The sequence below is a fragment of the Lysinibacillus sp. NPDC058147 genome, assembly GCF_042884205.1.
GTDB lineage: Bacteria > Bacillota > Bacilli > Bacillales_A > Planococcaceae > Lysinibacillus.
Genome location: NZ_JBHVUJ010000008.1, coordinates 115343 through 173013 on the forward strand (window position 1 = coordinate 115343; position 57671 = coordinate 173013).

65 protein-coding genes and 2 other annotated features (2 of these 67 running past the window's edge) are annotated in these 57671 nt (G+C 39.1%); of the genes, 61 read left to right on the plus strand and 4 right to left on the minus strand.

Annotated elements, in window-relative coordinates; translation table 11 throughout:
* Position 1 carries a 1-nt sliver of a 23S rRNA pseudouridine(2604) synthase RluF gene (rluF, locus tag ACFVT8_RS20215; protein ID WP_387084921.1) on the minus strand. Its footprint begins 701 nt before the window's first position, so only 1 of the gene's 702 nt is visible here; its start codon straddles the left edge of the window (only 1 of its three bases is visible, at position 1); its stop codon lies off the left edge, out of view.
* Positions 2-356: 355 nt separating this feature from the next.
* Between rluF and adh the strand changes: the two genes are divergently transcribed.
* The 5 genes from adh to ACFVT8_RS20240 all read left to right on the plus strand — a co-directional run bounded on the left by adh (position 357) and on the right by ACFVT8_RS20240 (position 5415).
* The gene (gene adh / locus ACFVT8_RS20220; protein ID WP_387084923.1) at positions 357-1877 is read left to right on the plus strand and encodes an aldehyde dehydrogenase; all 1521 of its coding nucleotides are present in this window, start codon (positions 357-359) and stop codon (positions 1875-1877) included.
* Between the two features lie 21 nt (positions 1878-1898).
* On the plus strand, positions 1899-2258 hold the full coding sequence (locus tag ACFVT8_RS20225; protein ID WP_387084925.1) for a DUF779 domain-containing protein: 360 nt from the start codon (positions 1899-1901) through the stop codon (positions 2256-2258).
* Positions 2259-2435: 177 nt separating this feature from the next.
* Positions 2436-3398, plus strand: coding sequence for a DUF4003 family protein (locus ACFVT8_RS20230; protein ID WP_387084927.1), 963 nt, complete (start codon positions 2436-2438; stop codon positions 3396-3398).
* A 42-nt stretch (positions 3399-3440) separates the two neighbouring features.
* Positions 3441-4868 carry an aldehyde dehydrogenase family protein gene (locus tag ACFVT8_RS20235; protein ID WP_387084930.1) on the plus strand — a complete coding sequence of 476 codons (1428 nt, stop codon included), beginning with the start codon at positions 3441-3443 and terminating at the stop codon, positions 4866-4868.
* 67 nt (positions 4869-4935) lie between these two features.
* Positions 4936-5415 (plus strand): acyl-CoA thioesterase, encoded by a 480-nt coding sequence (locus ACFVT8_RS20240; protein ID WP_387084932.1) that lies wholly within the window; start codon positions 4936-4938, stop codon positions 5413-5415.
* A 48-nt stretch (positions 5416-5463) separates the two neighbouring features.
* Here ACFVT8_RS20240 and ACFVT8_RS20245 read toward each other — a convergent pair whose 3' ends face one another.
* Positions 5464-6789 (minus strand): protoglobin domain-containing protein, encoded by a 1326-nt coding sequence (locus ACFVT8_RS20245; protein ID WP_483869507.1) that lies wholly within the window; start codon positions 6787-6789, stop codon positions 5464-5466.
* Positions 6790-7067: 278 nt separating this feature from the next.
* On the opposite strand from ACFVT8_RS20245, the gene ACFVT8_RS20250 reads away from it, so the two are divergent.
* Complete coding sequence (locus ACFVT8_RS20250; RefSeq protein WP_387084936.1) at positions 7068-7277, plus strand: hypothetical protein; 210 nt, start codon at positions 7068-7070, stop codon at positions 7275-7277.
* Between the two features lie 110 nt (positions 7278-7387).
* Here the strand turns inward: ACFVT8_RS20250 and corA are convergent, their stop codons facing one another.
* Both corA and ACFVT8_RS20260 read right to left on the minus strand, forming a co-directional pair.
* Positions 7388-8347 carry a magnesium/cobalt transporter CorA gene (gene corA, locus ACFVT8_RS20255; protein WP_387084938.1) on the minus strand — a complete coding sequence of 320 codons (960 nt, stop codon included), beginning with the start codon at positions 8345-8347 and terminating at the stop codon, positions 7388-7390.
* A gap of 49 nt (positions 8348-8396) precedes the next feature.
* Positions 8397-9083: a class I SAM-dependent methyltransferase gene (locus tag ACFVT8_RS20260; protein ID WP_387084940.1), complete on the minus strand. Its 687-nt coding sequence runs from the start codon at positions 9081-9083 to the stop codon at positions 8397-8399.
* 122 nt (positions 9084-9205) lie between these two features.
* On the opposite strand from ACFVT8_RS20260, the gene ACFVT8_RS20265 reads away from it, so the two are divergent.
* From ACFVT8_RS20265 to rplR, 55 genes are all read left to right on the plus strand, one after another.
* The gene (locus tag ACFVT8_RS20265; RefSeq protein ID WP_387084942.1) at positions 9206-9511 is read left to right on the plus strand and encodes a magnetosome magnetite crystal formation protein family; all 306 of its coding nucleotides are present in this window, start codon (positions 9206-9208) and stop codon (positions 9509-9511) included.
* Between the two features lie 204 nt (positions 9512-9715).
* On the plus strand, positions 9716-10186 hold the full coding sequence (locus tag ACFVT8_RS20270) for a CtsR family transcriptional regulator (protein WP_387084944.1): 471 nt from the start codon (positions 9716-9718) through the stop codon (positions 10184-10186).
* Positions 10187-10200: 14 nt separating this feature from the next.
* Positions 10201-10749, plus strand: coding sequence for a UvrB/UvrC motif-containing protein (locus ACFVT8_RS20275; protein ID WP_387084946.1), 549 nt, complete (start codon positions 10201-10203; stop codon positions 10747-10749).
* Complete coding sequence (gene mcsB, locus ACFVT8_RS20280) at positions 10746-11855, plus strand: protein-arginine kinase McsB (RefSeq protein ID WP_387084948.1); 1110 nt, start codon at positions 10746-10748, stop codon at positions 11853-11855. The genes ACFVT8_RS20275 and mcsB overlap by 4 nt, the downstream gene beginning before the upstream one ends.
* Positions 11845-14289 (plus strand): ATP-dependent Clp protease ATP-binding subunit, encoded by a 2445-nt coding sequence (locus ACFVT8_RS20285; protein ID WP_387084950.1) that lies wholly within the window; start codon positions 11845-11847, stop codon positions 14287-14289. Before mcsB ends, ACFVT8_RS20285 begins: the two co-directional genes overlap by 11 nt.
* A 159-nt stretch (positions 14290-14448) precedes the next feature.
* On the plus strand, positions 14449-15825 hold the full coding sequence (gene radA, locus ACFVT8_RS20290; protein ID WP_387084952.1) for a DNA repair protein RadA: 1377 nt from the start codon (positions 14449-14451) through the stop codon (positions 15823-15825).
* 311 nt (positions 15826-16136) lie between these two features.
* On the plus strand, positions 16137-17222 hold the full coding sequence (locus ACFVT8_RS20295) for a PIN/TRAM domain-containing protein (protein ID WP_387084954.1): 1086 nt from the start codon (positions 16137-16139) through the stop codon (positions 17220-17222).
* A 12-nt stretch (positions 17223-17234) separates the two neighbouring features.
* Positions 17235-17927 (plus strand): 2-C-methyl-D-erythritol 4-phosphate cytidylyltransferase, encoded by a 693-nt coding sequence (ispD, locus tag ACFVT8_RS20300; RefSeq protein WP_387085039.1) that lies wholly within the window; start codon positions 17235-17237, stop codon positions 17925-17927.
* A gap of 275 nt (positions 17928-18202) precedes the next feature.
* The gene (gene ispF / locus ACFVT8_RS20305; RefSeq protein ID WP_387084956.1) at positions 18203-18679 is read left to right on the plus strand and encodes a 2-C-methyl-D-erythritol 2,4-cyclodiphosphate synthase; all 477 of its coding nucleotides are present in this window, start codon (positions 18203-18205) and stop codon (positions 18677-18679) included.
* Between the two features lie 91 nt (positions 18680-18770).
* Positions 18771-20231: a glutamate--tRNA ligase gene (gene gltX / locus ACFVT8_RS20310; protein ID WP_387084958.1), complete on the plus strand. Its 1461-nt coding sequence runs from the start codon at positions 18771-18773 to the stop codon at positions 20229-20231.
* Between the two features lie 50 nt (positions 20232-20281).
* Positions 20282-20500 (plus strand) — a binding site (T-box leader).
* Positions 20501-20695: 195 nt separating this feature from the next.
* Complete coding sequence (gene epsC, locus ACFVT8_RS20315; protein ID WP_387084960.1) at positions 20696-21346, plus strand: serine O-acetyltransferase EpsC; 651 nt, start codon at positions 20696-20698, stop codon at positions 21344-21346.
* Positions 21343-22743, plus strand: a complete 1401-nt coding sequence (gene cysS, locus ACFVT8_RS20320; protein ID WP_387084962.1) for a cysteine--tRNA ligase — start codon at positions 21343-21345, stop codon at positions 22741-22743. Before epsC ends, cysS begins: the two co-directional genes overlap by 4 nt.
* A 5-nt stretch (positions 22744-22748) precedes the next feature.
* Positions 22749-23168, plus strand: coding sequence for a Mini-ribonuclease 3 (locus tag ACFVT8_RS20325; RefSeq protein WP_053482829.1), 420 nt, complete (start codon positions 22749-22751; stop codon positions 23166-23168).
* Complete coding sequence (gene rlmB / locus ACFVT8_RS20330) at positions 23168-23920, plus strand: 23S rRNA (guanosine(2251)-2'-O)-methyltransferase RlmB (protein WP_387084964.1); 753 nt, start codon at positions 23168-23170, stop codon at positions 23918-23920. The genes ACFVT8_RS20325 and rlmB overlap by 1 nt, the downstream gene beginning before the upstream one ends.
* A gap of 2 nt (positions 23921-23922) precedes the next feature.
* Positions 23923-24435 carry an NYN domain-containing protein gene (locus tag ACFVT8_RS20335; RefSeq protein ID WP_387085041.1) on the plus strand — a complete coding sequence of 171 codons (513 nt, stop codon included), beginning with the start codon at positions 23923-23925 and terminating at the stop codon, positions 24433-24435.
* Between the two features lie 68 nt (positions 24436-24503).
* Entirely contained in the window at positions 24504-25151 is a 648-nt protein-coding gene (gene sigH, locus ACFVT8_RS20340) for an RNA polymerase sporulation sigma factor SigH (RefSeq protein ID WP_387084966.1), read from the plus strand.
* Between the two features lie 76 nt (positions 25152-25227).
* A complete protein-coding gene (gene rpmG / locus ACFVT8_RS20345) occupies positions 25228-25374 on the plus strand; it encodes a 50S ribosomal protein L33 (RefSeq protein WP_387084968.1) in 147 nt (48 codons plus the stop codon).
* A 48-nt stretch (positions 25375-25422) separates the two neighbouring features.
* The gene (secE, locus tag ACFVT8_RS20350; RefSeq protein WP_053596042.1) at positions 25423-25608 is read left to right on the plus strand and encodes a preprotein translocase subunit SecE; all 186 of its coding nucleotides are present in this window, start codon (positions 25423-25425) and stop codon (positions 25606-25608) included.
* 64 nt (positions 25609-25672) lie between these two features.
* Positions 25673-25840 (plus strand): hypothetical protein, encoded by a 168-nt coding sequence (locus tag ACFVT8_RS20355; protein WP_387084970.1) that lies wholly within the window; start codon positions 25673-25675, stop codon positions 25838-25840.
* A 713-nt stretch (positions 25841-26553) separates the two neighbouring features.
* Complete coding sequence (gene nusG, locus ACFVT8_RS20360; protein WP_049662801.1) at positions 26554-27087, plus strand: transcription termination/antitermination protein NusG; 534 nt, start codon at positions 26554-26556, stop codon at positions 27085-27087.
* A gap of 223 nt (positions 27088-27310) precedes the next feature.
* Entirely contained in the window at positions 27311-27736 is a 426-nt protein-coding gene (rplK, locus tag ACFVT8_RS20365; RefSeq protein ID WP_004233593.1) for a 50S ribosomal protein L11, read from the plus strand.
* Between the two features lie 119 nt (positions 27737-27855).
* Positions 27856-28554, plus strand: coding sequence for a 50S ribosomal protein L1 (gene rplA / locus ACFVT8_RS20370; RefSeq protein ID WP_387084973.1), 699 nt, complete (start codon positions 27856-27858; stop codon positions 28552-28554).
* A gap of 61 nt (positions 28555-28615) precedes the next feature.
* Positions 28616-28762: a sequence feature (ribosomal protein L10 leader region), on the plus strand.
* A 32-nt stretch (positions 28763-28794) separates the two neighbouring features.
* Entirely contained in the window at positions 28795-29295 is a 501-nt protein-coding gene (gene rplJ, locus ACFVT8_RS20375; RefSeq protein WP_387084975.1) for a 50S ribosomal protein L10, read from the plus strand.
* A gap of 74 nt (positions 29296-29369) precedes the next feature.
* Positions 29370-29729, plus strand: a complete 360-nt coding sequence (gene rplL / locus ACFVT8_RS20380; protein ID WP_132362671.1) for a 50S ribosomal protein L7/L12 — start codon at positions 29370-29372, stop codon at positions 29727-29729.
* A 76-nt stretch (positions 29730-29805) separates the two neighbouring features.
* On the plus strand, positions 29806-30408 hold the full coding sequence (locus tag ACFVT8_RS20385; RefSeq protein WP_387084977.1) for a class I SAM-dependent methyltransferase: 603 nt from the start codon (positions 29806-29808) through the stop codon (positions 30406-30408).
* A 241-nt stretch (positions 30409-30649) separates the two neighbouring features.
* Positions 30650-34225: a DNA-directed RNA polymerase subunit beta gene (rpoB, locus tag ACFVT8_RS20390; RefSeq protein ID WP_387084979.1), complete on the plus strand. Its 3576-nt coding sequence runs from the start codon at positions 30650-30652 to the stop codon at positions 34223-34225.
* A 421-nt stretch (positions 34226-34646) separates the two neighbouring features.
* The gene (gene rpoC, locus ACFVT8_RS20395) at positions 34647-38333 is read left to right on the plus strand and encodes a DNA-directed RNA polymerase subunit beta' (RefSeq protein ID WP_387084981.1); all 3687 of its coding nucleotides are present in this window, start codon (positions 34647-34649) and stop codon (positions 38331-38333) included.
* Positions 38334-38471: 138 nt separating this feature from the next.
* Positions 38472-38720: a ribosomal L7Ae/L30e/S12e/Gadd45 family protein gene (locus ACFVT8_RS20400; protein WP_387084983.1), complete on the plus strand. Its 249-nt coding sequence runs from the start codon at positions 38472-38474 to the stop codon at positions 38718-38720.
* A gap of 98 nt (positions 38721-38818) precedes the next feature.
* On the plus strand, positions 38819-39238 hold the full coding sequence (rpsL, locus tag ACFVT8_RS20405; protein ID WP_008181595.1) for a 30S ribosomal protein S12: 420 nt from the start codon (positions 38819-38821) through the stop codon (positions 39236-39238).
* Positions 39239-39385: 147 nt separating this feature from the next.
* Positions 39386-39856 (plus strand): 30S ribosomal protein S7, encoded by a 471-nt coding sequence (gene rpsG, locus ACFVT8_RS20410; RefSeq protein WP_132362681.1) that lies wholly within the window; start codon positions 39386-39388, stop codon positions 39854-39856.
* A gap of 42 nt (positions 39857-39898) precedes the next feature.
* Positions 39899-41977 (plus strand): elongation factor G, encoded by a 2079-nt coding sequence (gene fusA / locus ACFVT8_RS20415; RefSeq protein ID WP_323654732.1) that lies wholly within the window; start codon positions 39899-39901, stop codon positions 41975-41977.
* 139 nt (positions 41978-42116) lie between these two features.
* Complete coding sequence (gene tuf / locus ACFVT8_RS20420) at positions 42117-43304, plus strand: elongation factor Tu (protein ID WP_387084986.1); 1188 nt, start codon at positions 42117-42119, stop codon at positions 43302-43304.
* A 202-nt stretch (positions 43305-43506) separates the two neighbouring features.
* Positions 43507-44190: a response regulator transcription factor gene (locus ACFVT8_RS20425; RefSeq protein WP_387085043.1), complete on the plus strand. Its 684-nt coding sequence runs from the start codon at positions 43507-43509 to the stop codon at positions 44188-44190.
* Positions 44191-44196: 6 nt separating this feature from the next.
* The gene (locus tag ACFVT8_RS20430; RefSeq protein ID WP_387084988.1) at positions 44197-45213 is read left to right on the plus strand and encodes a sensor histidine kinase; all 1017 of its coding nucleotides are present in this window, start codon (positions 44197-44199) and stop codon (positions 45211-45213) included.
* A gap of 96 nt (positions 45214-45309) precedes the next feature.
* Positions 45310-46071, plus strand: a complete 762-nt coding sequence (locus tag ACFVT8_RS20435) for an ABC transporter ATP-binding protein (RefSeq protein WP_132362691.1) — start codon at positions 45310-45312, stop codon at positions 46069-46071.
* Positions 46061-48025 carry an FtsX-like permease family protein gene (locus ACFVT8_RS20440; protein ID WP_387084990.1) on the plus strand — a complete coding sequence of 655 codons (1965 nt, stop codon included), beginning with the start codon at positions 46061-46063 and terminating at the stop codon, positions 48023-48025. The genes ACFVT8_RS20435 and ACFVT8_RS20440 overlap by 11 nt, the downstream gene beginning before the upstream one ends.
* Before the next feature lie 159 nt (positions 48026-48184).
* A complete protein-coding gene (locus ACFVT8_RS20445) occupies positions 48185-49501 on the plus strand; it encodes a Na+/H+ antiporter family protein (protein WP_387084992.1) in 1317 nt (438 codons plus the stop codon).
* 369 nt (positions 49502-49870) lie between these two features.
* Entirely contained in the window at positions 49871-50179 is a 309-nt protein-coding gene (gene rpsJ / locus ACFVT8_RS20450; RefSeq protein WP_004233624.1) for a 30S ribosomal protein S10, read from the plus strand.
* Between the two features lie 45 nt (positions 50180-50224).
* The gene (gene rplC, locus ACFVT8_RS20455; protein ID WP_142509896.1) at positions 50225-50854 is read left to right on the plus strand and encodes a 50S ribosomal protein L3; all 630 of its coding nucleotides are present in this window, start codon (positions 50225-50227) and stop codon (positions 50852-50854) included.
* 26 nt (positions 50855-50880) lie between these two features.
* Positions 50881-51504, plus strand: a complete 624-nt coding sequence (gene rplD, locus ACFVT8_RS20460; RefSeq protein ID WP_012296062.1) for a 50S ribosomal protein L4 — start codon at positions 50881-50883, stop codon at positions 51502-51504.
* Complete coding sequence (gene rplW, locus ACFVT8_RS20465; protein WP_053482811.1) at positions 51504-51788, plus strand: 50S ribosomal protein L23; 285 nt, start codon at positions 51504-51506, stop codon at positions 51786-51788. Before rplD ends, rplW begins: the two co-directional genes overlap by 1 nt.
* A 47-nt stretch (positions 51789-51835) precedes the next feature.
* Positions 51836-52666 carry a 50S ribosomal protein L2 gene (rplB, locus tag ACFVT8_RS20470; protein ID WP_036124661.1) on the plus strand — a complete coding sequence of 277 codons (831 nt, stop codon included), beginning with the start codon at positions 51836-51838 and terminating at the stop codon, positions 52664-52666.
* A 60-nt stretch (positions 52667-52726) separates the two neighbouring features.
* On the plus strand, positions 52727-53005 hold the full coding sequence (gene rpsS / locus ACFVT8_RS20475; protein ID WP_036151954.1) for a 30S ribosomal protein S19: 279 nt from the start codon (positions 52727-52729) through the stop codon (positions 53003-53005).
* Between the two features lie 22 nt (positions 53006-53027).
* On the plus strand, positions 53028-53372 hold the full coding sequence (gene rplV, locus ACFVT8_RS20480; RefSeq protein ID WP_004233639.1) for a 50S ribosomal protein L22: 345 nt from the start codon (positions 53028-53030) through the stop codon (positions 53370-53372).
* Between the two features lie 3 nt (positions 53373-53375).
* Positions 53376-54029: a 30S ribosomal protein S3 gene (rpsC, locus tag ACFVT8_RS20485; protein WP_049662850.1), complete on the plus strand. Its 654-nt coding sequence runs from the start codon at positions 53376-53378 to the stop codon at positions 54027-54029.
* 1 nt (position 54030) lies between these two features.
* Positions 54031-54465: a 50S ribosomal protein L16 gene (gene rplP / locus ACFVT8_RS20490; RefSeq protein ID WP_010860599.1), complete on the plus strand. Its 435-nt coding sequence runs from the start codon at positions 54031-54033 to the stop codon at positions 54463-54465.
* On the plus strand, positions 54455-54655 hold the full coding sequence (rpmC, locus tag ACFVT8_RS20495; protein WP_049662852.1) for a 50S ribosomal protein L29: 201 nt from the start codon (positions 54455-54457) through the stop codon (positions 54653-54655). The genes rplP and rpmC overlap by 11 nt, the downstream gene beginning before the upstream one ends.
* An 18-nt stretch (positions 54656-54673) precedes the next feature.
* The gene (gene rpsQ, locus ACFVT8_RS20500) at positions 54674-54937 is read left to right on the plus strand and encodes a 30S ribosomal protein S17 (protein ID WP_053482810.1); all 264 of its coding nucleotides are present in this window, start codon (positions 54674-54676) and stop codon (positions 54935-54937) included.
* 43 nt (positions 54938-54980) lie between these two features.
* Positions 54981-55349 carry a 50S ribosomal protein L14 gene (gene rplN / locus ACFVT8_RS20505; RefSeq protein WP_004233650.1) on the plus strand — a complete coding sequence of 123 codons (369 nt, stop codon included), beginning with the start codon at positions 54981-54983 and terminating at the stop codon, positions 55347-55349.
* Between the two features lie 35 nt (positions 55350-55384).
* Positions 55385-55693, plus strand: coding sequence for a 50S ribosomal protein L24 (gene rplX / locus ACFVT8_RS20510; protein WP_053482809.1), 309 nt, complete (start codon positions 55385-55387; stop codon positions 55691-55693).
* A gap of 27 nt (positions 55694-55720) precedes the next feature.
* Positions 55721-56260, plus strand: coding sequence for a 50S ribosomal protein L5 (rplE, locus tag ACFVT8_RS20515; protein WP_004233654.1), 540 nt, complete (start codon positions 55721-55723; stop codon positions 56258-56260).
* 21 nt (positions 56261-56281) lie between these two features.
* Complete coding sequence (locus ACFVT8_RS20520) at positions 56282-56467, plus strand: type Z 30S ribosomal protein S14 (RefSeq protein WP_004233656.1); 186 nt, start codon at positions 56282-56284, stop codon at positions 56465-56467.
* A 29-nt stretch (positions 56468-56496) separates the two neighbouring features.
* Positions 56497-56895, plus strand: coding sequence for a 30S ribosomal protein S8 (gene rpsH, locus ACFVT8_RS20525; RefSeq protein ID WP_008181717.1), 399 nt, complete (start codon positions 56497-56499; stop codon positions 56893-56895).
* 30 nt (positions 56896-56925) lie between these two features.
* Positions 56926-57465: a 50S ribosomal protein L6 gene (gene rplF, locus ACFVT8_RS20530; protein ID WP_197142509.1), complete on the plus strand. Its 540-nt coding sequence runs from the start codon at positions 56926-56928 to the stop codon at positions 57463-57465.
* 32 nt (positions 57466-57497) lie between these two features.
* On the plus strand, positions 57498-57671 hold the 5' end (the start) of the coding sequence (gene rplR / locus ACFVT8_RS20535; protein WP_387084998.1) for a 50S ribosomal protein L18. The gene runs 186 nt beyond the window's last position; only the first 174 of its 360 coding nucleotides appear in the window; its start codon is at positions 57498-57500; its stop codon lies off the right edge, out of view.

The window sequence follows — 57671 nt, forward strand, 5'->3', positions numbered from 1 at the left end:
TACTGTTCTCCTATACATTTATATTATTTTTAAGTATACATTATAGTTGGCCACACCGTGAATCCTAGAAGCTTTTCTAGCAAAAACAACCCTTCATCACGGTCTAAACAATTCACTCCTGGAAAATGTTTTTCATGAGTCTCCTCTTCGCTAATACTTCGTTTATGTACTTTCATATCAACCTACTTTTATAGATTTTAGTATTAATATAAAAAATTTAAAAAAGTTGAAATTATTTTTCGTTTCTGACAATATATTGTGTAAGAGGGTATCTATGAAAATATTGTTATTTCGATAAAAAATGACGATATTTGTAGATTATTTTCTCATTATTTTGTGTAAAGGGGAGAAGTAAAATGGTTTATGCATTTCCAAACACTGAAGGATCGGTAGTTCAATTCAAAGAGAAATATGATAATTACATTGGTGGAGAATGGACACCCCCGGTGAAAGGACAATACTTTGACAATGTTACACCTGTTACTGGACAAGTTTTTACACAAGTAGCTCGTTCTACTGCTGAGGATATTGAACTTGCGCTTGATGCAGCACATGCCGCAAAAGATGCATGGGGAAAAACATCCGCAACAGAGCGTGCAAACATTTTACTTAAAATTGCGGACCGCATAGAACAAAATTTAGAAAAGCTAGCCGTTGCCGAAACATGGGATAACGGTAAAGCGGTACGTGAGACATTAAATGCAGATATCCCTCTTGCAATTGATCATTTCCGTTATTTTGCGGGGGCTTTACGTGCACAAGAAGGCGCAGTAAGCCAAATCGATAATGATACTGTCGCTTATCATTTCCATGAGCCAATTGGGGTAGTAGGTCAAATTATCCCTTGGAACTTCCCGTTATTAATGGCTGTTTGGAAGTTAGCACCTGCACTTGCAGCTGGCAACTGTGTAGTGTTAAAACCTGCAGAGCAAACACCAACTTCGATTATGCTGCTCGTTGAATTAATAGAAGATTTATTGCCATCAGGTGTACTGAATGTTGTCAATGGCTTTGGCTTAGAGGCAGGGAAGCCGCTAGCATCGAATCCTCGCATCGGTAAAATTGCTTTTACTGGTGAGACAACGACAGGTCGCCTAATTATGCAATATGCTTCACAAAACCTTATTCCAGTTACACTAGAATTGGGCGGTAAGTCTCCAAATATTTTCTTTGAGGATATTATGGACGAAGATGATGCCTTTTTAGATAAAGCAGTTGAGGGCTTTGTATTATTCGCATTAAACCAAGGTGAAGTATGTACATGTCCTTCTCGTGCATTAATTCAAGAATCTATTTACGATAAATTTATGGAGCGTGTCCTACAGCGTGTTGAAGCGATTAAAGTTGGGAATCCACTTGATCCGAATACGATGATGGGTGCGCAAGCTTCAAGTGAGCAAATGGAAAAAATCCTTTCTTACTTAGATATTGGTAAACAAGAAGGTGCCGAATGTCTAATTGGAGGAGAGAAAAATAATGTAGGATCAGGCTTTGAAAATGGTTACTACATTAAGCCAACTGTCTTCAAAGGAAACAATAAAATGCGTATTTTCCAAGAAGAAATTTTCGGGCCAGTTGTTGCTGTAACAACATTCAAAACAAAAGAAGAAGCGTTAGAAATTGCAAATGACACATTATACGGTCTAGGTGCAGGTGTATGGACACGTGATATGAATACAGCTTATCGCTTCGGTCGCGGTATTCAAGCAGGACGAGTTTGGACAAACTGCTACCATGCTTATCCTGCTCATGCAGCGTTCGGTGGCTATAAAATGTCGGGTGTTGGTCGTGAAAACCATAAGATGATGTTAGCTCACTATCAACAAACGAAAAACCTATTAGTTAGCTACAGCGAAAACAAACTTGGTTTCTTCTAATCAATAGGGAGGTGCATGAGCGTGGTCGAGCGTGTTATAGCAACAGAAGAAGCGCTAGCACTAATCGAGTTAATGAAAGAAAAGCATGGACCCGTTATATTTCATCAATCAGGTGGATGCTGCGACGGCTCTTCGCCAATGTGTTATCCAGAGGGCGACTTACTATTAGGTGATCAAGATGTTCGCCTAGGAGAGATTGGTGGTGCTCCCTTCTATATGCATAAAAATCAATATGACTATTGGAGGCATACACAAATAATCTTGGACGTTGTCGATGGCAGAGGTGGTATGTTTTCACTTGAAGGCGTTGAAGGTAAACGATTCTTAACAAGATCAAGAGCCTTTTCAACAGAGGAGTTAAAGGAATTAGGTTTAATTTAAAGGTTTTAGTGACAGCGGCAAAAAACATTGCCGCTGTTTTTTTATGTTATTTTCGGAAAGTTCCGCTACGTTAACTACGCTAGACGGAATTAAATCAACCACTCGTTATGGCGAGCCAAAATGGATGAATCTTTTTTTTATTTTATTACGTAAATATGGAAAAGGAGCGTGTTAAACATGGACTTTGTTATGATTGAAAATCAGTTTACAAATACGGTGGAGGATGTCTCAAAGGCTGTTGGACGGACGGTAGATCGCAAAATTGTGTTAACAATTGCTAGCAAATACGTGGCGTCTGGAAAACATTTTGATTCCGTTAAATATAAAGAAGTATTACAAGAAATGAAAAAGCAAACGTCATGGACATCTCCGTTAAGAACAACGGTGGGTTATAGTATTGCTGCAAATTTGATGGAGCAAGAAGATGCAGAACAAGCAGTTAAAAATTTACTGAACAACGTTAACATAATGAAGGAAGCGAAGTTTAGAAGTGGGAACTTTAGTTTTATTGGTGCACAGTTTTTAATGGAAGAGGAAAGTGAGAAACGTGCACATGCACAGGCAGCACGTGCATTATTTGATGCAATCCGTAAACATCATAAGTTTTTAACGTCATACGATGATATTCCTTATGCTGTATTGTTAAGTAGCCCATCTGATGATGTAGAGCTACGTGCAGAAACAATGAATCGTTATTATAAAGAATTACGTACGTATAATTTTAATGCTGGTAATGAGCTTCAATGGCTATCGCAAGTACTGACTTTCTTATCACCTCAATATGATAAAAAACTAGTGCCTAATGTTGTGACAATCCGGGACACACTAAAGAATCAGGATGTAAAGGTTAAGGCGATGCACTATCCATTACTTGGCTTTTTAGCAATCCTTGAAGTGAATCAAGTACAGCTTCAACAAATTGTTGATTTATATAGTGAGCTAAAGGATATGAAACTTTTAAAATGGCATCGTGAATTTGTGTTATTTATGGCTATACAAATTGCAATTTATGATATGGTGCAGGTGCAACAGTCCTTATCAATGACGATCATGTCATCTATTGAATTATTGATTCAAGCACAGCAAGCAGCGATGTTCGCGGCAGTGAGCGCAGCAGCTGTAGCATCAAGCTCTTCGTGATAAAATAAAGAAGAACTTGATTTTTGGAGGTGCATTTGAAGGATGAAGGAAACAAAGCTTTGGATTAATGGCCAGTGGCAGCACGCAAAGGCAACATATGAGTTGAAATCACCCTATAGTGGTGAGGTTATTGCAAAGGTAGCTAAGGCGTCAATTTCTGACGTTGAGCAAGCAATAGAAGGTGCACAGGAGGCATTCCAAACGTTTAAAAAGACAACAGCCTACGAACGTGCCGAAATATTATATAAAGTGGTCGACATCATGCGCCAGCGTAAAGAGGAATTAGCTGAAATTTTGGCCTTAGAGGCGAGTAAGCCAATATCAGCAGGTTTAATAGAAATAGAACGTACAATAGCAACCTATCAATTTGCTGCTGAGGGAGCTAAGCAAGCAAAGGGTGAAATGGTACCGATGGATGCTGCACCCGGGGCAGGGGATCGCATTGGTTGGACAAAACGAGAACCTTTAGGTGTAATTTCAGCCATTGCACCATTTAATTTTCCATTTAATTTAGTGGCACATAAATTAGGTCCTGCTTTTGCGGTTGGAAATACAGTTGTCTTAAAGCCAGCGACGCAAACACCATTAAGTTCGATCGTGATGGCGGAAATTTTCCAGCAAGCAGGGCTACCTAATGGTGCGCTTCAAATAATTACAGGTAGTGGTGGTGAGCTAAGTGATACACTTGTTACTCACCCGCTTGTGAAAAAGGTGACATTCACGGGAAGTGGTAAAGTTGGATTGGGCATTAAAGAAAAAGTAGGCTTACGTAAAGTCACTTTAGAACTTGGTTCCAATGCAGCAGTAATTGTCGAGCCATCGACACCAATTGATAAAATTATTTCGCGATGTGTCGGTGGTGCCTTTAATTTTGCTGGCCAAGTTTGTATCTCCTTACAACGTATTTATGTACACTCATCTATTATTGAGGAATTTACAAAGACGTTTGTAGCTGAGACAGAGAAATTAGTGGTAGGTGATCCACTAGATACAAATACGGATGTCAGCGCAATGATTAATCCAAAAGAAGTTGAACGTATTCGACAATGGATTGAGGAGGCAAAGTCACAAGGTGCGGTAGTTGCAACAGGAGGAACATTTACTGAACGTACTTTAACACCAACTGTTATGACGAATGTGACGGCGGATATGAAAATTGTTTGTCAGGAAACATTCGCACCAATCGTCTCAATTGTTTCATATGAAACATTAGACGACGCTATTCGACTAGTGAATGAGTCGGAACTTGGCTTAAATGCTGGAATTTATACGAATGTGTTACCTGATGCATTACATGCAGCAGATGAAATACAGGCAGGTGCTGTTATTATTAATGATATTCCGACATTTAGGGTTGATAATATGCCATACGGTGGCGTAAAAATGAGTGGCTACGGACGCGAAGGCATTAAGTGGGCAATCGAGGAAATGACAGATATGAAATTTATTACGGTGAAAAAATCGTTCTAATTTGCATCAACTCTTTTTCTACGATACGATGACGAAAGAACATTCATGAAGGGAAGTTGCAAGAACTATGACAAACAACGCAATACCGATGGGCCAGTCACGTACTGTTCAAACGCGTCTCGTATTACCGCCAGATACAAATAATCACAATTCCATTTTCGGTGGAAGAGTGTTAGCTTATATTGATGAAATTGCTGCTATTACAGCAATGAAGCATGCAAAAGGGCATGTAGTTACAGCCTCTATTGATTCGGTTGATTTTTTATCGGCAGCACATGTAGGGGATATTTTAGAAATTGAAAGTATTGTTTCGTCGACTGGACGTTCTTCAATGGAAGTTTATGTTCGAGTTGTTTCACGAAACATTGAAACTCGTGAGGAAAAATTAACAACGGAATCCTTTGTAACGATGGTTGCAGTAGATGATGACGGTAAACCTAAGCCTGTTCCAGCAATTTTTCCTGAAACAGATGCAGAAAAACGTCTGTTTGAAACGGGACCAGCAAGACGAGAACATCGTAAACAAAAACGTGCATTACCGCATTAATAATGAAAAGGGAAATTGACGTATACTGTCAGTTTCCCTTTTTTACGCTTACATTTTCAACTCATTTACCACATTAATAAGTGAATCGGAAGAAGAAGATACTAGTGTAGCACCTTGTGACAGTTCAGTAATCAGGTTAGAGATTGCTGAAATATCTCTTGATGTATTGACATACTGCTGTTGAATTCCAGAAACAGCATCAGCGATATCATTAAATGATTTAGATAAACTGTTTTGTGTATCTACGCTATGTTGAATCTTTTGATCAACGTTAATAACTGAATTCGACATTGTTGTAATATTACTTTCTGTTTCTTTAATGAGATGAGAAACATTTTGTACAGCATTTTTTGTTTCTTCTGCCAGCTTACGAACTTCCTCAGCAACAACAGCAAAGCCTTTACCATGCTCACCTGCACGGGCTGCCTCGATAGAAGCATTCAATGCTAATAAGTTAGTTTGATCGGCAATTCCTGTAACTAGCCCTACAATTTCTGATATTTTTTGAGAAGATGTGCGTAACTGGTTCATCGTCACTTCGAGACTGTTTACGCTTTGCAAAATAACCTGTATTAAATCATTTTGATCTTGTAGCTGCTGTTGTCCACGTCTGGATTTTTCCTGTGTATCGGCAACGAAAGTTAAGCCTTGCTTAGTAGCTACTGCGATATCATCTGTTTGAGAAGAAATGACTAATAAAGAAGCTGCTGTTTCTTCACTAATCTCATTGAGTTCCTCTGCCGTTTTTTGAATGGTAGTAACAAGTGCATGTTTTGTGTCATCAGCTGCTGCACGAATGCGTTCTTCTTCTTTTTCATAGGCTTCAATTACAAGCTGCTGCTCGAAGTTAATGATTTTGCAAAAGGCATTGATAGCGCGTATTGCATCATGTTTCGATATATCTAACTCATTTGTAAAGCGTGTAAATGTCGTTGTTAATGATTGGAATGAGGCGATATACCACTTCGATTGTAGACCAATTCGAACATGGACTTCGGCGATTGCCTTCCGTTCATCAATATAAGAGTCATTAATATGACTTTCGAAAATATCACTTAAATGCTTATGTAAAGTAACTTTTAAACGATCGATTTGTGACGTTCTGTTTATAATATCTAACAAATCTGGGCTCAAACTAATGGCTGCATAAAATTGATCCACCATTTCAGGGACTAAATCCTTAGCTAAAGGCTGTAGTTGTTTAATGATGGCTAAATCCTCAATTGTTAAATCTAAAAGTTGCAACTGTTTTTGAAGTTTTGGATGGTTTGATATATCCAATTGTACGTTGTTCTTATAATTTTCAGGTGCTAATGTAATTGAGTAGCTAGAATCGTTCTTTTTTGTAAACCAACTCATTGTTGTTTGCTCCATTCTTTATAAATGCATAGTAAGATATAAAAAATCGAATTGCTTGGTTTGTTAATTTGCGAAAAATATGGTATTTAGTCTATTCTACTATCTTTTGTAGTAAAAATGGTTAAAATTTTAGATTATTTCTTTATTTTTTTATGGGCATTATAGAGGATTGTCGATTAAAAGTCATGAAATAGACTATTAAAAAGGTAATAGGTAAATTGAATTTGAAATAGGAAACCTGTAAAATACGAACTGTTTAGCTTGAACGTACAATAGTTTTGAGGAGGTATTACATGGAGAAGAAACGTTTCAAATTTGTTATTCCGGTTATGGTAATTGTAGCAATTGGATCGGTTTACATGTTACGAAATTACTATGCTGAAGTACCAGACTTAGATCAACTATTAATTACTATCGTTGCAACATTAGTATCTGGGGTACTCGCATACTTTTTATTTCCACAGCAAGGCGGAGATAAAATTGATGATCGTGGTCCTTACTGACAGTAAAAAGGCACCTTAGAAAAATCTCTAAGGTGCCTTTAGCTTGTCGACAAAAGTGCTCCAATCTGTGATGTTGGTCCCAAAGGAGTTACTAGCAATAAACTATCATTTTAAGATTTAAATAAACCGAACCATCCTTTAAGTTTAAAGACTCCCAACATAAATAAAACGATAAGAATCATAATAGCGAGTACGATAAAGTAGCTATATTTTCCGTGTAGCTCTGGCATATAATCAAAATTCATTCCATAAACACCTGCAATAAATGTTAGAGGAATAAAGATTGTTGAAACAATTGTTAAGGTCATCATGATGCCATTCATGCGACTAGAGCTCATCGCCATATAACTATCACGCATATCCGCTGTGAGCTCACGGTTGGATTCGATCATTTCGGTGAGTTTAAGTAGATGATCGTAAATATCTCCGAAATAAGCTCGCTCCGATTTCTTAAGTGCAAATCGGTAAGAGTTAAGGATACGATATAATAGATCACGCATTGGTAAAATGGTGCGTCGTAGATCAAGCAAATCACTACGAAATTCAAACACAACTTTCATAGCATTGGGGTTACTTTGATAAGTAAGCTCATCTTCTAGTGCATTTAAATGATCCTCAATCTTATAGACAAGCGGGAAGTAGCTATCAACGATTTTATCGATTACCTGGTATGTTAAATATACTGTGCCGCGTTCCCAATTCTTTGGCTGTTTTTCTAACATCATTTGTACTCGATCTATTTCCGGAGCTACGTTTTTATGAAATGTGACAATAAATTTATTAGAAACAAAAATGTTTACTTCCTCAGCTGTTAATTCTTCGTTAACTCTTTGGATAACAAAGAAATGGAAATCATCATAAAAATCGAGCTTTGGCCGCTGTAAACGCATTAAACAATCTTCTATAGCGAGTGGATGAAAGTGGAAAAATGTATCTAACAGTAGTTCTTCATCGTCGGTTGGACAATTAAAATCGACCCAGTACCATTCAAAGTCATTTTTGTGTATATCTTCAAGCGGAAAATCCTTTATAAGCTTTTGATCTTTTGTAATTCCAATTGTGCGTATCACAGCATTCACCTCAATTCTGTTCATTCTACCCTAGCAGGTGTATATATCTTCACAGGAAACTTTCTTTATAACATATCCAACCACCGAATAAAGTCGTAGCAAAGAACCTAGATGGTTTTGTAAAGCCTGCCTGCTGTAATAGTGATAAAATGTCCTCTTCACGCATAAATGAAAGAGAACGTATGGATTTCTCCATTTCCGCTACGTCTGATGGTGATAGCTTTGTATGTTGTAGCCAATAAGCACGCCATAAATCAAATTGTAGCTCAGTTTCTAAGGAACCAGGTTGCCCGTATTTTGAGACGAGGACAAACGGGGCACCAGGCTTTAAATTATTCGCTATTTCTTTTAATGTTGCAAGCTTCTCTTGATCGTCTTGTATAAAATGAAGTACTAATACACAGCTTGCTGCATCAAACTTTACTGCAGGTAGCTGAGTATCCAGTATAGTTCCTTGATATAAAGAAATATTATTAGGTATGGATTTTAAACGTTCACCAGCTATTTGTAGCATCGCTTCTGATGGATCTATGCCAATAAATGACCAATGAGGTCTTTCCTCAGCGAGCTGTAAAATTTCATTACCGCTTCCGGAGCCAACTACTAAAAACTCAGCTTTTTCATGTAACGCAGATTGATAAAAGGTTTGTGTTAAACGTAGCATTGCATCATAGCTAGGTAGAGTGCGACGAATACCTTTTTCGTATTCGTTTGCAAGTTTGTTATTAAATTCCATCGAGTATCACATGCCTTTCAAAAAAATTTTAAAAATCCAACTTTTATTTGAAACTATTTAAAGCAAAGTTCCGTAAATAGTAGTACATAAAATAAAAAAATTAAATGGAAGGGTTGATATAAATGGAAACTAAATGGTCTAAGGTAATCATACACGCAAGTGCGTTTTTTGCGCCATGGTTAGTACCAATTATATTTTTCTTAATTGGCTCGGATGAAGAGATAAAAAGTTTTTCTGTGCAAGCCTTATTGTTCCAAATTGTGATGTGGGTACTACTGACAATTTCGGGTATTTTAAGCTTCCTAATCATTGGTATACCGTTCTTGATTGTTTTTGGTATTATGTATTTTATTGTGCCAATTATCGGTATTGTGAAGGCTCTATCTGATGAACCTTGGCGTTACCCAATTGTTGGTCGCTGGGTATAATTTTTATAGACGCAAGTATATGCTAGTTGCATATGCTTGCGTTTTTTCTATAGCTGAAAAGGGTATCTTATAAAAAGGACAGAAAACGCTTAAATTTTTCTATGTGCGAATTAATTGCAATTATTTTCAAGCGTTTTGTATAATATACTCAAAGAAAGTCAAAGATAGTCAAAGTCAGTGAAGTAAGCGAGGTGTATTCCTAAAATGCGTAATATATCAGACATCATAGAAGGCTACTTAAAGCAAGTACTTGAATTAGGTGGAGAAGGGCATATTGAAATAAAACGTAGTGAAATTGCAGATAAATTTCAATGCGTGCCCTCACAAATAAATTATGTAATCAATACAAGATTTACTGCCGAACGAGGTTACCTTGTTGAAAGCAAACGTGGTGGTGGTGGATACATTCGAATTTTACGTGTCCGCGCGAATTCACAAATTGATTTAATCGATGATGTCCTTAGGCAAATAGACAGTGGGGCATCGCAAACAATGGCAGAAGATTTAGTTTATCGACTAATTGATGAGCAGGTAATTTCCAAGCGAGAAGCGAAAATAATGTTAGCAGCAGTTGATCGCTCAACTATCGATTTGCAACTCCCGTTAAGGGATAACATTCGAGCCAAAATTTTAAGAGCGATGCTGACAACGATTAAATATGAACAGCAAAAATAAAAGAGGTGATGGAAATGATATGCGAACATTGTAAGCAGCGTAATGCGACAGTTACCGTAACACAGGTTCAAAGTGGTCAAAAGGTGGAGCACCATTATTGCGACGTCTGCGCCTCGCAGTTCCATCCATTTCATGCTGAATTTAAGCAAGAGCCAATCTCTATTCAACAGCTATTATCCAATTGGTTTGGCTCACCTACATGGCAGCAACAAAAAGTGGGTGAAAAGCAGCAAGCACAACCACAGTCGCAAACATGTCCACAATGTGGATTTACGTATAAACAGTTTTTAAAAGAAGGTAAATTTGGATGCCCTAGCTGCTATGACACCTTTAGCGAGCACTTACCGAAGCTCTTTAATCGTATACAGGCTGGTCCCCAACATATAGGGAAAATGCCCGGTGCTCGAAATAATATTCATGTCATCAAAAAGCAAATTGAAGATATTCGTAACCGTATGAGACTTGCTGTAGATGAAGAACTATTTGAAGAGGCAGCTAAGCTTCGAGATGAAGTAAGAGAACTTGAGAAGCAGCTACAATTTGAAGGTGGTGATGTGTCGTGATGATTGAACCGTTTTTAGAGCGTGCTACACCAATTTGGATGAGTGTGGAAGACGATTATTCAGATATTGTCATTAGTACACGCATCCGCCTTGCTCGAAATTTAGATGGTTATCGTTTTCCATTAGCCTTTACAGAGGATGAAGCATTACAGGTGGAACAGGTAGTTACACATGCAATCAAGGACAGTACAGAACTTCGAGAAAATTATTCATATTTTGCTATTAAAGATTTAACGTCTTTACAGCGTCAAATACTTGTAGAAAAACATTTAATTAGTCCTCAGCTTGCTAAGAAAGAGCGAGACGGTTCCATGCTCTTATCTGATGACGAATCTATTAGCATTATGGTGAACGAAGAAGACCATTTACGCATTCAATGTATGACGGCGAGTTTTCAACTTCAAAAGGCTTACGAGCAGGCAAATAAAATAGATCGTGCCTTAGAGAAAGCTTTGCCTTATGCATTTCGAGATACATTTGGTTATTTAACAAGTTGCCCGACAAATATTGGTACTGGTTTGCGAGCATCCGTTATGATGCACCTGCCAGCTCTTACACTTACGGGTCAGATGAATCAAATCATGAATGCAATGACGAGATTAGGAATGACGGTAAGAGGAATATATGGAGAGGGTAGCGAAAACATAGGGAATGTTTACCAAGTGTCAAATCAGATTACACTAGGTAAAACCGAGGATGATATTTTAGCGGACATCCAAAGTGTCGCTGAAAAAATAATTCAAAAAGAACGGCATGCAAGAGGCAAGCTAATGGAAAAAGCAGAACTAGCCTTGGAAGACCGTGTATACCGTGCTTTAGGTACTTTAACACATGCTCGAATTTTAACGAGTGAGGAAGCTGCTACCTGTTTATCCAATGTTCGTTTAGGGGTAGATTTACAGTTGATTGAAGGTATTAAAGCGACCAAATTAAACGAATGTGTAGTCAGTATGCAGCCTGGATTTTTACAGAATTACGCAGGTGACGTTTTGCCACCTACTGAGCGAGATCGCGTACGAGCGGAAATGCTTCGTGAGGCACTATCTCGAGAAAATATGAGTAAGCCTATTATTCGGGGAAAAGGAGAGGATTCATTTGATGTTTAATCGTTTTACACAACGCGCGCAAAAAGTATTACAGCTTGCACAAGAAGAGGCAATTCGTTGGAAACACGAATCAATTGGAACAGAGCATATTCTATTAGGGCTTATCCGTGAAGGTGGCGGTATTGCTGCAAAAGCATTAGAAGCCATTGATATTAGTCCTCAAATGATTGAATCAGGTATTGAAGAGCTTGTAGGGAAAGGTAAAGAGGATGTTGGTCCAATTGTCCACTACACACCACGAGCTAAAAAAGTAATAGAACTTTCAGTAGATGAATCACGTAAATTAGGTCATTCTTATATCGGCACAGAGCATTTACTATTAGCGCTTATTCGTGAAGGTGAAGGTATAGCGGCTCGTGTATTAAATAATGCTGGTGTCGGATTGAATAAGGCTCGTCAGCAAGTACTATTGTTATTAGGCAATAACGATAATGCTCAATCTGGTCAACAAGCTGCACAGGCTGCCAATACACCAACATTAGATAGCCTTGCGCGTGATTTAACGCAAATTGCTCGTGAAGGCACTTTAGATCCGGTCATTGGTCGAAGTAAGGAAATTACACGTGTTATCGAGGTATTATCTCGCCGTACAAAAAATAACCCTGTATTAATCGGGGAGCCTGGTGTTGGTAAAACAGCTATTGCTGAAGGCTTAGCGCAGCAAATTATTAATAATGAAGTGCCAGAAATTCTTCGTGATAAACGTGTTATGACACTTGATATGGGGACAGTTGTTGCTGGAACAAAATATCGTGGTGAGTTTGAGGATCGCTTGAAAAAAGTAATGGATGAAATTCGCCAAGCAGGAAATGTTATTTTATTCATCGATGAATTGCATACATTGATCGGTGCAGGTGGTGCAGAAGGTGCCATTGATGCGTCAAATATTTTAAAACCATCATTAGCACGTGGTGAACTTCAATGTATTGGTGCAACGACACTAGATGAGTATCGCAAATATATTGAGAAGGATGCGGCATTAGAGCGTCGTTTCCAACCAATTCAAGTTGATGAGCCAACTGTAGAAGAAGCGATTCAAATTATTCAAGGCTTACGTGATCGTTATGAAGCACATCACCGTGTGAAAATTACAGATGAAGCAATTGAAGCGGCAGCAAAAATGAGTGACCGATATATTTCTGATCGTTTCTTACCAGATAAGGCGATTGACTTAATTGATGAGGCGGGTTCTAAAGTACGCTTACGCTCATTCGCAGTGCCACCAAACTTAAAGGCACTTGAAGATAAGCTTGAAAATGTGCGCTCTGAAAAGAATGCGGCTGTTTCAGGTCAAGAATTTGAAAAGGCGGCGTCATTAAGAGATACAGAGCAAAAGCTAAAAGATGAAATTGAAACTACGAGAAAAAATTGGAAAGAAGAACAAGGTAAAGCTGAGTCAAAAGTTACAGTGGATGATGTAGCGGCGGTAGTATCTATGTGGACTGGAATTCCAGTATCAAAAATTGCTTCAGAAGAATCTTCTAAGTTATTACAACTTGAAGAAGAGTTACACAAACGAGTTGTTGGCCAAGGAGAAGCAGTAGAGGCTATTTCACGCGCAATTCGTCGTGCAAGAGCTGGTTTAAAAGATCCGAAACGACCAATTGGCTCATTTATTTTCTTAGGCCCTACAGGGGTTGGTAAAACAGAGCTTGCTAGAGCGTTAGCTGAAGTTATGTTTGGCGATGAAGACGCAATGATTCGCGTTGATATGTCTGAGTACATGGAAAAACATTCGACTTCTCGTTTAGTTGGTTCACCTCCAGGCTATGTAGGCTTTGATGATGGCGGTCAACTAACAGAAAAAGTTCGTAGAAAACCGTATTCAGTAGTATTACTAGATGAAATTGAGAAGGCTCATCCAGATGTTTTCAATATCTTACTTCAAGTACTTGAAGATGGCCGTTTAACAGATTCTAAAGGTCGAGTGGTAGATTTCCGCAACACGGTTGTTATTATGACATCAAATGTTGGCGCAGATGCTTTAAAATATCGTAAAAACCTTGGTTTCAATGTAGGTAGTACTGATACGAAGTATAAAGATATGAAAGGTACAATGCTGGAGGAATTGAAAAAAGCATTCCGCCCAGAATTCTTAAACCGTATCGACGAAATGATCGTCTTCCACTCACTAGAAAAAGAACATTTAAAAGAAATCGTAGCGATGATGGCGAATGCTTTAACAAAACGTCTAAAAGAGCAAGATATTTCGTTAGAGTTAACGGATTCGGCTCTTGAGAAAATTGCAGAGGAAGGCTACGATCCTCAATATGGTGCTCGTCCACTACGTCGCGCATTGCAAAAACAAGTAGAAGATCGTTTATCGGAAGAACTGCTAAAAGGTAGTGTAGAGAAGGGCAACCAGGTTATCATTGATTACGTGAATGATGAGTTTGTAGTGAAGAAAAAAGAGGGAGTTTCTACCTCTAAATAATCTTCATTCGTGGGGCCTTGTCCTGTCGCTTCGCTTTTTTGTACAGATAAATTACTGCCCGTTAATACGGGATAAAGAAAAGGACAGCAAGGCATAGTGCCAAGCTGTCCTTTTTTATGTACAATAAATATAAGAACAAATATTCGAGGTGGATGCAATTTGGCAAAGAAAAAAACAAAATTTGTATGTTCAAGCTGCGGCTATGAATCTGCAAAATGGATGGGAAGATGTCCAGGATGTGGAGAATGGAATAAGATGGTTGAAGAGGTGGAGGTCGTTGCAAAAGGGCCACGTGGGGCATTCCAACATTCTGCTACAGTTACCCAAAAGGCTCTCCCTATTATGCAGATTGAAGCTGCTGAGGAATCACGAGTTGCAACAGAAATGGGTGAGCTTAACCGAGTGTTAGGTGGCGGCATCGTGCCAGGTTCTCTTGTGTTAATTGGGGGAGATCCTGGGATTGGGAAGTCGACGTTATTATTACAAGTATCTGCGTTACTATCGAATAAGGGACATCGTGTGCTCTATATTTCTGGTGAGGAATCTATCCGTCAAACAAAGCTACGTGCAGAGCGTTTAGGCGTGGTATCACAGGAGTTATATATATATTCTGAGACGAATTTAGAGTTTTTAAATCAGACAATTGACGATGTACAGCCAAAGTTCGTAATTGTCGATTCTATTCAAACTGTTTTTCATCCGGAGGTTACGAGTGCACCTGGTAGTGTATCACAAGTGCGTGAATGTACCGCAGAACTTATGCGAATTGCAAAAACGAAGGGAATTGCAATTTTTTTAGTGGGACATGTAACAAAAGAGGGACAAATTGCAGGGCCACGTATTTTAGAGCATATGGTTGATACGGTATTGTATTTTGAAGGAGAACGACATCATAATCACCGTATTTTACGCAGTCAAAAAAACCGCTTTGGCTCTACGAATGAAATTGCTATCTTTGAAATGCTTCAAGGGGGCTTAAAGGAAGTGTTAAACCCGTCTGAATTGTTTTTACAGGAGCGTTCACAGGGGGCGGCAGGGTCAACGATTGTAGCCTCGATGGAAGGTACACGGCCAATTCTAGTTGAAATTCAGTCGCTTGTAACACCAACAAGCTTTAATTATCCAAAACGAATGGCAACGGGTGTCGATCAAAATCGTGTGCAGCTGCTTATGGCAGTCCTTGAAAAGAGAATGGGTCTCATGCTACAGGCACAGGATGCATATATTAAAGTTGCTGGCGGCGTGAAGCTTGATGAGCCTGCAATTGATTTGGCTGTGTTGACAAGCATCGTTTCAAGTTTTAAGGATCAAGCTGTCAGAGCAACGGATTGCTTTATTGGGGAAGTAGGCTTGACAGGAGAAGTGCGTCGTGTATCACGTATTGAACAACGTGTGATTGAGGCAGCAAAGCTCGGATTTAAACGAGCCTTCATACCGGCTTCGAATATCGGTGGATGGGATTTTCCACAAGGTATTGAAATAGTTGGTGTAGAAACGATAAAAGATGCATTGAATGCTTGCTTTAGAGAGCTGTAAATAAGCTTGTGCATGTTGGACAATGTTCTAACATGCACTTTTAATTGCAAGAGTATATTGGAATTCGTAGATAGACGGTAGGAAACTCAAATAGGGTTAATGGCGTCTAAAATAATGTATGTGAAAAAGCTTCTTTAATGCCCAGCGAATGCTAAAGGGCATTTCTAATTTTAGTAATTGGTTTTCTCTGTCGTTAGACTCGAAATGATCGATCAAAAGAATAGATATTAACGATACTTTGATGGGTTCATAAAAGATTTTCTACAGTAAACTATGTATAATTATATATTAAAAATAGGAGGTGACAGTTTATGAAAAAATTTGTTCAAATTGCTTTTTTACTGATTGGAGGAGCATTAGGCCTTGTTTTCTTACCGCCATTATACGAATTGCTTCATTTATCATCTAATCCTTGGCTGGATAATCCTTACGTATCAGTAGCTTTAGGTGCGCTTTTACTGTTTACATTATCGTTTGCCTTTTCAGATTATTTTGTAAGGCTCATTAGCTGGATGGAAGAGGTGTTATTTAAAGTACCTGTTGGAGATTTATTATTTGGTACGCTTGGACTTATTATCGGATTAATCGTTGCTTATTTCTTAGGCTTTGCAATTGATAGTATTGATTTACCGATTATTACAAAAGTCATACCAATTATACTGTCATTTGTGCTTGGCTATTTAGGGTTCCGTGTAGGCTTTAAAAAGCGAGATGAATTAATCCAGCTATTTACATTACGTGGTAACAATACGAAGAAAAAATTAACGGAAGGTATAGAGCCGCAAGAAGCACGAGGAAACTATAAACTGTTAGATACTAGTGTTATTATTGATGGTCGTATCGCAGATATTTCTGAAACCGGCTTTATAGAAGGTACACTAGTTGTACCCCAATTTGTCCTTACTGAGCTCCAGCATATTGCTGATTCTTCGGATACATTAAAGCGTACAAGAGGTCGTCGTGGTTTAGATATTTTAAAGAAATTACAAGATGAGCGTACGACGAAGGTTGAGATTACTGAAGAGGACTTTGAAGATGTTCAAGAGGTTGACTTAAAGCTAGTACGTCTTGCAAAGAAAAGGGGTAATGATACTCAAATTGTTACAAACGACTTTAACCTTAACAAAGTTTGTGAGCTTCACCACGTTAAAGTGCTGAACATCAATGATTTAGCAAATGCAGTAAAGCCTGTCGTTATTCCGGGTGAGGATATGCAAGTGATGGTCATTAAAGACGGCAAAGAGCATAATCAAGGGGTTGCTTATTTAGATGATGGCACAATGATCGTTGTTGAAGGTGGACGTAGCTATATAGGACAGGCCATTACGGTAACCGTAACAAGTGTTCTTCAAACATCAGCAGGTCGTATGATTTTTGCTAAACCAAAGGATGACTAGGAAGTGGGAAATGTGCAATATGAAGTAGTGTTGCCTGCTGCGGGGAGCGGAAAGCGAATGGGTGCAGGGCAAAATAAGTTATTTTTAAATCTTTTAGAAAAACCGATCCTCATACACACACTGGAGGTATTTGAACAGGATAGCCAGTGTACAGGTATTTGGCTTGCAGTGAAGCCAGAAGAGCGTGTATTTATTCAAGAAATGCTAGAGAGATATGGAATTACTAAAGTTAAAGGTTTACCTGATGGTGGTGTAGAGCGACAGCATTCCGTCCATTCGTGCATGAAAGAAATGAAGCAGGTCGATATTGTGCTCGTACATGATGCTGCGCGTCCGTTTATTACTCATGACATTATTGCGAATCTTGTACAAAGTGCGTATAAATTTGGCGCTGCGATTGCAGGTGTTCGTGCGAAAGATACGATGAAAAAAGTACGCAATGGTGTTATTGAAGAGACGATTGATCGAGAAAGCTTATGGATGATTCAAACGCCGCAAGCATTTCAATTTGATTTGATTGCAGAAGCAGAGGATGTAGCAGAGAAGGTGGGCTTCCTTGGTACCGATGAAGCAATGCTTGTTGAACGTCTCGGTCATGAGGTGCATATTGTGGAAAGTAGCTACGAGAATGTAAAGATGACGACGCAAGAGGATTTAGTTTTCGGTGAAGCGATATTGCGTAAACGTGCTTTGAAAAAATTATAATAATAAACTAAAAATCTCATCAGCATTATCATTTGCTGATGAGATTTTACATTTACCTCGAATATTAATTTAGAGTACTGTCTACCAACTCAATTTCCTAGGAAATATGTTAAAATGTGAGGGTATAATATAGAGTAAATATAAAAGTGAAGGAAGGTGAATGAGACTGCCTTGTAAGTTGAATAGAAGCTTTTTAAGTCTGCATATTTTTGAAGTACAGGAGCTTCAGTTGGTGGATTTTATTTATCTTATTAGACAGACAGTCTCAAAATCATATGTTTCGAGTGGGACAAGGGTTTGACGTACATGCATTTGAAGAAGGGCGTCCATTAATTATTGGTGGTATAACAATTCCTCATGAAAAAGGGTTAGTGGGACATTCAGATGCAGATGTTTTATTACACACTGTAACAGACGCAGCGTTAGGGGCTATTGGTGAGGGAGATATCGGTCGTCATTTCCCAGATACAGATCCGGCGTTTAAGGATGCTGATTCAGCGAAATTATTAGAGCATATTTGGAAGATTGTTGAGGACAAGGGCTATGTTTTAGGTAATGTAGATTGTACTATTATGGCACAACGTCCGAAGATGGCGCCATATATTGAACAAATGCAAAATCGAATTGCTGAATTGCTGCATGCAGAGGCTTCTCAGGTGAACGTTAAAGCAACGACAACTGAGCGTTTAGGTTTTACAGGTCGCGAGGAAGGGATTGCTGCGATGGCGACAATCCTATTGATTAAGAAATAAAAGCAGGCTCTCAGCGCTTTTATTTCCTGTAACAGAGTGGTAAAATGAACAAAGTCAATTTTTTGATCGAAAATTTAGGAGGCTTTTAATTATGGCGAAAGAAGTTCGTGTTCGTTACGCGCCATCCCCTACTGGTTTCTTACATATCGGTGGAGCGCGTACAGCGTTATTTAACTATTTATATGCAAAACATCATAACGGTAAATTCATCGTACGTATTGAGGATACTGATATTGAGCGTAATGTAGAGGGCGGAGAAGCGTCTCAGCTAGATAACTTAAAATGGTTAGGTATTGAATATGATGAGTCGATCGATATTGGTGGACCATATGCACCTTATCGTCAAATGGAGCGACTTGATATTTATAAAGAGCACGCTGAAAAGTTATTAGAGCAAGGTCTAGCTTATAAATGCTTCTGTTCTTCTGAGAAATTAGAAGCGTCTCGTGAAGAACAAAAAGCACGAGGTGTTGCAGCTCCAACTTATGATGGTACTTGTCGTCATTTATCAGCAGAGGAAGTTGCTGCTAAAGAAGCCGCTGGTGAACCATATACAATTCGTATGCGTGTACCTGAAAATGTAACATACGAATTTGAAGATTTAGTACGTGGACAAGTAGCATTTGAGTCAAAAGATATTGGTGACTGGGTTCTTGTGAAAGCAAATGGTATCCCAACGTATAACTATGCGGTAGTGCTAGATGATCACTTTATGGAAATTTCACATGTATTCCGTGGTGAAGAGCATTTATCGAATACACCAAAACAAATGATGATTTTTGATGCATTCGGCTGGGAATATCCACGCTTTGGTCATATGACATTAATCATCAATGAAAACCGTAAAAAATTATCAAAACGTGATGAATCAATTATTCAATTCGTCACACAATATAAAGATTTAGGCTACCTACCTGAAGCGATGTTCAACTTCTTCGCATTACTTGGCTGGTCTCCTGAAGGGGAAGAAGAGATTTTCTCAAAAGAAGAATTTATTAAAATCTTTGATGAAAAACGTCTTTCGAAATCACCATCTATGTTTGATAAACAAAAGCTTACTTGGATGAACAACCAATATATTAAAAAATTATCTTTAGAAGAAGTAGTGGCATTATCTTTACCACACTTACAAAAAGCTGGTTTATTATCAGAAGAGTTAACAGAAGAAGAACGTGCATGGGCTACAGATTTAATCGCGCTTTATCATGATCAAATGAGCTTTGGTGCTGAAATTGTAGAACTATCACGCCTATTCTTTAACGACCATATTGAATATGATGAAGAAGCGAAAGCAGTTTTAGCAGGTGAGCAGGTGCCAGAGGTAATGGCTGCATTTAAAGCACAGCTTGAAGGCTTAGAGGAATTTACGCCTGATACTGTCAAAGCGGCTATTAAAGCTGTTCAAAAAGAAACAGGTCACAAAGGTAAAAACCTATTTATGCCAATTCGCGTCGTAACGACAGGTGAAACGCATGGTCCTGAACTTCCTAACGCGATTTGCTTAATTGGCAAACAGAAAACAATTGATCGTGTAGAAAAATTTGCGCAATAAGTAGAAATTGATTGACAATTTATTAGTTCGTTGTAAAATGTATTTACATTGAGAAAGCGTTGATAAGGAGAAGTAAGTGGCGCATGCTCTAAAGAGAGGACCATCACCGGCTGAAAGTGGTCTGAGCCTAGGCAAAACTGAAATGCACCTTTGAGCATAAAGCTGAACAAATAGTAGGCTTTATCGATTCGTTCCCGTTACAGAACGTCCAGAGTGGAAGGCATTCGCCTTCAATCAGAGTGGAACCGCGCATTTTTAGCGTCTCTGTCATTCCTTTTTGGGATGATAGGGGCGCTTTTTATTTTCCGGACATGTGACTTGAAGCGATGGATGCACCAAATTCTGTTCGACTAACTCTGCGGTGAAATCAACGTCAGCTGTAGTATTTCAATGGCCAGGGATGCAAGTGGTTGTGTGGAATTTCAAAGGATCAAGGCAGATCAAAATGAAAAGGGGGAGCTTTTGTGTTTAAAAGAATGAAGGAAGATGTGGAAACAATTTTTGAGAATGATCCAGCAGCACGCAGTGTACTCGAAGTTATACTAACATACTCAGGTCTGCATGCTACTTGGTCACATCGAGTTGCCCATTGGTTCTTTAAAAAGCGTTTTTATTTTATAGCCCGTACCATTTCACAAATTAGTCGCTTCTTTACTGGAATTGAAATTCATCCGGGAGCGAAAATTGGTCGACGTTTCTTTATTGACCATGGGATGGGCGTTGTAATTGGTGAAACATGTGAGATTGGTAATAATGTAACATTGTATCAGGGTGTTACTTTAGGTGGGACAGGAAAAGAAAAGGGCAAACGCCATCCGACATTAGAGGATAATGTTCTAGTTGCAACAGGTGCAAAAGTTTTAGGTTCTATTACAATTGGTGAAAATAGTAAAATTGGTGCAGGCTCAGTTGTTTTAAAAGAAGTGCCACCAAATGCTACAGTTGTCGGTATTCCTGGTAAAATAGTGATTAAGGATGGAGTCCGTTTAGAGAAAAAACTAGACCATCAAAATATTCCTGACCCTGTAGAAGAACGTTGTCAAGCTTTCGAGAAGCAGATTGCAACTTTGCATCAGGAAATCGAACGCTTACAAAAGGAGAGAGAAACACAATGAGTATTCAAATTTTCAACTCATTAACACGACAAAAGGAAACTTTCGTACCGCTGGAAGAAGGCAAAGTAAAAATGTACGTTTGTGGCCCGACAGTTTATAACTATATTCATATCGGGAATTCACGTCCTGTAATTGTTTACGATACAGTGCGTCGTTATTTTCAATACAAAGGCTACGATGTGAAATTTGTTTCAAATTTCACGGATGTGGACGACAAAATTATTAAGGCTGCTAATGAACTTGGAGAAGAAGTGCATGAATTAACGGAACGCTTTATTGCCGCATACTTTGAAGATGTCACAGCGCTAGGTTGCAAGAAAGCAGATGTACATCCACGCGTTACAGAGCATATGGATGATATCATTCAATTCATTCAAGTTTTAGTCGATAAGGGCTATGCTTATGAGTCAGCTGGAGATGTCTATTACCGAACTCGTAAATTTAATGGTTACGGTAAATTATCTCACCAATCGGTGGACGATTTAAAAATTGGTGCTCGTATAGAAGCAGGCGAGAAAAAAGATGATGCGTTAGATTTCGCTCTATGGAAAGCTGTAAAGCCAGGTGAAATTTACTGGGAAAGTCCTTGGGGTAAAGGACGTCCGGGTTGGCATATTGAGTGCTCCGTAATGGCACGTGAGCATTTAGGAGATACTATTGATATTCATGCTGGTGGGCAAGATTTAACATTCCCGCATCATGAAAATGAAATTGCACAATCTGAAGCTCATAATGATAAAACATTTGCTCGTTATTGGATGCACAATGGGTATATTAATATTGATAACGAGAAAATGTCCAAATCCCTTGGTAATTTTATACTCGTAAATGATATTCGTAAACAAATTGACCCACAAGTTTTACGCTTCTTTATGCTTTCTGTGCATTATCGTCATCCGATTAACTTTGCGAAGGATTTAGTGGATGCAGCCGCAAATGGGTTAGAACGAATTCGTACTGCCTACAACAATGTGAAACACCGTTTAACAGCAACTGCGAGCTTAGGCGATCATTCAGAAGAATGGCTTGAAAAAATTGCTGAACAAAGAGCTTATTTTGAAGAAGCAATGGATGATGACTTTAATACAGCCAATGCCGTTTCTGTATTGTTTGAATTAGCGCGTATCGCAAATATTTATCTAAATGAAACGAATACTGATGAAAAAGTACTATTAAGTTTTACTGAAACTTTTGAGGTGTTAGGTGACGTCTTAGGTATTGAATTTGCAAAAGAAGAAGAGCTATTAGACGAAGAAATTGAAGCACTTTTACAGGAACGTGTAGAAGCACGTAAAAATCGTGATTTTGCTCGTTCGGATGAAATTCGTGACCATTTGCAAGCGCAAGGTATCGTTTTAGAAGATACGCGACAAGGAACTAGATGGAAACGAGGGTAAGTAACTTGGATAAACTCCGCAACGAAGATGTTAAGCAATTAAATGCATTAGCGTTAGCCTATATGGGTGACGCAGTTTTAGAACAAAAGATACGAGAGCATTTGCTACGTGCCGGTCGTGTCAAACCTAACACGCTTCATAGAGAAGCGACACGTTACGTATCTGCGAAAGCGCAATCTATGATTGTACATCGAATGATGGATGAAGGTTTTTTAACAGAGGAGGAGTTGGCTGTGTTCCGTCGTGGACGCAATGCCAAATCCGGCTCTGTGCCAAAAAATACAGATGTTCAAACATACCGTAATAGCTCAGGGTTTGAAGCTGTGCTTGGTAGTTTATATTTATTAAATGAATTAGAACGCGTTTATGCAATCATTGCATACGCTATTCAAATAATCGAGGAATCGAAAGGAGTGTCAAATTAATGGCAGAGCAAAATGGTGAAATTATTGCCGGTAAAAACCCAGTGTTAGAAGCACTTCGTTCAGGCCGCGATATGAATAAAGTATGGATTGCAGAAGGTGTGAAAAAATCAGGGGTTAATGAACTTCTAGATTTAGCACGAGAACGTGGAGTCATCGTTCAATTTGTCCCGAAAAAAAAGGTAGATCAATTATCAGATGCCAATCACCAAGGAATAGTTGCCTCTGTTGCAGCATATAGATATGCAGAGCTAGAGGATTTATTTGCTGCAGCGGCAAAAAAACAAGAAGATCCATTCTTTTTAATTTTAGATGAGCTAGAGGACCCGCATAATCTAGGTTCTATTATGCGAACTGCTGATGCGATAGGTGCGCATGGTATTATTATTCCGAAGCGCCGTTCTGTGAGTTTGACAGCTGTAGTGGCAAAGGCATCAACTGGAGCAATTGAGCATGTACCTGTTGTGCGCGTGAATAACCTAGCGCAAACAGTAGAAGAGCTGAAAGAACGAGGGGTATGGATTGCAGGAACAGATGCAAAAGGTTCTGCAGACTATCGTAAAATGGATGCGACATTGCCGCTTGCGATTATTATTGGTAGTGAAGGCAAAGGAATGAGCCGCCTATTAAAAGAGAAATGTGACTTTTTATATCATTTACCGATGATTGGACATGTCACATCACTAAATGCATCGGTAGCTGCTGCACTCTTAATGTACGAAGTGTATCGTAAACGTCAAGAAGCGAATGATTGACGATGAACAACATTTTGCTTGTTGATGGCTATAATATGATAGGAGCTTGGAAAGAGCTACGGCCATTGCGAGATACGAATTTTGAAGATGCCCGTAGAAGACTAATTGAGCTTATGGCTGAGTATAAGGCAGCTATCGGATGGCGCGTAATTATAGTTTTTGACGCACATCTTGTATCGGGTGTGGAGCAAACTTATTTAGAAAATGATGTCGAAGTCATTTATACACGGAAAAACGAAACAGCAGATGAACGTATTGAAAAAATGACACACGAACTAAAAGCTAGAAATGTACAGATTCACGTAGCAACCTCTGATATGGCAGAGCAAAATGTTATTTTTGGTAATGGTGCTCTGCGAAAATCAGCAAGAGAGCTAGAAATTGATATGGGTATTATCCAGCATAAAATTTCTCATGATGTGAAACGAAAACACGATAGCAAGCCGCCTTCTCGCATAGAGCTAAAGCCCGATGTTGCTTTGGCTTTCGAAAAATGGCGGCGTGGTTTGAAATGATTGATTGACGCATATTTTCCAATTCCGTTATACTGTTCCTAATTATCTGTTGTGGCTGAGGTGATACCATGTTTAAAAATAGTATTGTACAAGTGGCACAAGATTTTGAACGATTCAATGATGAAGAACTTATTGAAATGGTGCATCAAGGTAATACAGATGCGTTGGATTATTTAATTACGAAATACCGTTTGTTAGTGAGAGCAAAGGCTAGATCTTATTTTTTAATTGGTGCAGATAAGGAAGACATTGTCCAGGAGGGCATGATTGGTTTATATAAAGCCATTCGCGATTTTAAGGGAGATAAGCTTGCTTCTTTTCGAGCTTTTGCTGAACTGTGTATTACAAGGCAGATTATTACGGCTATTAAAACAGCTACAAGACAAAAGCATATACCACTAAATTCTTACGTTTCTTTGGACAAGCCTATTTTTGATGAGGAGTCAGATCGTACATTAATGGATGTGTTAACCGGTGCTATTATGGATGATCCGGAAGAATTAATGATTCATAGAGAAGAATTTGACTACTTAGAAGAAAAGATGGGTGAGATTTTAAGTGAATTGGAACTACAAGTGTTAGCTCTTTACTTAGATGGACAGTCTTATCATGAAATTTCTGCGAAATTAAATCGTCATGTGAAGTCTATTGACAATGCTTTGCAACGAGTAAAGCGTAAATTAGAGCGACATTTAGTTCTTGAAGAAATGTCTTAGCGGTTGTATGCCTTTATTGACATTGACAAATATAGGTGTTAGTCTTGAAAAGACAAAGTGCCGAAAAGGTGATTATATGGCAAAAAAAGTCGTTCTAAATTGCGAAAAATGCGGATCGAGAAATTATACGTTTCCAGCTAAGGGAGATCCAACCGTACGCCTCGAATTAAAGAAATTTTGCTCGCATTGCAATGAACATACCGTGCATAAACAAACGCTATAAAATAATTTGTAAATAGACAGATATGATTGATTCGGAGGTTAGGCTAGAATGGGCAAGATTAAAGGCTTTTTCAGCAATGTAATGTCGGAAATGCGCAAAACAAGCTGGCCAAAAAGTAAAGAACTGACGAAATATACAGTCGTTGTAATTTCAACTGTTGTAATTATGGCTTTATTTTTTGTGTTAGTAGATTTAGGCATTTCATCATTATTCCGCTGGTACTTAGAGTTATAATTTAGTAAATAGCATGTTAATACTTCTGAAATAGCCCGTCATTACAATAAACGGGTTTTTTCGTTTGTTTTATCTTCATTCAGCAGATCTGTTCTGTGCGAAAGCGAAGCGACAGCAACAAATGTTTCTTGTAGCGAAAGCAAAGCGTCAGCTACAGGAGACTCCAATCTCAATGGGCGATAAGATGAATGCAGTTATAGTTCCTTTTTGTGGGTATCCAAACACCTACTGAAATAGAGGAACTCAGTCTAAGAACGCCACGTCCTGTGGCAGCGACTGAGTGACCAACATCGTGTTGGCCTAAAGCCTCCGGCGGATGTCACGGATTTTTAAAGGGTGAATACGAGGATGTTAGCCTAAAACCTTCGCATCCTGCGAAAACGGCTAACTGACCTGCATCGATAAAAACGCCACGTCCTGTGGCATTACCGAAATGACCGACATCGTGTCGGCCCTCGTGTAGGCCTGGGCACAATTCAAAATCCGGACACAATTACGCCAAGGCGAAATTGAAGAAGTAAACAGCAGTAAAATATTCTCAATATGAATAAGTAAGCTACTAGAGATAGTATGAGAGTAGCAATAGATGACTATGCTAGATTTGGTATATATCATCGGGCTTTCGCTAGCTATTAGCGGAAGCTATGTTTTTCTAATAAGCAGTTTGTGAAAAGAGTAAAGAATGCACTTAGCATATCAGATTCATTTTCACTTTTATCATCATTCAGTAGAAGATTCCTACTTCTAAAAGTGGTAGGTTGAATGCAAATGCAGTTCCTTTTTGGTAGGTGTCCAAACACCGACTGAATGAAGATAAAGCCGCTGGCAGATGTCACGGATTTTGAAAGGAACTAATTGTGCAAGCACAATACAAAATCCAGACACAATTACGCCAAGGCGTAATTGATTTAGTAAGGGAGGGACGGACGAGAAGTCCTAGTAGTTATGGAGAAAAATTGGTATGTTGTTCATACGTATTCAGGGTATGAGAACCGTGTAAAAGCAAACCTAGAGAAACGTGTAGAAACAATGGGTATGCAAGATAAGATTTTCCGTGTTATTGTGCCTGAACATGAAGAAACAGAAATGAAGGATGGGAAAAAGCGTACTATGATGCGTAAAGTTTTCCCTGGTTATGTTTTAGTAGAACTAATTATGACAGATGACTCTTGGTATGTTGTACGTAATACTCCGGGTGTAACTGGCTTTATTGGTTCATCTGGTGGTGGTGCAAAGCCGACACCTTTGTTACCTGAAGAAGCGGATCGTCTACTTCAACAAATGGGTATGACTGACAAAATTGTCGAGATTGATATTTCTGTTGGAGAAGCAGTAGAAGTATTAGAAGGGCCTTTTGCTCACTTCCAAGGACGTGTTGAAGAAATTGATACTGAAAAAGGAAAAGTGAAAGTTTCTGTCGATATGTTTGGTCGCGAAACAATTATGGAACTAGACTTTGAACAAATACAAAAAATGTAGTTTTAGTAACTAAAGACATATGTCTAAGGCATATGTCGCAGATTTTGTTAATTACTACTTGCTTAAAAAAATTAAAAGTGGTATCATTTCTAGGTCAGACTGTCATACTTTGGTTTGACGTCTGTATTGATAATTTAATGTTATCGGCACTTAGCTGACAGACAGATATTGAGTGGGAGGGGCAACCCAATTACCACATCACGGACTTAAGGAGGTGTGTCTCGTGGCTAAAAAAGTTATTAAAGTTGTTAAACTTCAAATCCCTGCTGGTAAAGCAAACCCAGCTCCACCGGTTGGTCCTGCATTAGGTCAAGCAGGTGTGAACATCATGGGATTCTGTAAAGAATTCAACGCGCGTACTGCAGATCAAGCTGGTCTTATCATTCCAGTTGAAATTTCAGTATTCGAGGACCGTTCATTCACTTTCATTACAAAAACTCCACCTGCAGCAGTATTACTTAAAGTAGCAGCTGGTATCCAATCTGGATCAGGTGAACCAAACCGTAAAAAAGTGGCAACGGTTAAACGTGATAAAGTTCGCGAAATCGCTGAAACTAAAATGCCAGACCTTAACGCTGCTTCAGTAGAAGCTGCAATGTTAATGGTTGAAGGTACTGCACGAAGCATGGGTATTGTTATCGAAGACTAATCCCAGTTACTTGATGATGTATTTGTTTTTGGAAGGTTGCGGAGTTTCTTTATGAACGCGCAACCTTTATTCGTGGGAGGTAAAATCCGCTATAACCACAATCAAGGAGGAAATATATAATGGCTAAAAAAGGTAAAAAACTGCAAGATGCAGTAAAATTAATCGATCGTAACGCCCTATACGGCGCACAAGAAGCAATCGAACTTGCTCAAAAAACTAGCACAGTGAACTTCGACGCTACTGTAGAAGTTGCTTTCCGCTTAGGAATCGATACTCGTAAAAACGACCAACAAATCCGTGGTGCAGTAGTGTTACCAAACGGTACTGGTAAAACTCAACGCGTATTAGTATTCGCTAAAGGTGAAAAACTTAAAGAAGCTGAAGCTGCTGGTGCTGACTTTGTAGGCGATGCAGAATACATCCAAAAAATCCAACAAGGTTGGTTCGATTTCGATGTAATCGTTGCAACTCCTGACATGATGGGTGAAGTTGGTAAACTTGGTCGCGTATTAGGACCTAAAGGTTTAATGCCAAACCCTAAAACTGGTACAGTTACTTTCGATGTAACAAAAGCTATCGAAGAAATCAAAGCTGGTAAAGTAGAATACCGTGCTGATAAAGCTGGTATCATCCACGCTCCTATCGGTAAAGTTTCTTTCTCAGCAGAAAAATTAGTAGAAAACTTCTTAGCTGTATTTGATGTAGTACAAAAAGCTAAACCAGCTGCAGCTAAAGGTACTTACATGAAATCTGTAAACGTTACAACTACAATGGGTCCAGCTGTTAAAGTTGATGCTTCAAGCGTAGTAGTAAAATAATAAAAGTTTTTATGTAAATCTATTGACGGCAATGTCTATCTATGATACGATGGTTGCTGTTGTGAATCATCCATTTGTACCGTAGACAGTAGGAGTGACTTGTCACTTAATGATCCTACCGAGGACATCGGAATTCGGAATCTTATTTTAAAGATGATGACTTTCAGCCTCTGTGTCTAATTGACCCAGAGGCTTTTCTTTTGTCGGTATAAATGACCCATTCTAATAGGAGGTGTCATCATGAGCAAAGTTATCGAAAACAAACAAGCACAAGTTCAAGAGATTACTGAGAAATTCCAAAATGCTGCTTCTGTAGTAGTAGTGGATTACCGTGGTCTTAACGTTGCGCAAGTGACTGAACTTCGTAAACAACTTCGTGAAGCTGGCGTTGAGTTCAAAGTTTACAAAAACACTTTAACTCGTCGTGCTACTGAAGCTGTTGGTCTTGAAGGAATCAACGACGTATTAGTTGGTCCTAACGCAATTGCGTTCTCAAATGAAGATGTTGTAGCTCCTGCTAAAATCATCAACGAGTTCGCTAAGAAAAACGAAGCTTTAGAAATTAAAGCGGGTATTATTGAAGGTACAATCTCTTCTGTTGAAGATGTTAAAGCACTTGCAGAACTTCCATCACGCGAAGGTCTTCTTTCTATGCTTTTATCTGTACTTCAAGCTCCAGTGCGCAACTTCGCACTTGCAACAAAAGCTGTTGCAGATCAAAAAGAAGAACAAGGCGCGTAATTTCATACGCACTATAACTTCTGCGGCCTGACCGCAACTATAAAAAAACATTATCCAATTAGGAGGAAATTATAATGAACAAAGAGCAAATCTTAGAAGCTATCAAAGCTATGACAGTTCTTGAATTAAACGATTTAGTAAAAGCTATCGAAGAAGAATTCGGTGTAACAGCTGCTGCTCCTGTAGCAGTAGTAGGTGCTGCTGCTGGCGCTGCTGAAGAAAAAACTGAGTTTGACGTAGTATTAGCATCTGCTGGTGCTGAAAAAATCAAAGTAATCAAAGTGGTTCGTGAAATCACTGGTTTAGGTCTTAAAGAAGCTAAAGAAGTAGTAGATAACGCTCCTAAAGCTCTTAAAGAAGGCGTTTCTAAAGATGAAGCTGAACAAATCAAAGCTAAACTTGAAGAAGTTGGCGCATCTGTAGAAGTTAAGTAATCTCGCGTTACTTTTAAACAAAAGGAAAGCTCGTCATTGTGGCGAGCTTTTTTCTTCATTCTGAGGAGGCGTGAAAATGTCAGATCACTATTATACGAGTAAGCCTCAAACTGAGAGTAAACCTCGTCACTGGACATTTAAGTTGTTAGGGCATACGTTTTCCTTTGAAACGGATGCAGGTGTATTTAGTAAAAGCGAAGTAGATTTTGGATCCCGTGTTTTAATAGATGCTTTTCAAATGCCTGATATTGATGGTGCGATTTTTGATGTGGGGTGTGGGTACGGACCAATCGGATTATCGATTGCCAAAACAAACCCAGACCGTACCGTTTTTATGATGGATATCAATGAACGTGCTGTTGCACTCTCGCAAAAAAATGCGCAAGTGAACGGAGTTCAAAATGTACGGATATTTGTGAGTGACGGACTATCGATGGTTGACAATGATGTAAACGCCGCAGCTATTTTAACCAATCCTCCAATTCGCGCAGGAAAGGAAACAATTTTCCGCTTTTACGATGGAGCTTATGATAAGTTAGTGTCATCTGGTGAACTGTGGATAGTAATACAGAAGAAGCAGGGTGCACCATCAACGGTAAGTTACTTAGAAGAAAAATTTTCTGAAGTCGATGTTGTGGAGAAGAAAAAAGGGTACTGGATAGTACGTGCAAAAAAATAAGTCAAATATGCATAAATTATTGACTTGACAAATCGGCTATGATAATATGATACAATGCAAAAATATTATTTTGAGGTCGTATGCCCTTTTGTATATAATAGTTATAATGTGGGTATACTTGCCAAGATAAGTTTAGTTAACCGAAAATGAGATCTTTTTGAAGACTCGTTTTCTTTTTGTCTTTCGAAATCATACACTATTTGTATGATTTTGCAAAGACCTAATATCGCTTTATTGAGGGGTGAATGAGTTGACAGGTCAACTAGTTCAGTATGGACAACACCGCCAGCGTAGAAGCTTTGCGCGTATTAACGAGGTGCTTGAGCTTCCAAATCTGATTGAGATTCAAACGGCGTCTTACGAGTGGTTCCTTGAAGAAGGTTTACGTGAAATGTTCCGTGACATTTCGCCGATCGAGGACTTTACAGGTAATCTTTCATTAGAATTCATCGATTATTCATTAGGAGATCCTAAGTATGATGTCGATGAGTGTAAAGAGCGAGATGTTACTTACGCAGCTCCATTACGTGTGAAAGTACGTCTTTACAACAAAGAAACAGACGAAGTGAAGGAACAGGATGTCTTTATGGGTGACTTCCCATTAATGACAGAGACAGGTACGTTCATTATCAATGGTGCTGAACGTGTTATCGTTTCACAATTAGTTCGTTCTCCAAGTGTGTATTTCCATGATAAAACTGATAAAAACGGTAAGAAAGGTTTCGGAGCGACAGTTATTCCTAACCGTGGTGCATGGTTAGAATATGAAACTGATGCGAAAGATGTAGTATACGTGCGTATTGACCGTACTCGTAAGCTACCAGTAACTGTGTTACTTCGTGCACTAGGCTTCGGTTCAGACCAAGAAATTATCGATATTATCGGTGATAATGAATATTTACGTAATACGTTAGAAAAGGATAACTCTGAAAGTACTGAAAAAGCACTTTTAGAAATCTATGAACGTTTACGTCCAGGTGAGCCACCAACAGTTGAAAGTGCGAAGAGTTTATTATACTCTCGTTTCTTCGATGCAAAACGCTATGATTTAGCGAATGTTGGTCGCTATAAAATGAATAAAAAGCTTCATATCAAAAATCGTTTATTTAACCAAACGATTGCTGAAACGCTTGTAGATCCAGAAACAGGCGAAATTTTAGTAGAGAAGGGTACAGTTCTTGACCGTCGTACTTTAGATAAAATCTTACCGTATCTAGAAGATACATCAAAAGGTATCGGTTACCGCACTTTATCACAAGTAGGTGGAGTGCTTGAGGATGACGTAACAATCCAGTCTATTAAAATTTATGCACCGAAAGATGAAGCGCAAAAAGAAATCAATATTATTGGTAATGCGTACATCGATGAAGAAGTGAAGAATGTTACACCTGCTGATGTACTATCTTCAGTAAGCTATTTCTTCAACTTACTTTACCAAGTAGGGGCAACAGATGATATTGACCATTTAGGTAACCGTCGTCTACGCTCTGTTGGTGAGCTTTTACAAAACCAATTCCGTATCGGTTTATCTCGTATGGAACGTGTAGTACGTGAACGTATGTCTATTAACGATACAGCTGCTATCGTACCACAGCAATTAATTAATATTCGTCCGGTAATTGCGTCAATTAAAGAGTTCTTTGGTAGCTCTCAATTATCACAATTCATGGACCAAACAAACCCATTGGCAGAGTTAACGCATAAACGTCGTCTATCTGCATTAGGACCTGGTGGTTTAACACGTGAGCGTGCTGGTTTCGAAGTACGTGACGTTCACTATTCTCACTATGGTCGTATGTGTCCAATCGAGACACCAGAGGGTCCAAACATTGGTTTAATCAACTCATTATCTTCATTTGCCAAAGTAAATAAATTCGGATTCATTGAAACACCTTATCGTCGTATTGACCACGAAACAGGGCAAGTAACGGATCAAATTGATTACTTAACAGCAGACGAAGAAGATAACTACTATGTAGCACAAGCGAATTCTCCATTAAATCCTGATGGTTCATTTGCTAAAGAAGAAGTAGTAGGTCGTTTCCGTGGGGATAATACAGTATTTAATAAATCGCAAATGGACTACATGGACGTATCTCCTAAACAAGTAGTGTCAGCTGCGACTGCATGTATCCCGTTCTTAGAAAACGATGACTCGAACCGTGCACTTATGGGTGCCAACATGCAACGTCAAGCAGTTCCACTTCTTAACCCAGAAGCACCATTCGTTGGTACTGGTATGGAACACGTTGATGCGCGTGACTCAGGTGCGGCTGTAGTAGCGAAATATGATGGTATTGTTGAGCACGTTGAAGCTCGCTCTATCCATGTTCGCCGTATTGAAGTCGTAGACGGTAAAGAGGTTAAAGGCGATTTAACAAAATATAAATTACAAAAATTCATTCGTTCTAACCAAGGTACTTCATACAACCAGCGTCCACTTGTAAAAGTTGGCGAACGTGTGAAACCTCGTGACATTTTAGCAGATGGTCCATCTATGGAAAATGGTGAACTTGCTCTTGGTCGTAACGTACTTGTTGCGTTCATGACTTGGAACGGCTTTAACTATGAGGATGCTGTTATCATGAGTGAACGCCTTGTAAAAGACGATGTTTATACATCTGTTCATATTGAAGAATATGAATCAGAGTCTCGTGATACAAAATTAGGACCTGAAGAAATCACTCGTGATATTCCAAACGTTGGGGAAGATGCACTTCGTAACTTAGACGAACGTGGTATCATCCGCATCGGTGCAGAAGTCCGTGACGGTGACATTCTTGTAGGTAAAGTAACACCTAAAGGAGTTACAGAATTAACTGCTGAAGAACGCTTATTACACGCTATCTTCGGTGAAAAAGCTCGTGAAGTTCGTGATACTTCATTACGTGTACCACATGGTGCGGGCGGTATTATTCTTGACGTAAAAGTATTTAATCGTGAAGATGGCGATGAGTTGCCACCAGGTGTTAACCAATTAGTTCGTGCTTACATTGTTCAAAAACGTAAAATTCGCGTAGGGGACAAAATGGCCGGACGTCACGGTAACAAAGGGGTTATCTCTCGTATCTTACCGGAAGAGGATATGCCATTCATGCCAGATGGTACTCCTGTTGATATCATGTTAAACCCACTTGGTGTACCTTCTCGTATGAACATCGGACAAGTTTTAGAGCTACACTTAGGTATGGCTTCACGTTACTTAGGCGTTCATATGGCAACTCCAGTATTTGATGGTGCCAACGAGGAAGATGTTTGGGAAACAATGGAAGAAGCAGGCATGAACCGCGATGGTAAAACAATCCTGTATGATGGACGTTCAGGTGAACCATTCGATAACCGTGTATCAGTTGGTGTCATGTACATGATCAAACTTGCTCACATGGTTGACGATAAACTTCACGCACGTTCAACTGGTCCTTATTCACTTGTTACTCAACAGCCACTTGGTGGTAAAGCACAGTTCGGTGGACAACGCTTTGGTGAGATGGAAGTATGGGCACTTGAAGCATACGGTGCTGCTTATACACTTCAAGAAATTTTAACGGTTAAATCCGATGACGTTGTTGGTCGTGTGAAAACATACGAAGCAATCGTTAAAGGTGAAAGTGTACCAGAGCCAGGCGTTCCTGAATCATTCAAAGTATTGATTAAAGAACTTCAATCTCTTGGTATGGATGTAAAAATGTTAACAGTCAATGATGAAGAGGTAGAGCTTCGCGACTTAGACGAAGAAGACGATCTTCAGCCAGCTGATGCACTTAACATTGCACCACAGCAAGAAACAGAAGAAGAGCCAGTAGAGTCTTTTGAATAATGGAAAACGTTAGTTCACATTATTGTGAACACGGTCAAAGTTATTTTTCAAATTAGTCGGGCAGGATTCAACGCCCTGTCCGGCTTTTCTTTTAACTTCTTTCAGCAGAAGTCTCCCATCTCAATAGGTGTGAGATGAATGCGGATCTAGTTGTTTTCAGCGGGTGTCCAAACACCTGTAGCTGACGCTTCGCTTTCGCTACAAAAAACACTTGCTGAAAGAAGTTAAAGCCTCCGGCGGATGTCACGGAATCGGCTTTGTGCAAACACAAAGCCGATTCCGGACACAATTATGCCGAGGCATAATTGATTAAATCATTCTATTTTTAATCCTTTGCCAAAGAGACATGATTCTTGCAAACGATTATCGAGCTGCGTAAAAGAGTCTTTATAAAGACCTATACTAGAGGGAGGTAGGCTCCTTGATAGACGTTAATGAATTTGAATATATGAAAATTGGTTTAGCTTCTCCTGACAAGATTCGTTCTTGGTCATACGGTGAAGTCAAAAAACCTGAAACAATCAACTATCGTACTTTAAAACCTGAAAAAGATGGTTTATTCTGTGAGCGTATTTTCGGTCCAACTAAGGACTGGGAGTGTCATTGTGGTAAATACAAACGTGTACGCTATAAAGGCGTAGTTTGTGATCGTTGTGGAGTTGAAGTAACACGCGCCAAAGTTCGTCGTGAACGTATGGGCCACATCGAATTAGCAGCACCAGTATCTCATATCTGGTATTTCAAAGGTATTCCTAGCCGTATGGGTCTTATTTTAGATATGTCCCCACGTGCATTAGAAGAAGTAATTTACTTTGCTTCTTACGTTGTCATCGAACCAGGTGCTACAAACTTAGAAAGCAAACAACTTCTATCTGAAAAAGAGTACCGTGCATATCGCGAAAAGTTCGGCAACACATTCGAAGCATCTATGGGTGCAGAAGCAATTAAAAAATTATTAGGCAAAATTGATCTTGAAGATGAAACTCATTCTTTAAAAGAAGAGTTGAAATCAGCACAAGGTCAACGACGTACACGTGCCATTAAACGTCTTGAAGTTGTTGAATCATTCCGTAACTCAGGTAACTCTCCTGAATGGATGATTTTAGATGTACTACCAGTTATTCCACCGGAACTTCGTCCGATGGTACAATTAGATGGTGGTCGTTTTGCAACTTCTGACTTAAACGATTTATATCGTCGTGTAATCAACCGTAATAACCGTTTAAAACGTTTATTAGACCTTGGTGCTCCAAGTATCATCGTACAAAACGAAAAACGTATGTTACAAGAAGCTGTTGATGCATTAATCGATAACGGTCGTCGTGGTCGTCCTGTAACAGGTCCTGGTAACCGTCCATTAAAATCACTTTCACATATGCTGAAAGGTAAACAAGGTCGTTTCCGTCAAAACTTACTTGGTAAACGTGTTGACTATTCTGGTCGTTCGGTTATCGTAGTAGGTCCAAACTTAAAAATGTACCAATGCGGTCTGCCAAAAGAAATGGCAATTGAATTATTCAAGCCTTTCGTAATGAAAGAGTTAGTAGAACGTGGTCTTGCACATAATATTAAATCTGCTAAACGTAAAATCGAGCGTTTAAACAACGACGTATGGGACGTTTTAGAAGATGTAATTCGTGAGCATCCAGTATTACTAAACCGTGCACCTACGCTTCACCGTCTAGGTATTCAAGCGTTTGAACCAACACTAGTTGAAGGTCGTGCTATTCGTCTTCACCCATTAGTATGTACAGCTTATAACGCTGACTTCGACGGTGACCAAATGGCGGTTCACGTACCATTATCAGCAGAAGCACAAGCAGAAGCTCGTCTTCTAATGCTTGCAGCACAAAATATCCTGAACCCGAAAGACGGTAAACCAGTTGTAACACCATCTCAAGATATGGTATTAGGTAACTACTACTTAACACTTGAGCGTGAAGCAGCTCGTGGCGAAGGAACAATTTTCTATGGTCCAAACGAAGTGTTAATTGCATATGATACAGGTAATGTTCACTTGCATACTCGTATTGCGATTAAAGCAAGTTCGTTAAATAACCCAACATTTACTGAGGAACAAAATAATATGTTCCTATTAACGACTGTTGGTAAAGTAATCTTTAACGAAATCTTGCCTAAATCATTCCCATTCATTAACGAGCCAACTGCATTCAATTTAGAAGAAGAAACACCAGACAAGTACTTTGTTAAGTTAACAATTGATGAAGAAACGTTAAAAGAGCTTGAGGCAGATGCTGCTTATAATGGACTTGATGAAAAAGGTAAAGTTGAAGCACAACGCACAGCTGTACTGCGCAAACACTTTGCATCAGTACCAGTTGTAAACCCATTCCGTAAAAAATTCTTAGGTAATATCATTGCTGAAGTATTTAAACGTTTCCACATCACTGAAACATCTAAAATGCTTGACCGTATGAAGAACCTTGGATTCAAATATTCAACACGTGCTGGTATTACTGTAGGTGTATCTGACATCGTCGTATTACCAGATAAAGGCGAAATTTTAGCGGTAGCTCAAGAAAAAGTAGATAAAGTTCAAGCGCAATTCCGTCGTGGTTTCATCACGGAAGATGAGCGTTATGATCGCGTTATCTCAAGCTGGAGTGCTGCGAAAGATGAAATTCAATCGAAGCTGATGAAATCGCTTGAGAAAACAAACCCAATCTTTATGATGTCTGACTCAGGTGCCCGTGGTAACGCATCTAACTTTACACAGTTAGCTGGTATGCGTGGTCTGATGGCCAACCCGGCTGGTCGTATCATCGAACTTCCAATTAAATCTTCATTCCGTGAAGGTTTAACGGTATTAGAGTACTTCATCTCAACTCACGGTGCTCGTAAAGGTCTTGCCGATACAGCCCTAAAAACTGCCGATTCTGGTTACTTAACACGTCGTCTTGTTGACGTAGCACAAGATGTTATCGTTCGTGAGGATGACTGTGGAACTGACCGTGGTTTAACAATTGGTGCGTTAATGGAAGGCACAGAGCTAATTGAAGCGTTAGACGAACGTATTATCGGTCGTCATACGAAGAAAACAATTATGCATCCAGAAACAGGTGAAGTGATCTTAGAAAAAGATGGCTTAATCGATCAAGATATCGCACGTGCGGTTATCGAGGCTGGTATCGAGGAAGTAACAATCCGTTCAGCATTCACATGTAATACAAAACATGGTGTATGTAAAAAATGTTACGGCATGAACTTGGCAACAGGTGAAAAGGTTGAAGTTGGGGAAGCAGTTGGTATTATTGCAGCTCAATCAATCGGTGAACCAGGTACACAGTTAACAATGCGTACATTCCATACAGGTGGGGTTGCCGGGGATGACATTACACAAGGTCTTCCACGTATCCAAGAGATTTTTGAAGCACGTAATCCTAAAGGTCAATCAGTTATTTCTGATATCGCAGGTACTGTTTCAGACATCACTGAGATCCGTGAAGGTCTAAAAGAGATTACAATTGAAGGTGAAGTAGAAACACGTAAATACGCAGCACCTTACAATGCTCGTCTAAAAGTACAAGAAGGCGACTTTGTAGAACGTGGTCAAGTATTAACAGAAGGTTCTATCGATCCAAAACAATTGTTAAAAGTCAAAGACGTTTCAACAGTTCAAGAATACCTGTTAAAAGAAGTACAAAAAGTATACCGTATGCAAGGGGTAGAAATTGGAGACAAACATATCGAGGTAATGGTTCGCCAAATGCTTCGTAAAGTACGTGTAATCGAAGCTGGTGATACAGAATTATTACCAGGCTCATTACTAGATATTCACCAATTCTCAGAAGCAAATGCAGATGCTGTCCTAAATGGCAAAAACCCTGCAACTTGTCGTCCTGTTATCCTAGGTATTACAAAAGCTTCTCTTGAAACAGAATCATTCTTATCCGCTGCATCATTCCAAGAAACAACTCGTGTGTTAACGGATGCTGCTATTAAAGGAAAACGTGATGAGCTTCTAGGTCTGAAGGAAAACGTAATTATCGGTAAACTTGTTCCGGCAGGTACTGGTATGCAACGTTACCGTCAAATCCGTATTGAAAAAGATGAGCTTGACACAGAAGACTTAGTTTCTGCTGAATAATCATAAAAATAAGTGCCGAAGAGATGTATTTTTATCATCTCTTCGGGCTTTTTAAAGATATTAGTTGACAGTCGAAATTGGTAATGATAATATATTGAAGGTTGATAGTTAACTGTCTGTACTTCGGAGGATATGAAAATGTCTTATGATAGAGTAAGGGATAGTCAAACAATCATAGGTACAAAGCAAGCAGTAAAAGCAATGCGAGCCGGTTCAGTGAAAGAACTTTTTGTGGCACTCGATACAGACAATTGGGTAACCGATTCGGCCATATCTTTCGCGAGAGAAATCGGTATACCAGTTACTCTTGTTGAGTCGAAAAAGGAACTGGGCAAGGCCTGTGGAATCCATGTTGGAGCTGCAGTAGTTGCGATTACTGTAGAGTAGTTTTTGTGTATTAAACACAAAGACTTTGTTTTTACCCAAAAAATGAACCACCTGGATGTGTGGTATTAACAAGGAATAAATGAAGGGAGGATAAATCGATGCCTACAATTAACCAATTAGTACGTAAGCCTCGTCAATCTAAAAGCACGAAATCAAAATCACCAGCGTTAAACAAAGGATATAACTCATTTAAAAAATCTTTAACTGACGTTAAATCTCCACAAAAACGCGGAGTTTGTACTCGTGTAGGTACAATGACACCTCGTAAACCAAACTCAGCGTTACGTAAATACGCTCGTGTACGTTTAACTAACCAAATCGAGGTAACAGCTTATATCCCAGGTGAAGGCCACAACTTACAAGAGCACAGTGTTGTTCTTATCCGTGGCGGACGCGTAAAAGACTTAGCGGGTGTTCGTTACCATATCGTACGTGGAGCTCTTGATACAGCTGGTGTAAACGGTCGTTTACAATCACGTTCTAAATACGGAACAAAACGCCCTAAAGAAAAAAAATAATTTAACATTATTGAGCGTTGCTTAATAATGAGCCAAGTAGTTGTCGAAAATTTCTAATCTCGCTAGCGGATTGGAAATTTTTGCGACAAATATGGCGAGATAATTCTTATAAAATAAATCGATAATTATTCGAAAGGAGGAAAACACATGCCTCGTAAAGGTCCTGTTTCCAAACGTGACGTGTTACCAGATCCAATTTATAGTTCAAAACTAGTAACTCGTTTAATTAATAAAATGATGGTTGATGGTAAAAGAGGTACTTCTCAAAAGATTTTATACGGTGCGTTCGATCTAGTTAAAGAACGTTCTGGTCAAAATCCAATTGAAGTATTCGAAGCTGCTCTAAATAACGTAATGCCAGTTCTTGAAGTACGCGCTCGCCGTGTTGGTGGTTCTAACTACCAAGTACCAGTAGAAGTACGTCCAGAACGTCGTACAACTTTAGGTCTTCGTTACCTAGTTAACTACGCTCGTCTTCGTGGTGAAAAAACTATGGAAGAGCGTTTAGCTAACGAAATCCTTGATGCTTCTAACAACACTGGTGCATCAGTTAAAAAACGTGAAGATATGCACAAAATGGCAGAAGCGAACAAAGCATTCGCTCACTACCGTTGGTAATCTAAACATCGCATAAGCCCAATATGGAAGGAGAAATACCTTATGAAACGCGAATTCTCTCTAGAGAATACTCGTAATATTGGGATCATGGCTCACATTGATGCTGGTAAAACAACAACTACTGAGCGTATCCTTTATTACACAGGTAAGATTCACAAAATCGGTGAAACTCACGAAGGCGCTTCTCAAATGGACTGGATGGAACAAGAGCAAGAACGTGGTATCACAATCACTTCTGCTGCGACAACAGCTCAATGGAACGGCCACCGTGTAAACATCATCGATACTCCTGGACACGTAGACTTCACTGTAGAAGTTGAACGTTCACTACGCGTACTTGATGGTGCTGTAACAGTTCTTGATGCTCAATCTGGTGTTGAACCTCAAACTGAAACAGTATGGCGTCAAGCTACAACTTACGGCGTTCCACGTATCGTGTTCATTAACAAAATGGATAAAACAGGTGCAGACTTCCTATATTCTGTAGGAACTCTACACGAACGTTTACAAGCAAACGCTCACCCTATCCAATTACCTATCGGAGCTGAAGATCAGTTCTCAGCAATCATTGACTTAGTTGAAATGAAAGCTACTTTCTACGGCGATGAAAAAGGTACAGCAGTGACTCAAGGCGAAATCCCTGAAGAACACCGCGCACAAGCTGAAGAATACCGTGAAAAATTAATCGATGCTGTTGCAAGTGTTGATGAAGAAATCATGGAGAAATATTTAGAAGGCGAAGAAATTTCTGTTGCTGAACTTAAAGCGGCTATCCGTCGTGCTACGATCGCAGTAGAATTTTACCCAGTAATCTGTGGTACAGCATTCAAACACAAAGGCGTACGCCCAATGTTAGATGCAGTTATCGATTACTTACCATCTCCATTAGATGTACCAGCAATTAAAGGTACTGATGTTGATGGTGACGAGGAATTAGAACGTCATTCTTCAGATGAAGAGCCATTCTCAGCTCTTGCATTTAAAGTTATGACTGACCCATTCGTAGGTAAGTTAACTTTCTTCCGTGTGTATTCTGGAACTTTAGAATCAGGTTCATACGTACAAAACTCTTCTAAAGGTAAACGTGAACGCGTAGGCCGTATCCTACAAATGCACGCAAACTCTCGTGAAGAGATTTCTAAAGTATTTGCTGGGGACATCGCAGCAGCAGTAGGTCTTAAAGATACTACTACTGGTGATACTCTATGTGACGAGAAAAACCTAGTTATTCTTGAATCAATGGAATTCCCTGAACCAGTAATTTCTCTTTCTGTAGAACCAAAATCAAAAGCTGACCAAGATAAAATGGGTCAAGCTTTACAAAAACTTCAAGAAGAGGATCCAACTTTCCGTGCTCACACTGACACAGAAACTGGTCAAACAATCATCTCAGGTATGGGTGAGCTTCACCTTGATATCTTAGTTGACCGTATGCGCCGTGAATTTAAAGTAGAAGCTAACGTAGGTGCTCCAATGGTATCTTACCGTGAAACATTCCGTAGCTCTGCAAAAGTTCAAGGTAAATTCACTCGCCAATCTGGTGGTCGTGGACAATACGGAGACGTAACGATTGAGTTCTCTCCTAATGAAGAAGGTAAAGGCTTTGAATTCGAAAACGCTATCGTTGGGGGTGTAGTACCTCGTGAATACATTCCTGCAGTAGAAGCTGGTCTTCGTGACTCTCTTGACCGCGGTGTAGTAGCTGGTTACCCACTTATCGACATTAAAGCGAAATTAGTATTCGGTTCTTACCATGACGTTGACTCGAATGAGATGGCGTTCAAAATTGCTGCATCTATGGCTCTTAAAGAAGCTGCTAAACAATGTGATGCAGTTATCTTAGAACCAATGATGAAAGTAGAAGTTGTAATTCCAGAAGAATACCTTGGTGATATCATGGGTAACATTACTTCTCGTCGCGGACGCGTTGAGGGTATGGAAGCTCGCGGTAACTCTCAAGTTGTTCGTGCAATGGTTCCTTTATCGGAAATGTTTGGTTATGCAACAACTCTTCGTTCAGCAACACAAGGTCGCGGTGTATTCTCAATGACATTCGATCATTATGAAGAAGTACCAAAATCAATCGCTGCTGAAATCGTCAAAAAAAATAAAGGTGAATAATTGAATTTTCATCTTGCATAAAGTATAACTAATTTGTAAGCTATGATTGTGGGATGGTGGATGGGCCCGTTCGCCATCAGCAATCATTCTATAAATTTTTAAAAAATATAAACATATAATTTTGAGGAGGCAATCTCTAATGGCTAAAGAAAAATTCGACCGTTCAAAAACGCATGCTAACATTGGTACAATCGGACACGTTGACCATGGTAAAACTACTTTAACTGCTGCAATCGCAACAGTTCTTTCTAAAAAAATGGGTGGGGAAGCTAAATCATACGCTGATATCGATAACGCTCCAGAAGAAAAAGAACGTGGTATCACAATCAATACTTCTCACGTAGAATACGAAACTGATACTCGTCACTATGCACACGTTGACTGCCCAGGACACGCTGACTATGTTAAAAACATGATCACTGGTGCTGCTCAAATGGACGGCGGTATCTTAGTAGTATCTGCTGCTGACGGCCCAATGCCACAAACTCGTGAACACATCCTTTTATCTCGTCAAGTAGGTGTTCCATACTTAGTAGTATTCATGAACAAATGTGATATGGTAGACGACGAAGAATTATTAGAATTAGTAGAAATGGAAATCCGTGACCTACTTTCTGAATATGACTTCCCAGGTGATGATCTTCCTGTAATCAAAGGTTCTGCTCTTAAAGCTCTTGAAGGCGAAGCAGAATGGGAAGAAAAAATCATTGAATTAATGGACGCTGTAGATTCTTACATCCCAACTCCAGAACGTCAAACTGACAAACCATTCATGATGCCAGTAGAGGACGTATTCTCTATCACTGGTCGTGGTACAGTTGCAACTGGCCGTGTTGAACGTGGTCAAGTTAAAGTTGGTGACGTTGTTGAAATCATCGGTATCACTGAAGAAGCTAAATCTACAACTGTAACTGGTGTAGAAATGTTCCGTAAATTATTAGACTACGCTGAAGCTGGTGACAACATCGGTGCTTTACTTCGTGGTGTAGCTCGTGAAGAAATCCAACGTGGTCAAGTATTAGCTAAACCAGGCTCAATCACTCCACACACTAACTTCAAAGCTGAAGTTTATGTTTTATCAAAAGAAGAGGGTGGCCGTCATACTCCATTCTTCTCTAACTACCGTCCTCAGTTCTACTTCCGTACAACTGACGTAACAGGTATCTGTAACTTACCAGAAGGCGTTGAAATGGTAATGCCTGGCGATAACATCGAAATGACAGTAGAACTTATCGCTCCAATCGCTCTTGAAGAAGGTACTAAATTCTCTATCCGTGAGGGTGGCCGTACTGTAGGCGCTGGCGTAGTTGCTTCTATCCAAAAATAATTTTAGCGCAAGCTAAATTTCCAAACCAATCTGTAGGGACGCTTACAGATTGGTTTTTTTGTGTTAAAATAAGGAAATGATTGTAGGTAATACAATTTTAATTAGATTATTTTATGTATACATAGTAGGCTAAATACCAAAAAAAGATGAAATATACCCACATGATAACAGTGAGAATAGAAAGGAGAAATCGCTTATGGGGATGAAAATATTGCTGATTGAAGATGATCCATCAATTTTCGAAATGATTCAAACTCGCTTTGCGCAGTGGTCGCTTCAGGTTGTGGGGCCAAAAGATTTTCAAAAGGTGATGGATGACTTTATTGAACAAAAGCCACAACTTGTATTGATTGACATTCAGCTTCCAGCCTACGATGGTTTTCATTGGTGTCGTGAAATACGTCATATCTCAAAGGTGCCAATTCTTTTTCTATCTTCACGAGACCACCCAATGGATATGGTAATGGCAATGCAAATGGGTGCAGATGACTTTGTACAAAAGCCTTTCCATATGGAGGTATTACTAGCAAAGGTACAAGCTATTTTACGCCGAACATATGATTATATGGAAGAATCAATGGATGTCACACGGTTTAATGGTGCAGTTATTGACTATGCACGCAGTGAAATTATGTATGAGGGTAACCTTGTTTCATTAACTAAAAATGAACTATTTATTCTACGCATTTTAGTAGAGAAGGTCGATCAAATAGTTTCTAGAGATGATTTAATGAGAAAGTTATGGGATGATGAGCGCTTTGTTAATGATAATACATTGTCGGTAAATGTTAATCGATTACGTACTAAGCTTGAGGATATAGGTTTACAAGAAGCGATTTTAACTAAAAAGGGACTTGGTTATATGGCTGTAACACAAGGGACGTGAGTGACAATGTTAATGTTATTTTTTAGAGAACGCCTTGCATGGATAGGCTTTGTCGTTTTTATCATGGTTATTATCAATGTTTTATTCTCTTTAGATGCTGGATTAGAGGGAATATCTATTTCGTATATGAATATTAGTGTGCTTATTAGTTTTATAATCTTTCTAATTTGGCGATATGTTGTAGAAGTAAGACAGTTGAAGGATTTCCTGGGAAATGTGGAAATCCAACTGGATGATGTGCATAGCAAAAGTTTGGCTTTATCACCTTTTCAAACGGCATACCTTACGAAGATTGAAGATGTTTTTTATGACAAGAACACAGAGTTAAATCAAGCAAAGGTACAGCTGCAAGAATATTCGGATGAACTCCTCGCATGGGTTCATGAAGTAAAGGCGCCTTTAACTTCAATTAATTTAATGCTGGATCACGTAGATGATTTGACACTACGTCGTAAATTAGAGACTGAGTGGTTAAGACTACATTTATTGGTTGATCAGCAGCTACACCAAACACGTTTATCTTCTATTGAAAAAGATAATTATATGACAGAGATCGAGCTAAGAACTGTGGTCTATAAGGAAATAAGAGCATTGCAGGCATGGTGTATTGAAAAAGGTATCGGTTTCGATGTTGAAGAGTTAACAGAGGCAGTGATGACGGATGGTAAATGGCTAGCCTTTATAATCCGACAAATTCTGTCCAATGCCATTAAATATAGTCCTGCAAATTCAGAGGTATTTATTTTTACGGAAATAGATGCAACTGGAGCAACACTATTACATATAAAAGATGAAGGTATTGGTATTCGTAAGGAGGATCTACCTCGAATCTTTCATAAATCGTATACAGGGACAGCTGGAAGAGAGTCAGCACAATCTACAGGTATGGGTCTATACTTAGCACATAATGTGGCACAGAAAATCGGCGTTCGTATTACTGTCCAATCCAGTATTGGTAAAGGTTCGATATTTACATTACGTTTTCCATTGCAAAATGAATATGTCAAACTAACAGGTAGATGACGAAATTGTCACCTACCTTTTTATATTGTCATGTAAAACACACGAATCAGAGAAGAAGACAGGGTACACTTGAACTATAGAAAGGGGCGTTTACAAGTGGCAGTTTTAATTGGTCGTAAAGTAAAAAAAGTATATGGCAAAAAATCAACAGCCCAAGAGGTTTTAAAGGGCATCGATTTAGAAGTTAATAAAGGTGAATTTGTTGGCATTATGGGACCTTCTGGATCTGGGAAGACAACACTTTTAAATGTGTTGTGTTCAATTGACTTTGCAACTGAAGGTGTTATTGAAATAAATGGTCAAAACTTGCGTGGTATGAAGGAGAAGGCGTTAGCTAATTTCCGTCGCGAACAATTAGGATTCATATTTCAAGATTATAATTTGTTAGATACGCTTACGGTAAAAGAAAATATTCTACTACCTTTAGCTATAGGTAGACTACCCAAGGCTGTTGCAGAGAGTCGCTTAAAAGAGCTTACGCATTTATTAGGTATTACTGAGATTTTAAATAAATATCCAAACGAAATATCAGGTGGTCAAAAGCAACGTACATCAGCAGCTCGTGCTCTTATTACAAATCCGTCGCTTGTATTCGCTGATGAGCCTACAGGGGCACTTGACTCAAAATCAGCCACTGCACTTTTGAAAAATCTACAAAGTATTAATGAGTCAAAAAAAGCAACGATTATGATGGTTACACATGATGCAGTAGCAGCGAGTTTTTGTACACGTGTCTTATTTTTGAAGGACGGGCTCATTTATAGTGAGCTATATAAAGGAGATAAAACGAGACAAGCATTTTTCCAAGAAATTATGCATACGCAAAGTGTGCTAGGCGGTGACGGCTATGAGTCTTAGTAAGCTCGTGTTACGCAGCATGAAGAAAAATATGAAGCACTATTATTTATATTTTTTCGCACTTATTTTTAGTGTTACTTTATATTTTTCTTTTGTGACATTGCAAAATAATGCTGAAGTACTCTCTACAGTCGAGAAGAGCGGTACGGCCAAAGCGGGGTTTTCTGCGGCAACATATATGCTGTATTTTATTGTGTTGTTCTTCGTCCTATATGCCAACCATCTCTTTATGAAGCGTCGTAGTAAGGAGATAGGATTGTATCAGCTAATAGGGATGACGAAGGGACTTATCGTACGTTTATTAGCGGTAGAAAGTATCCTCTTGTTTGTAGGCGCGGTCATTTTAGGTATGCTTGCAGGGTTTTTTAGTTCGCGCTTATTTGCAATGATTTTACTGCGCGTACTCGAAAAAGAGGCACTTGTGACGATGACATTTAGTACAGAGGCATTACAGCAGTCTATCGTAGTATTTGCCATTCTACTAGTAATTGTACTTGTGCAAATGGCTTGGATGATTTATCGCGTATCATTACTATCATTATTCAGTGCTTCCAAGCAAGCCGATGAGCGCGTAAAACGTTTCAGTCCTTTACAAATGGTTATTGGTTTTTTGGGACTTGTATTCATTGCATATGGCTACTATGCATCAACTAAGCTTTTCGATATAAACTCTCATGGTAATTTAACGCTTAATATGATTATTATTTTAGCTACTACCATTGGTGGAACGTTCCTTGTTTTCCGTTTCTCTGTAGCATTTATTATGAATTCAATTCGTCTTAAGAAAAATGGACATTTAACTGTCCGTGATGTATTAGCATTAACTCCGATTATGCATCGTATGAAAGGTAATGCGAAATCCTTAACGCTTATAACGGTTTTAACGGGTGTTTCACTTGGGCTTACAACTTTAGCTTATATTTCGTATTATTCATCAGATTCGTCGGCATATAGTCAAGTACCTGGTGATTATGTATTACTTGAAGATAAGGACCAGGAATTTTTAAAGAAGCTAGAAGAAAATAATATTGCTTTTAATAAAAGCGATTACCGATTACAGAGTGTTTCAGCTTCGTTTACACAATTATTATCTGAAAGTCAGCAAAATGAGGATAATCCCCTTTTTGGTTTAAAAGGAATCATTTATATAATTCCACTTTCTGATTATCAACAAATTGATCCTGAAGCTGCCGTTTCGGATAATGATGTTATATTAACAAATTATGGTGGTTATATGGCGGAGATGTTTCCGCTTGAAAAGGATCGTGATGTAGTTGTCACTACAGGAGGTTCAGAGGAGGCAACTAAGGAAGAAACGCTTCATGTCAAAGACGTTCGACATGAAAGTATTATAAGTGGTACTGTGACTTCTGGGCCTGGGGGACCAATTTTCGTAGTTTCAGATGCACTGTTTGAAAAGTTAGCTGCTAATGGTGTACCTGATATGTGGAATAAACAAACTACTATAAATCTAAAGAATAAAAGTGATTTAGCTCTAGCAGAGAAATTATATATGCAATCAAATGGCGAAAACTACTTTATACAATCCTATGAAGAAGAACGGAAAGAGAATATTGAAACATTAGGAATTACGATATTTGGCGTAGCATTTTTAGGCTTAGCATTTTTAGTGACAACGGGTAGTATTTTATACTTTAAGCAAATGTCTGAGGCTGAAGAGGAGCGAGATTCTTATACGATATTAAGAAAGATTGGCTTCGCTGAAAAAGATATTATGAAAGGTATTTATATGAAACAAGCCTTTAATTTTGGTGTTCCATTAATAATAGGGCTGCTTCATAGTTACTTTGCTGTAAAGTCAGGATGGTTTTTATTCGGCTCAGAATTAACTGCACCATTATGGATTGCTATGAGCTGCTATATAGCGTTATATGCTATTTTCGCTGTACTTTCCGTTGGTTATTATAAAAAGGTCATTCGTGAATCATTATAATAGGAAGAAATCTAAAACAGTATGATTAGGTCATGCTGTTTTTTTGTCGTTTAAATTTAGAAAATTATTATAGGGGTATAAAAATATCTTGACTTTCGACTATTAGAGGATTAAAGTTTAATGTATTAGTAATCTAGTGTACGAAAGTGAAGTGTTGAAATGAACGCAGTAATTGTGGCAGTAGCTGTCATGTTAATATTAAGCTTGCTCCGTATCAATGTTGTTCTTTCTCTTGTTTTGGGGGCCTTTGCAGGAGGTCTAACAAGCGGCATGGGTATTGAAGCAACTGTACAATCATTTACAGAAGGATTAGGAGCAGGTGCAACGATTGCTTTAAGTTATGGATTGCTTGGTGGCTTCGCTATTGCTATTTCAAAAACAGGAATTCCTGAATTAATGATTGCAGGGATTTTAAAGATATTAAATAAAAACGGTACAAGTAATCGAAAAGGTTTAGTAAAGGTTTTAATCTTCTTGCTGATCTTTATGATGTCTATTTTCTCACAAAATTTAATCCCAATTCATATAGCCTTTATCCCATTATTGATACCGCCACTCTTAAAAGTTTTAAATATGCTAGAAGTTGATCGACGAATCATCGCAACATTAATTGCTGTTGGTTTAATAGGGACATATAGTTTCGTTCCTGCTGGCTTCGGGGCTATATTCCAAGACATCGTTTCTACGCAAGTAACTAAGGCAGGTATGGAGGTAACTTCCCGTGATGTACCAGTAGCGATGGCTATACCCGCTCTAGGGATGCTAATTGGGTTATGTGTAGCCTTCTTCGTTTACCGAAAGCCTCGACAATACAAAAATAATGATGTGGAGACAGAGTCTTTAAATGTTAATGTTAGTAAGTTTGTTATTGTTTCAACGACTTTGGCTTTAATTGTCTCACTATGCGCACAAATTTATACTGATTCGATGATTGTAGGTGCTTTTGCAGGCATTATGATTATGTATTTTACTGGTGCACTTAAATGGAAAGAAGCAGATGAGATTCTTTCTGAGGGAATGAAGATGATGGCCTTCATTGGTTTCGTTATGATTGCAGCAAATGGCTTTGCATCTGTTATTAACGCCACAGGTCATGTAGATAGCTTAATTAGTGGTTCGATAAACATTCTTCGAGGGAATACGAGTTTAGCTATATTTATTATGTTGGTCATTGGTTTAATTGTGACGATGGGGATTGGATCATCCTTTGCGACAGTACCCATTATCGCAACCTTGTTTGTTCCTCTTGCGCAAGGTTTAGGCATGAGTCCTTTGGCAATTATTTGTCTAATAGGTACAGCAGGCGCTTTAGGTGACGCTGGCTCTCCTGCTTCAGATTCTACTCTTGGACCAACTGCAGGTTTAAATGTTGATGGACAGCATAATCACATTTGGGATACATGTGTGCCAACGTTTATTTTTATTAACATCCCACTTATTATATTTGGCTGGGTTGCATGTGTGTTCTTCTTATAAAGTAATAGTAAGAGCGGTTTCTAAATATTAGAGACTGTTTTTTTTACATATTGGCATTGTATAATTGTTAGAAATGTCCGAAAACGTTGGTATAATAGCCTTATGTGTTGCAAAGTACATTGAAATTTTATATACTAGTAAACGGCTTAGATAAGCGAGAAATATTAGTAGTAAGAATATCTACAACATTTAAAAGAATTTAGCGAAAAGACTTGCTTATTCTTTTTTTATTGTGTATAATGTTGAATGTTGGTCTTTGACTGCGATGAAACGAGAGGTTGCCGACACACCCGGCCGCTTTGCCATGGCGGTGTGTGGGAGAATTTTCGTGGAGAATGTCTAGAAAATAGGCGAGAAGGAGGGAAAATAATGGCAAAACAAAAGATTCGTATTCGTTTAAAAGCGTATGATCACCGTATTTTAGATCAGTCTGCTGAAAAAATTGTGGAAACTGCAAAACGTTCAGGTGCAAGTGTATCAGGTCCGATTCCACTTCCAACTGAGAAGTCTGTGTACACAATTCTTCGTGCTGTTCACAAGTACAAAGATTCTCGTGAACAATTCGAAATGCGTACGCATAAACGTCTGATCGATATCGTTAACCCAACACCACAAACTGTTGATGCGTTAATGAAACTTGATTTACCATCTGGCGTTGATATCGAAATCAAACTTTAATGGTAAAAAATATAACTTTTTTAAAACTTACAGGAGGTGTGACAAATGGCTAAAGGAATCTTAGGTAGAAAAATTGGTATGACACAAGTTTTCGCTGAAAACGGCGATTTAATTCCGGTAACAGTTATCGAAGCTGCTCCAAACGTAGTACTTCAAAAGAAAACTGTTGAAACAGACGGCTACGAAGCGATCCAAGTTGGTTTCGAAGACAAGCGTGTTAAGCTTTCTAACAAACCAGAACAAGGTCACGTAGCAAAAGCGAACACTGCTCCTAAGCGCTTCATTCGTGAATTCCGCAACGTAAACGTGGGAGAATACGAAGTTGGTCAAGAAGTCAAAGTAGAAATTTTCGCAGAAGGCGATGTAATTGATGTAACAGGTGTTACTAAAGGTAAAGGTTTCCAAGGTGTAATTAAACGCCATGGTCAATCTCGTGGTCCTATGGCCCACGGTTCTCGTTACCACCGTCGTCCTGGTTCAATGGGTCCAGTTGCTCCGAACCGCGTATTCAAACAAAAGAAATTACCTGGTCAAATGGGTGGCACTGTAGTTACAATCCAAAACTTAGAAATCGTGAAAGTTGATGCGGAACGTAACTTACTACTTGTTAAAGGTAATGTTCCTGGTTCTAAAAAAGCTCTAGTTACAGTTAAAACTGCAATTAAAGCTAAGTAATCACCTAAGGAAAGGAGGAAACAGGAATGACAAAAGTATCTGTACTTAGTCAAACAGGTGCTTCAGTTGGTGAAATCGAATTAAACGATGCGATTTTTGGAATCGAGCCAAATGAAGCAGTATTATTCGACGCTGTAGTAGCACAACGCGCTTCTCTTCGTCAAGGTAATCACAAGGTTAAAAACCGTTCTGAAGTTGCTGGTGGTGGTCGTAAACCATGGCGTCAAAAAGGAACTGGTCGTGCTCGTCAAGGTTCTATCCGTTCTCCACAATGGCGCGGTGGTGGTATCGTATTCGGTCCAACTCCACGTAGCTACTCTTATAAATTACCGAAAAAAGTTCGCCGCTTAGCTCTTAAATCAGCTTTATCAGCTAAAGTAGTAGAACAAAACTTCTTAGTTCTTGATGCTCTTACACTAGCAGCACCAAAAACAAAAGAATTCACAAAAATCCTTAAAGATCTTTCTTTAGAGAAGAAATCTTTATTCGTAACTGCTGACCTAGATGAAAACGTAGCATTATCTGCTCGTAACATCCCTGGTGTAACAGTTTTAACTGCAAATGGAATCAACGTTCTTGATCTATTAGGTCATGAAAAAGTTGTATTCACAAAATCTGCAGTAGAAAAAGTTGAGGAGGTGCTTGGATAATGGAAGCACGTGATATTTTAAAACGTCCAGTCATTACTGAGCGTTCTTCAGAACTTATGGCAGAGAAAAAGTATACTTTCGAAGTAGACACTCGCGCTAACAAAACTCAAGTAAAAGACGCTGTAGAAGAAATCTTTGGTGTAACAGTTGAGAAAGTAAACGTTCTTAACTACAAAGGTAAATTCAAACGCGTTGGCCGTTATGGTGGTTACACTAACAAACGTCGTAAAGCGATTGTTAAATTAACTGCTGATAGCAAAGAAATCGAATTATTCGAAATGTAATCCTTTATGGATTTATGATTTGAACAATCAAGAAGGAGGGAAACACAATGGCGATTAAAAAGTATAAACCTACCTCTAATGGTCGTCGTAATATGACGTCTTTAGACTTTGCGGAAATTACAACTAACAAGCCTGAGAAATCATTGCTTGAACCAACTAAACGCAAAGCTGGTCGTAACAACCAAGGTAAAATCACTGTTCGTCATCATGGCGGTGGACATAAGAAGCAATACCGTGTTATCGATTTCAAACGTGTAAAAGATGGCATTCCGGCTAAAGTTGCTACTATCGAATATGATCCAAACCGTTCTGCGAATATCGCATTAATCAACTACGCTGATGGAGCAAAAGCTTACATCTTAGCACCAAAAGGTCTAGAGGTTGGTCAAACAATCGTTTCTGGTCCAGATGCTGATATTAAAGTAGGTAACGCATTACCATTAGCAAACATTCCAATGGGTACAACTATCCATAACATCGAGTTAAAACCTGGTAAAGGTGGACAATTAGTACGTTCTGCTGGTACTTCTGCTCAAGTACTTGGTCGTGAAGACAAATACGTAATCGTTCGTCTACAATCTGGTGAAGTACGTTTAGTGTTAGCTACTTGCCGCGCTACAATCGGTCAAGTTGGTAACGAACAACACGAACTAGTACACATCGGTAAAGCAGGTCGTAGCCGTTGGTTAGGTAAACGCCCAGAAGTTCGTGGTTCTGTAATGAACCCTAACGATCACCCACACGGCGGTGGTGAAGGACGTTCTCCAATCGGACGTAAATCACCAATGACTCCTTGGGGTAAACCAGCACTTGGTTACAAAACTCGCAAGAAGAAAAACAAATCGGATAAATTCATCATCCGTAGTCGTAAAAAATAAAGTGGTTAAACTACGGTTCTATGTGAGAGCCGTGGTGGAATCACGGAGGGAGGTTCCTACATGGGTCGCAGCTTGAAAAAAGGACCTTTTGTTGATGACCACTTAATGAAAAAAGTGGAAGCGCAAGAGGCTTCTGAGAAAAAACAGGTTATTAAAACTTGGTCTCGCCGTTCTACAATCTTCCCGAACTTCATCGGTTTAACGATTGCTGTTTATGATGGACGTAAACACGTTCCTGTATACGTAACAGAAGATATGGTTGGCCATAAACTTGGTGAGTTCGCACCGACACGTGCTTACAAAGGTCACGGTGCAGACGACAAGAAAACAAGACGCTAATTTTGAGAGGAGGTAAATCCTAATGACACAAGCTAAAGCTATCGCTCGTACTGTTCGCATTGCTCCTCGTAAAGTCCGTCTAGTTGTAGACTTAATTCGAGGTAAGCAAGTTGGTGAGGCAGTTGCAATTTTACGTCATACTCCAAAAGCGGCGTCTCCAGTCGTTGAAAAAGTATTAAAATCTGCAGTTGCTAACGCTGAACACAACTACGATCTTGACATCAACTCTTTAGTAGTTTCTGAAGTTTTCGTTGATGAAGGTCCAACATTAAAACGTTTCCGTCCACGTGCACAAGGACGTGCAAGCGCAATTAACAAACGCACAAGCCACATTACTCTAGTGGTATCTGAGAAGAAGGAGGGTTAATCCGTGGGTCAAAAAGTACATCCAATAGGACTACGCGTTGGTATTATTCGTGACTGGGAGTCAAAATGGTACGCTGAAAAAGACTATGCAACTCTACTTCACGAAGACATCAAAGTGCGTAAATATATTGAAACGGCTCTTAAAGACGCTTCTGTTTCTAAAGTAGAAATCGAACGCGCTGCAAACCGTGTAAACATTACAATTCACACTGCGAAACCAGGTATGGTAATCGGTAAAGGTGGTTCTGAAGTTGAAAATCTTCGTAAATACCTTAGCGATTTAACTGGTAAACGTGTACACATCAACATTATCGAAATCAAACGTGCTGATCTTGACGCTCGTCTAGTAGCTGAAAATATCGCTCGTCAATTAGAAAACCGTGTATCATTCCGTCGTGCGCAAAAGCAAGCGATCCAACGCACAATTCGTGCTGGTGCAAAAGGAATTAAAACACAAGTATCTGGTCGTTTAGGTGGCGCTGATATCGCGCGTGCTGAACACTATAGTGAAGGAACTGTTCCACTTCATACTCTACGTGCTGACATCGACTATGCACACGCAGAAGCTGACACTACTTACGGTAAATTAGGCGTTAAAGTATGGATCTACCGTGGTGAAGTTCTTCCTACGAAGAAATCTGTGGAAGGAGGCAAATAATATGTTATTGCCTAAACGCGTAAAATACCGTCGTGAACACCGCGGAAACATGCGTGGCGAAGCGAAAGGCGGTAAAGAAGTATCTTTCGGCGAATGGGGCTTACAAGCTCAAACAGCTAGCTGGATTACTAACCGTCAAATCGAATCTGCACGTATCGCGATGACTCGTTACATGAAACGTGGCGGTAAAGTTTGGATTAAAATCTTCCCGCATAAACCTTACACTAAAAAACCTCTAGAAGTCCGCATGGGTTCTGGTAAAGGTTCTCCTGAAGGTTGGGTAGCAGTAGTAAAACCAGGAAAAGTAATGTTCGAAATCGCTGGTGTATCTGAAGAGATCGCACGTGAAGCACTTCGTTTAGCATCACATAAGCTTCCTGTTAAATGTAAGATCGTAAAACGTCAAGAAACTGGTGGTGAATCTAATGAAAGCTAATGAAATCCGTGACCTTGCCACTTCTGAATTAGAGTTAAAAGTGAAATCACTGAAAGAAGAGCTTTTCAACCTTCGCTTCCAATTGGCGACTGGTCAATTAGAAAACACAGCTCGTATTCGTGAAGTGCGTAAAGCAATCGCGCGTATGAAAACTGTTATTCGTGAAAGAGAAATCAGTGCAAATAACTGATAAAGGAGGTTTTCAAGTATGACTGAGCGTAATCAACGCAAAGTTTACACGGGCCGCGTTGTTTCAGATAAAATGGACAAAACTATTTCTGTTTTAGTTGAAACTCACAAAAAGCACAAGCTTTACGGTAAACGTGTAAAATACTCTAAAAAGTTTAAGGCTCATGATGAGTTAAACACAGCGAAAATCGGTGATATCGTACGTATCATGGAAACTCGCCCGCTATCAGCTACTAAACGTTTCCGTCTAGTTGAAGTTGTAGAAAAAGCGGTTATTATTTAATAACTATTTCGGAACAACCAATTTCCGAAGGGAGGTAACCTAAGTGATCCAACAAGAAAGTCGTATGAAAGTTGCTGACAACTCAGGTGCACGTGAAGTTCTTACAATTAAAGTCCTTGGTGGCTCTGGCCGTAAAACTGCTAACATCGGTGATATCGTTGTTTGTACAGTTAAGAAAGCAACACCAGGTGGCGTTGTTAAGAAGGGTGACGTTGTTAAAGCTGTTATCGTTCGTACTAAATCAGGCGTACGTCGTAAAGATGGTACGTACATCAAATTTGATGAAAATGCTTGTGTAATTATTCGTGATGATAAATCACCACGCGGAACTCGTATTTTCGGACCTGTTGCACGTGAATTACGTGACAGCAACTTCATGAAAATCGTTTCTCTAGCTCCAGAAGTTCTTTAATTTCATGATAGTGCCAATCAAGGAGGTGCGACAGCATGCATGTAAAAAAAGGTGACAAGGTTAAGGTTATCACTGGTAAGGATAAAGGCAAAGAAGGCGTTATTCTTGCTGCTTACCCTAAACAAGATCGTGTTCTTGTTGAAGGTGTGAACATCGTGAAAAAACACGTAAAACCTAACCAATTGAATCCACAAGGTGGAATTGTAAGCCAAGAGGCTGCAATTCACGTTTCGAACGTAATGCTAATCGATCCTAAATCTGGCGAGCCGACTCGTGTAGGTTATAAAATCGAAAACGGTAAAAAAGTTCGTGTTGCAAAAAAATCAGGTGCAGTAATCGACTAATTTCTATAAAAGAAGGGAGGTACACAAATGAGCCGCCTAAAAGAAAAATATTTAAATGAAGTTTCTCCTGCTCTTATGAGCAAGTTTGGATATAAATCAGTTATGCAATTGCCGAAAGTTGAGAAAATCGTTATCAACATGGGTGTTGGTGACGCAGTTCAAAACTCAAAAGCATTAGATGCAGCTGTAGAAGAATTAACAATTATCACTGGTCAAAAACCAGTAGTAACTAAAGCGAAAAAATCGATCGCAGGTTTCCGTCTACGTGAAGGTATGCCTATCGGTGCTAAAGTTACATTACGCGGTGAGCGTATGTATGAATTCTTGGACAAATTAATCTCAATTTCACTACCTCGTGTACGTGACTTCCGTGGTGTTTCTAAAAAAGCATTCGATGGTCGCGGTAACTACACTTTAGGTGTTAAAGAGCAATTAATTTTCCCAGAAATCGATTACGATAAAGTTTCAAAAGTACGCGGTATGGACATCGTGATCGTAACGACAGCGAATTCTGATGAAGAAGCTCGCGAGTTATTGACACAATTCGGTATGCCGTTCCAAAAGTAATTAAACAAGGAGGGCGAAAACGTGGCTAAAAAATCTATGATCGTTAAACAACAACGTAAGCAAAAGTTTAAAGTGCAAGAATATACACGTTGTGAACGCTGTGGCCGTCCACACTCTGTATATCGTAAATTTAAACTTTGCCGTATTTGTTTCCGAGAACTTGCATATAAGGGACAAATTCCTGGCGTGAAAAAAGCCAGCTGGTAATCCCCTAATTTGGGAAGGAGGTAAATGTAATGACAATGACTGATCCGATTGCAGATATGCTTACTCGCATTCGTAATGCGAACATGGTTCGTCACGAGAAGTTAGAAGTACCAGCTTCCAACGTGAAAAAAGAAATCGCTGAAATTTTAAAGCGTGAAGGTTTCGTACGTGACGTAGAATACGTGGAAGACAACAAACAAGGTATCATCCGTATCTTCTTAAAATACGGTAAAGATAACGAGCGTGTTATCACTGGTTTAAAACGTATTTCTAAACCTGGTTTACGAGTATATGCAAAAACAAATGAAGTGCCTAAAGTACTGAACGGTCTTGGTATCGCTTTAGTGTCAACTTCACAAGGTTTATTAACAGATAAAGAAGCTCGCGCTAAACAAGTTGGCGGCGAAGTTCTAGCATACGTTTGGTAATTAGCAATAAATGAATGGAGGTGCAACTAAATGTCTCGTGTAGGTAAAAAAATTATCGAGGTACCAGCTAACGTAACTGTTACTGTTGCAGCTGACAACACTGTTACTGTTAAAGGTCCTAAAGGCGAACTTGTTCGTTCTTTCCACCAAGATATGAAAATTGAGCAAGAAGGTAACGTAATCACAGTATCTCGTCCTTCTGACTCAAAAGAACACCGCACAAACCACGGTACAACTCGTGCGCTATTAGCGAACATGATTACTGGTGTTTCTGCAGGTTTCGAAAAATCATTAGAACTTATCGGTGTCGGTTACCGTGCGCAATTACAAGGTAAAAAACTTGTTCTTAACGTAGGTTATTCACATCCAGTTGAGTTCACACCTGAAGATGGTCTAGAAGTAGAAGTTCCTTCTAACACTAAAATCATCGTTAAAGGTATCAGCAAAGAACGCGTTGGCGCTCTTGCATCTAACATCCGTGACGTGCGTCCACCAGAGCCTTACAAAGGTAAAGGTATCCGTTACGAAGGCGAATACGTTCGTCGTAAAGAAGGTAAAACAGGTAAATAATGCTGCCTAGGCATTAGAAAGGAGTGACCCTTGTGATTACGAAACAAGATAAAAATCAGGTTCGTAAAAAACGTCATGCACGCGTACGTTCTAAAATTTCGGGTACTGCTGAGCGTCCACGCTTAAACGTATTCCGTTCTAACAAGAACATCTACGCTCAACTTATCGATGACGTAGCAGGCGTAACAATTGTTAGCGCATCTTCT

Coding starts and splice junctions, on each gene's coding strand:
- rlmB (WP_387084964.1), top strand. CDS start 23,168: ATGGCAGAGCAAAATGGTGAAATTATTGCCGGTAAAAACCCAGTGTTA.
- rplL (WP_132362671.1), top strand. CDS start 29,370: ATGAACAAAGAGCAAATCTTAGAAGCTATCAAAGCTATGACAGTTCTT.
- rplF (WP_197142509.1), top strand. CDS start 56,926: ATGTCTCGTGTAGGTAAAAAAATTATCGAGGTACCAGCTAACGTAACT.
- rplA (WP_387084973.1), top strand. CDS start 27,856: ATGGCTAAAAAAGGTAAAAAACTGCAAGATGCAGTAAAATTAATCGAT.
- rpmG (WP_387084968.1), top strand. CDS start 25,228: ATGGCAAAAAAAGTCGTTCTAAATTGCGAAAAATGCGGATCGAGAAAT.
- ACFVT8_RS20270 (WP_387084944.1), top strand. CDS start 9,716: ATGCGTAATATATCAGACATCATAGAAGGCTACTTAAAGCAAGTACTT.
- rplW (WP_053482811.1), top strand. CDS start 51,504: ATGGAAGCACGTGATATTTTAAAACGTCCAGTCATTACTGAGCGTTCT.
- ispF (WP_387084956.1), top strand. CDS start 18,203: ATGTTTCGAGTGGGACAAGGGTTTGACGTACATGCATTTGAAGAAGGG.
- rplB (WP_036124661.1), top strand. CDS start 51,836: ATGGCGATTAAAAAGTATAAACCTACCTCTAATGGTCGTCGTAATATG.
- ACFVT8_RS20400 (WP_387084983.1), top strand. CDS start 38,472: ATGTCTTATGATAGAGTAAGGGATAGTCAAACAATCATAGGTACAAAG.
- adh (WP_387084923.1), top strand. CDS start 357: ATGGTTTATGCATTTCCAAACACTGAAGGATCGGTAGTTCAATTCAAA.
- rpsH (WP_008181717.1), top strand. CDS start 56,497: ATGACAATGACTGATCCGATTGCAGATATGCTTACTCGCATTCGTAAT.
- ACFVT8_RS20275 (WP_387084946.1), top strand. CDS start 10,201: ATGATATGCGAACATTGTAAGCAGCGTAATGCGACAGTTACCGTAACA.
- ACFVT8_RS20425 (WP_387085043.1), top strand. CDS start 43,507: ATGAAAATATTGCTGATTGAAGATGATCCATCAATTTTCGAAATGATT.
- ACFVT8_RS20235 (WP_387084930.1), top strand. CDS start 3,441: ATGAAGGAAACAAAGCTTTGGATTAATGGCCAGTGGCAGCACGCAAAG.
- ACFVT8_RS20265 (WP_387084942.1), top strand. CDS start 9,206: ATGGAAACTAAATGGTCTAAGGTAATCATACACGCAAGTGCGTTTTTT.
- rplJ (WP_387084975.1), top strand. CDS start 28,795: ATGAGCAAAGTTATCGAAAACAAACAAGCACAAGTTCAAGAGATTACT.
- ACFVT8_RS20260 (WP_387084940.1), bottom strand. CDS start 9,083: ATGGAATTTAATAACAAACTTGCAAACGAATACGAAAAAGGTATTCGT.
- ACFVT8_RS20295 (WP_387084954.1), top strand. CDS start 16,137: ATGAAAAAATTTGTTCAAATTGCTTTTTTACTGATTGGAGGAGCATTA.
- fusA (WP_323654732.1), top strand. CDS start 39,899: ATGAAACGCGAATTCTCTCTAGAGAATACTCGTAATATTGGGATCATG.
- tuf (WP_387084986.1), top strand. CDS start 42,117: ATGGCTAAAGAAAAATTCGACCGTTCAAAAACGCATGCTAACATTGGT.
- gltX (WP_387084958.1), top strand. CDS start 18,771: ATGGCGAAAGAAGTTCGTGTTCGTTACGCGCCATCCCCTACTGGTTTC.
- cysS (WP_387084962.1), top strand. CDS start 21,343: ATGAGTATTCAAATTTTCAACTCATTAACACGACAAAAGGAAACTTTC.
- rpsJ (WP_004233624.1), top strand. CDS start 49,871: ATGGCAAAACAAAAGATTCGTATTCGTTTAAAAGCGTATGATCACCGT.
- ACFVT8_RS20445 (WP_387084992.1), top strand. CDS start 48,185: ATGAACGCAGTAATTGTGGCAGTAGCTGTCATGTTAATATTAAGCTTG.
- secE (WP_053596042.1), top strand. CDS start 25,423: ATGGGCAAGATTAAAGGCTTTTTCAGCAATGTAATGTCGGAAATGCGC.
- rpsL (WP_008181595.1), top strand. CDS start 38,819: ATGCCTACAATTAACCAATTAGTACGTAAGCCTCGTCAATCTAAAAGC.
- rpmC (WP_049662852.1), top strand. CDS start 54,455: ATGAAAGCTAATGAAATCCGTGACCTTGCCACTTCTGAATTAGAGTTA.
- ACFVT8_RS20440 (WP_387084990.1), top strand. CDS start 46,061: ATGAGTCTTAGTAAGCTCGTGTTACGCAGCATGAAGAAAAATATGAAG.
- rpsS (WP_036151954.1), top strand. CDS start 52,727: ATGGGTCGCAGCTTGAAAAAAGGACCTTTTGTTGATGACCACTTAATG.
- rplV (WP_004233639.1), top strand. CDS start 53,028: ATGACACAAGCTAAAGCTATCGCTCGTACTGTTCGCATTGCTCCTCGT.
- ACFVT8_RS20385 (WP_387084977.1), top strand. CDS start 29,806: ATGTCAGATCACTATTATACGAGTAAGCCTCAAACTGAGAGTAAACCT.
- rplD (WP_012296062.1), top strand. CDS start 50,881: ATGACAAAAGTATCTGTACTTAGTCAAACAGGTGCTTCAGTTGGTGAA.
- rplC (WP_142509896.1), top strand. CDS start 50,225: ATGGCTAAAGGAATCTTAGGTAGAAAAATTGGTATGACACAAGTTTTC.
- rplX (WP_053482809.1), top strand. CDS start 55,385: ATGCATGTAAAAAAAGGTGACAAGGTTAAGGTTATCACTGGTAAGGAT.
- ACFVT8_RS20240 (WP_387084932.1), top strand. CDS start 4,936: ATGACAAACAACGCAATACCGATGGGCCAGTCACGTACTGTTCAAACG.
- ACFVT8_RS20230 (WP_387084927.1), top strand. CDS start 2,436: ATGGACTTTGTTATGATTGAAAATCAGTTTACAAATACGGTGGAGGAT.
- rpsQ (WP_053482810.1), top strand. CDS start 54,674: ATGACTGAGCGTAATCAACGCAAAGTTTACACGGGCCGCGTTGTTTCA.
- ACFVT8_RS20250 (WP_387084936.1), top strand. CDS start 7,068: ATGGAGAAGAAACGTTTCAAATTTGTTATTCCGGTTATGGTAATTGTA.
- ACFVT8_RS20245 (WP_483869507.1), bottom strand. CDS start 6,789: ATGGAGCAAACAACAATGAGTTGGTTTACAAAAAAGAACGATTCTAGC.
- rplE (WP_004233654.1), top strand. CDS start 55,721: ATGAGCCGCCTAAAAGAAAAATATTTAAATGAAGTTTCTCCTGCTCTT.
- sigH (WP_387084966.1), top strand. CDS start 24,504: ATGTTTAAAAATAGTATTGTACAAGTGGCACAAGATTTTGAACGATTC.
- nusG (WP_049662801.1), top strand. CDS start 26,554: ATGGAGAAAAATTGGTATGTTGTTCATACGTATTCAGGGTATGAGAAC.
- rplP (WP_010860599.1), top strand. CDS start 54,031: ATGTTATTGCCTAAACGCGTAAAATACCGTCGTGAACACCGCGGAAAC.
- rpsG (WP_132362681.1), top strand. CDS start 39,386: ATGCCTCGTAAAGGTCCTGTTTCCAAACGTGACGTGTTACCAGATCCA.
- ACFVT8_RS20335 (WP_387085041.1), top strand. CDS start 23,923: ATGAACAACATTTTGCTTGTTGATGGCTATAATATGATAGGAGCTTGG.
- ACFVT8_RS20430 (WP_387084988.1), top strand. CDS start 44,197: ATGTTAATGTTATTTTTTAGAGAACGCCTTGCATGGATAGGCTTTGTC.